Here is a 55,523-nt window from a genome sequence, read left to right as displayed (position 1 = left end):
CGGGCGCCCTGGGCCTGGCGCTCACGGGCCGCCGCAAGGCCGAGGCCGTACGCAGGACGGCCGTCACCCGGAGGCTGCCGACCCAGGCATGCCACGCCTACGGCAGCCGGATGGAGGACCTGCCCGTGCTGCGGACCGTGGGCAATCCGGTGGTCGTGGGCGACCGCGATCCCGCGCTCAGCCGGATCGCCCTCGAGCTCGGCTGGCCCGTCTGGGACGACGCGCCGTCGGCGGTGGCGCGCGCCGCGCCGCTGAGCGGGCTGAGCGGCCGTGAGACGCAGGTGCTGCGGCTGCTGTCCCAGGGCCGTTCCAACGCCGGGATCAGCAGCCAGCTGTGCCTGAGCCCGAAGACCGTCGAGGCCCACGTACGCACCGTCTACCAGAAGCTGGGCCTCGAACAGCACCCGGACGAGCACCGCAGGGTCATGGCGGTGCTCACCTACCTCGGGGCGCGGTCCGGCGGAGTTCCTCAGGACCCGCCCCACCCCTCTCCCTCAACCACCGACGACCTGGGAGGTCACCGACATGACGACGAGCACATCAGCGGCATCGGCTGCGGGTGAGAACGTCGGAGAGTTCTCGGCAGTGGACTCCTCCGACCGTTCGGCCTGGTTCATCGACTTCATGGACTACGCCAACGCGCTGCCCGAATACCGCGCCATCCGGCAGGGCCTGGCCGCGTCCCTCGGCGACCTGGACGGCCGGAGCGTGCTGGAGATCGGTTCGGGCACCGGCGACGACGCACGGGAACTCGCCGCGCTGGTGGGCGGCGGCGGACGGGTCGTCGGCACCGATGTGAGCGCGGCCATGGTCGAGGAGGCGCGCCGTCGCTCCGCACAGGGGGCCTCGCTCCCGGTCGAGTTCGCCGTCGAGGACATGCGCGATCTGACCTTCGCCGACGGCGCGTTCGACGCCACCACCGCCAAGCTCGTGCGGCAGCACTGCGACGATCTGGACGCGGCCGACGCCGAACTGCTGCGCGTGACCCGGCCCGGCGGCAGGATCGCCGTCTTCGACTACGATTTCGACACCTTGACGGTGGACCACCCGGACCGCGTGAGGACCCGGGAGGCGGTGCACTGCTTCTGCGACGGTCACCGCAACGGCTGGAACGGCAGGTCGCTGGCCCGGCGCTTCCAGGAGCGGGGCCTCGCGGGCATCACCATCACGCCGTACACGGTGCGGATGCCGTTCGCGTTCTTCCGGCGTTCGATGGAGGGGCGGCTGTCCGAGGCGCAGCGTTCCGGCGCGCTTGCGTGGACGGCCGGGCAGCTCGCCGACTGGTGGCGTCCGCTGGACGAAGCGGAGGACGGCGGCCGGTTCTTCGCGTCGATCACCGGCTTCCTGCTGGCGGGCAGCCGCTGACGGGTGGTGTCAGACGGAGCGGTCGGCCGGTTCGTCCTCCTGGCTGAGCAGCAGCTCGCGCAGGAGCCCGGCCAGCCGCTCCCGGTCGTCCCGGCCGAGCGCGGACATCAGCGCGTCCACGGCGGCGGCGTGGACCGTGACGCCCTTCTCGGCCAGGGCGTGGCCCTCGGCGGTCAGCGCGACGAGCAGCGAGCGGCGGTCCTGCGGATCCATCCTGCGGGTCACGAGCCCGCGCCCCTCCAGCCGGACCAGCCGTTTGGTGAGCCCGGCGGCAGAGATGAGCAGGGAGCGGCTGAGCCAGGTCGGCGTCACCTCGAACGGGGGGCCGCTGCGCAGCACCGTGGCGAGCACGTCGAACTCGCCCGGTTCGAGGCCGAGCGGGGCGAGCGAGTCGGCGGCGAGCATCTCCAGGCGGCGGGACATGCGCTGGATGCGCTTGGAGATCGCCATCGGCTCCAACGGGAGATCGTAGGAAGCCCACGACCACTGCCCGAGCATGTGGTCGATCTCATCGCGCCCGTCCATGGCTCTCAGCCTACTCACAACGGACCCCGGAAGATAGTTCGCCGAAAATAAAGTCTTCTGGAGAATAGTTCGCTAGAGTAGTGTCATGTCCCGAGAACTCCAGTCGCCCCGTGCCGACGCCGTGGGCAGCGCCCCGCCGCGCACCGGGAGCCGCGGCACTCTCGCCGTCGCCTTCATCACCCTTCTCGCCATCGGCACCGATCTCTTCGTCGTCTCCCCGCTCCTCCCCGACATCGCGCGCGAGTACGGGATTTCGGCAGGTACGGCCGGCAATTCCGTCACCGTCTTCTCCGTCGCCTACATGGTCGGCGCGCCGTTCATCGGCAGCCTCGCCGACCGCGTCGGCCGCCGCGCGGTGCTCATCGCCGGACTCGTCGCCTTCGGCGCGGCCAACGCCCTCACCGGAGTGTCCCCGACCTTCGCCGTGCTCCTCGCCGCGCGCGTCCTGGCCGGTCTGTCGGCCGCGGCCGTCACCCCGTCGGTGCAGTCCCTGGTCGGCCAGGTCGCGCCGAGCGAACGCCGCGGTTCGTGGATGGCCGTGGCCACCGCCGGATTCCTGATCTCGCTGTCCATCGGCGCTCCCGCGGGCACGGCCATCGCCTCCTGGCTGAGCTGGCGCGAAACCTTCGTCGGGCTCGGCGCGCTGGCCGTCGTACTGGCCGTGGTCAACGCGGTCGCCTGGCCGAACAGGGCGGGAGCCGTGGCCGGTGGAGCCCGGCAGGCCGGGGCGGAGGCAGCGGCGACGCTGCCGGACAAGGTGCGCGCTGTGTCCGTCACCGGCCTGTGGGCGTTCGCCGTCTACAGCCTGTACACCTACGTCGGCACCGGGTTGGAGGAAGTCGCCCATCTGGGGACGGGATCGGTGGCGGCGGCCCTGTTCGTCTACGGCATCGGTGCGGTCGTGGGAAGCCTCAGCGGCGGGCGCCTCGCCGACCGCTACGGCACCAGCCGTGTCGTCGTCGGCAGTCTGCTGCTCCTCTCGGCGCTGGAAGTCCTGCTCGACGTCGCCTTCCACGCCCCGAGCGCCGTCCTGATCGCGGCACTCGGGCTGTTCGCCCTCGTCGCCTATCCCTGCCTGCCCGCCTACCAGTCCCGGCTGGTAGCGGCCTTCCCGCTCAACACCGGCTCCGTCATGGCCTGGAACAGCTGCTTCATGTATCTGGGCACCTCACTGGGCGCCGCCGCCGGAGGCACTCTGCTCTCCTCCGCCGGTTTCTCCTGGATCGCGCCGGTCGGCGCCGTCGTCGCCCTGCTGGGCGCGCTGGTGTACTCCCGGTGGGCCCTGCCGCGGCGGGCGGCGACCGTGCCCGGCCCCGCCTGAACGGGGCACGGGCCGACACCTCTCGTGGCCCCGGAGCATCAGGGCTGGCCCCGATGTTCCGGGGCCGCCCTCGTCCCTACCGTGTGAGCCGACAGCCATCGGACGGGAGAACCACGATGCATCTCACGCCTGCCGGCACCACGACGAAAGTGACCCTGCGGGTCAACGGAACCGACCACCACCTGGCCGTCGAACCACGGACGACACTGCTCGACGCGGTGCGCGAGTTCATCGGACTCACGGGCACCAAGAAGTCCTGCGACCGCGGTGCGTGCGGCGCGTGCACCGTCCACGTCGACGGCGCCCGGATCAACGCGTGCTCGACCCTCGCCGTCATGCAGGAAGGCCACGAGATCACCACCATCGAAGGGCTCGGCGGCCCCGCGGCCGACCACCCCGTGCAGCAAGCCTTCCTCGCCCACGACGGCCTCCAGTGCGGCTTCTGCACACCGGGGCAGATCATGTCCGCCGCGGCATGCATCGCGGAGGGCCACGCCGGTTCCGACGAGGAGTTGCGCGAGTGGATGAGCGGCAACCTGTGCCGCTGTGGCGCCTACGCGCAGATCGTCGAGGCGGTGCGCACGGCCCGCGACCACATCGCCGCCGAGGACCGCGCGGAGGACGCGCATGCGTGACGTCGGATATCTGCGGGCCCCCGACGTCGGCACCGCACTCGACGCGCTGACGGCGGTGCCCGGCGCCCACGCCATCGCGGGCGGCACCGACATGCTCAACCTCATCAAGGACGGCATCGAGACGCCGCACGCGCTGGTCGACATCAACCGGATCGGGCACGCCCACCTCCACCACGACGCCGACGGGCTGCACATCGGCGCCCTCGCGCGCATGGCCGCCGTACTCGCCGATCCGGCCGTACGCGGCAACTACCCTGCCCTCGCCCAGGCGCTGGAGCTGTCCGCCTCGCCGCAGCTGCGCAACGCCGCCACCATCGGCGGCAACGTGCTCCAGCGCACCCGCTGCCCGTACTTCCGCGCGGAGCGGGCCCTGCCCTGCAACAAGCGCGAACCGGGCAGCGGATGTGCCGCCGTGCACGGGCACGACCGCACCCTCGCGGTGTTCGGGTGGAGCGACAGCTGCCGCGCGACCCATCCGTCGGACCTGGCCGTGGCGCTGGCGGCGCTGGACGCCCGTCTGACGCTGGTCTCGCCGCACGGCCGGCGCACCGTGCGCCTCACCGACTTCCATCTGCTGCCGGGCGACACCCCCGCCCGCGAGACCGTGCTGGACCCCGGTGAACTGCTGCTCTCCATCGACGTACCGGCCCCGGCGCCGGGCGCGCGCTCGGGCTATCTGAAGGTCCGCGAGCGGGCCTCGTACGAATTCGCCCTCGTCTCCGTCGCCGCCGCACTCGAACTCGACACCACCGGGGACCGGCCCGCCATTCGACGGCTCGGCCTCGCACTCGGCGGCGTGGCGGCCAAGCCCTGGCGGCTCCACCGCGCCGAAGAGGCCCTCGTGGGCGAGGAGTTGACGGCAGCGGCCATCCGGCCCGCACTCGACTCCGCCCTCCGCGACGCCCGTCCGCTCAAGCACAACACCTTCAAGGTCGAACTGGCGAAGCGGGCCGTGATCCGCACGCTCGAACGCATCGGAGGCCCCGCATGACCCTGCGCACCGGAACGGCGTCCACCCCGTCGACCGCCACGGCCCGGCACGCCCTCCCGCGCGCCGACGGTGTCGCCAAGGCCAGCGGGACCGCCCGTTACACGGCGGACCGCACACAACCCGGCGTGCGCCACGCCGTACTCGTCACCGCCGCCGTGCCCGCCGGTCGCATCGCCGCGATGGACACGGCCGAAGCCGAGCAGGCACCCGGCGTCGTGACCGTGCTCAGCCACCGCAACGCGCCGCCTCTGCAACCGGTCACCGCGGGCATGTACCCGCACGGACTGCTCCCGCTCCAGGACGACCGCGTCCGGTACGAGGGAGAGCCCGTCGCCGTGGTCGTGGCGGACCAGCTGGACCAGGCGTTGGCCGCGGCGGAGCGGGTCGCCGTCCGCTACGACCGGCAGCCCGCCCCCACGACGCTGGACGACGCGCTCGCCGACGCCTACCGCCCCACCCCGCTGCCCCGCTGGGGCCCGGCGGACACCAGCACCGGCGACCTTCACCAGGGGCTCGCCGCCGCGTCCACCGTGGTCGAGGGCCACTACACCACCGCCTCCCGGCACCACAGCGCCATGGAACCCGCCGCGACGCTGGCCGACTTCGAGGACGGCAGGCTGACGCTGCACGACGCGTCCCAAGGGGTGTTCAACGTACGAACGGTGGTGGCCTGCGCCCTGGGCATGGCCGTCGAGGACGTCCGCGTCCTCTCGCCCTTCACCGGCGGCGGCTTCGGCAGCAAGGGCTACACCTGGCCACATGAAATCATCGCCGCGATGACCGCCCGCCACCTCGGCGGCGCGGTGCTGCTGACCCTGACCCGGGCACAGAGCTTCACCTCACACGGCTACCAGCCCGAAACCCGGCAGAGCGTCACCCTCGGCGCGACGGCGGACGGCCGCCTCACGGCGCTGCGGCACACCTCGGTCAGCCCGACCTCCCGCTACGGCGAGTACGTGGAGATGGCGGCGACCTGTAGCCGCACGGCCTACGCGTGCCCGGCCATCACCACCACCCACCGGGTGGCGCCCGTCGCCACCATCCTGCCCACCCCCATGCGTGCCCCGCACGAAGGGCCCGGCATGTTCGCCCTGGAATCCGCCATGGACGAACTCGCCCACGAACTGGGCATCGACCCGCTCGAACTGCGGCTGCGCAACCATGCCGACACCGACCCGACCTCGGGCAAGCCCTTCTCGTCCAAGGAGCTGCGGGCCTGCTACGAGGCCGGTGCACGGCGCTTCGGCTGGCACGACAGGCCACCGGCCCCGCGGTCCCTGCGCGACGGACACGAACTCGTCGGCTGGGGAATGGCGGGCGCGACGATGAACCAGTTCCGGTTTCCCGCGGCGGCCCGGATCCGGCTCGCGACCGACGTTGGTGTGCTCGTGGAAGCCGGTACGCAGGAGATCGGCACCGGCACGTACACCGTGCTCGCCCAGGTGGCGGCGGACACGCTCGGCTGCCCGGCGGGGCTCGTACGGGTCCGGCTGGGCGACACCCGGCTGCCGCAGACCGGCATGACGGCGGGGTCCTCGACCACGCTCAGCGTGGGATCCGCCGTCCGCGCGGCCTGCCGCAACCTGCTGACCCGGCTGGTGGCCTTGGCGTCGGGGGAGGAGACGGCGGAGGAGGGGGCGCGGCTGGCGGACGGTGCGCTCCGGCGCGCCGGAGCGGTCCCGCTGCCGCTGCACGAACTGATGGCGCGGCACGGACTCGCCGAGGTGACCGCGGAAGGCACCTGGAGTCCGGAGGACGACGCCTCCTCCCTGCACACCTTCGGCTGCGTCTTCGCGGAGGTCGCCGTGGACGAGGACCTGTGCGTCCCCCGGGTCCGCCGGGTCGTGGGGGCCTACAGCGCCGGACGGATCATCAACCCGCTCACGGCGCGAAGCCAGATGACCGGCGGCATCACCTGGGGCATCGGGCAGGCCCTGCTCGAACAGTCCGTCACCGACGCGACGCTCGGCCGGTTCGTCTCCAAGGACCTGGCGGGCTACCTGGTGCCCGTCAACGCGGACGTGCCGGACCTGGACGTCGTCTTCGTCGACGAGTACGACGACCAGGCCAGCACCATCGGCGCCCGCGGAATCGGTGAGCTGGGGGCGGTCGGGGTCTCCGCGGCCATCGCCAACGCCGTCTTCCACGCCACCGGAATCAGGCCCCGCGCCCTTCCGATCACACCCGAGTCGCTGCTCGTCCCCCGACCGTGACCACGACCTTCCCGGTCTGGCGGTTGGACTCCAGGTGGTGGTGCGCCGCCACGATCCGGGACAGCTCGTACGTGCTGTCGACGGCGGGTTCGAGCGATCCGTCCGCGAGCCCCGAGAGCACGAACTCGGTGGCGCGGGCGAAGCGGCGCGGATCGGCGAACACCTCGAACACCAGATACCCGCGGAACGACAGCCCCTTGGCCAGCGCGACCCGGGGGAAGACGGTCTCCTGGCCGCCGAGACTGCCGTAGATGAACACCGTCCCGCCGGGCGCGGCGCAGGCGGCCAGCTCCGCCGCGCCGGGCCCGCCGACGGGATCGAAGACCACCCGGGCGCCCTCGCCGTCGGTCAGTTTGCGGACCTCCTCGGTCAGCTCCTGTTCCTCACGCACCACGACGAGGTCCGCCCCCGCGCTCTCCAGGGCCGCACGCTTGGCGGCCGTCCGCGTGACAGCCACGGAGCGTGCGCCCAGTCGGCGGGTGGTGCGGATGGCGGCGAGGCCCACGCTGCTCGAAGCCGCGGTGATCACGACCGTGTCGCCCTCACCGACGGCCGCGAGGTCGCCCAGGGCGCCGTACGCCGTCAGATGGGGCATCCAGACCGCAGCCCCGTCGATCGCGCCGAGGCCCTCCGGCCGCGGAACGAGGGAGGAGGCGGGGACGACGGCCTGCTCCGCGTAGACCTGAAAGTCCCGCATGGAGAAGGTGGGCAGCACACTGACCGCCGTCCCCTCGCGCAGGTCCCGCCGGTCCCGGACACCGGGCCCCAGGGACAGGACGGTTCCCGCGGCCTCGTATCCGAGGCCGGCGGGGAAGGCCCTCGGCCGCTCGAAGTACCGTCCCGCACGGAAGTTGGCCTCGGCGCGGTTGAGCCCGATCGCCTCGATCGCCACCAGCGCCTCGCCCGGGCCGGGCTCGGGTACGGCCACCTCCTCGACCTTCAGCACCTCGGGGCCGCCGGTCTCGTAGAACCTCACCGCTCGCATCATCGTGACATCTCCTCGCTCTTCTTCTCGCTCTGCATCTCGATTGGTGCCGGACCGGTCCGCGCGGGCCGCCCCGGCGACAGCTCTCCGCCGATGACGACGGCGGCCGTCGCACACAGGAAACAGCCCGAGAACACGGCGAACACGGCCCACCGGGCGTGCACGGTGACCAGTGCTCCGACCAGCAGCGGCGCCAGCATGCTCGCCACCCGCCCGGCCGCGTTGGCCCACCCGACGCCCGTCGCCCGCAGCGCCGTGGGGTAGAGCGAGGGCGTCAGCGGAGCGATGCCACTGAACCCGCCGTCCTGGAAGAACGACAGCAGATAGCCCGCGCACACGAGCCACAGCATCGTGTGGGAGGCCCCGAAGGCGGCCATCAGCCCGGCCGAGGCCACCCCCGTGATGACGATCAGTCGCCGGTGGCCCAGGCGGTCCGCGAAGAGCAGCATGACCGTGCGTCCCGCGATCGCGGCCAGCTGGAAGCCGATGCCGTACCTCAGGGCGGTACGCAGCGGCACGCCCTCCATCACCAGCAGCGTCGGCAGCCACAAGGTGACGCCGAAGTAGGCGAAACTCCAGCAGAACCAGAGCAGCCAGGCCACCGCGGTGCCCCTGCGGTACGTGGGAGAGAACAGATCCCGGGCGCGGCCGCGCCGTGCCCGCGGGGCCGCCGACGGCGACGTGGCGGTCGCCGCTGCCGGTGCCACCAGTGGCTGACCCCGGGCGATCCACCGCGCGGAACGCTCCGCCTCGCCGAAACGCCCCTGGGAGAGCAGAAAGCCCGGGGTCTCCGGGATCAGCCGTCGCAGCATCAGGACCAGCAGGCCCGGCAGCACACCGAGCGCGAGGACCCAGCGCCAGCCCACGAGCGGGAGCAGCACGGATACCAGCCAGGTGGACACCAGCCCGCCGACGGGGAAGGCGAGGGCCCACAGGGCGATCATCCGGCCCCGGCTGCGCGCCGGGACGAACTCCGCCATCAGCGCCGTGTCGACCGGTACCAGACCGCCGACTCCGAGGCCCACGACGCAGCGCAGGGCGACCAATTGGGGCAACGACTGCGCCATCGCGCTGAGCGCGCTGCCGACCGCGAAAAGCGCGACGGTCAGCTGGAATGCGGGACGGCGCCCGACCCGGTCGGACACCGCGCCGAACACGCAGGCGCCGCAGAGCATCCCGACCATTGCCGCGGACGACAGAATCCCCACCTGCCCGGCGTCCAGCGACCAGGCCCGCATCAGCACGGGGGCCACGAGGGTGAGCAGTTGGAGATCGACGGAGTCGAAGAAGAAACCCGCGGCGCATACGCCGAATACCAGCCAGTGCCGACGGTTCAGCGCGAGTCCGTCGACGGCCGCTGAGAGCGCTGAATTCGACGCCATGGCAGGACCCCGTTCCTCCTCGTCCGGCAGCAGGCTCCGACGCTATGACCACCGACGATGTGCGGCATCAGGGTTAACCCTCAAGAAGCGGGCGACCGCTGGAACATCCACGGACGCCTCCTTAGCCTTCTCGGCGGCACTCATGGAATGCGGCGAGCGGTACCAGAAGGAGGACGTATGCACATCGCGATCCAGCCCGGCACATCGTCGAGCGCCCGCAAGCAGCGGGTGGCGCTGCTCTTCGAGCAGGTGATCACGAACGGTGAACTCGCCCTGGCCGACGAGATATTCGCGGACGACTTCCACTGGCCGCAATTCGACCTGTACGGCCCCGAGGGCGTACGGACCTGGGTCAAGGCCTTTCGTGCGGCCTTTCCCGATGTGACCGACATGGTGCAGGAACAGATAGCGGAGGGGGACCTCGTCATGAGCCGCGTCAAGGTGATCGGAACCCAGCTGGGCCCCTTCCGGGGGCTTCCGCCGAGCGGCCGCCGCGCCGAGTTCGAGGCCATCGGCATCGACCGTTTCCGCGGCGAGAAGGTCATCGAACGCACCGCGCACTTCGACATCGTCGACCTGATGCGGCAACTGGGCCACCCCATCCTCGACGTGCCACCGATCGCCACCCCCTGACCCGACGAGGTTGTTTGCGGGTGCTCGCGCCGGGCAGGCGCATCAATGTGCTTCGGAACAGAGGCACGCCCAAGGGAGCAGTTCGGCTGCTCGGGGTGTGCTCTGTTCGGCGCCCCAGGCAGTCGGCTCTTCCCTCACGGTGCTACCGACCACAGGACGAGGGAGACCGGCGCATGACTGCCGTACGCACACGGGGCAAGCACTCGCACGACGACGCTCCCGACACCTCCGCCGAGTTCCTTTGCCCGAGGGTCCCGAGAAGGAGGCGCTGCGGCAGGATGTCGTGCGGGCCTGGATGCCGATGGCGGAGCGGCTGGCCCGGCAGTTCCGCAACCGCGGTGAGTCCGCGGAGGATCTGCGGCAGGTGGCGATGCTCGGCCTGGTCAAGGCCGTCAAGCGCTATGAGCCGGATCGCGGGAGCGCCTTCGCGAGCTTTGCCGTGCCGACGGTCGTGGGGGAGATCAAGCGCCACTTCCGGGACCACATGTGGGGGGTGCATGTGCCGCGCCGGGTCCAGGAGTTGCGCAACCGTGTGCGCGCCGCCGTCCAGGANCTNNCGCGCACTCCNGATGACCGTTCNCCGAGTGTGTCGGCCATCGCGGAGCACACGGGGATGAGCGAGGAGGACGTGCTGCTGGGGATGGAGGCGATGGAGAGTTTCTCGGCGCTGTCCCTGGACGCCGAACTGCCGGGNGCCGAGGACGGATACTCCCTGGCCGACACCCTCGGCGCNCCGGAGCCCTCCTACGACCGCGTCATCCAGCGCGAGGCTCTCAAGCCCAGGCTGCGCGCCCTGCCCGAACGCGAGCGGCACGACCCAGGGCCGGATCGCCGAACAGCTCGGCATCTCCCAGATGCACGTGTCCCGCCTGATCAACCGCACCTGCGCCCGGCTGCACGACCAGATCGAGGCCCCGGCGGCATGACGCCCGGACACCGGCTCCCGGGGCCCTACCCGTACACCGCGATGCCCCGTTCCAGCAGACTGCCCACCACCAGGCGGGAGCCGTGTTCGCACACGCTCGTGGCCATCCGGTACGGGGAGCGGCGGCGCAGCAGATGGCGGGCCACGCTTCCGTCGGGGCGGATCGCCAGCACCCGCACCGTGGGGCGCGGGTGGGGGCGGGCCCTCCCGACGACGGTCGATGCCGCCCTTCTGAGGGCGGGGGAGGCGTGGTGCAGCGCGTCCACGAGCGGTTCCCGCGGCCCGGCCAGGGCGACCCAGACCACCCCGTCGGTGCCCCGGGAGAGGTTGTCGGGGTAGCCCGGCAGGTCGGCCACGAGGGTGTCGTCCGACCCCGTGCGCGGACCGGTCAGCCAATGGCGCCTGATCCGGCGGGCGCCGCTCTCCGCCACGGCGACGAACGACTCGTCGGGTGCCAGCGCGACTCCGTTGGCGAACCGCAGCCCGTCCCGCAGCACCTCCGGCTCGCCACCCGGCCGCAGCCGCAGCAGCTGCCCGGTAGCGGTGTCCTCCAGGATGTCGCTCAGCCAGTCCTCCAGGGCGTAACGGCGGCTGGAGACGGTGAAGTAGAGGGCGCCGTCCGCCGACGTGGCGACGTTGCTACAGAACCGCAGCGGGACGCCGTCCACCGTGTCGGCGAGCACACCCACCGTCCCGCCCCGCGGGTCGACCCGCAGCAGACCGCGCCGGGCGTCGCACACCAGGAGTTCGCCGTCTGGGGAGGGGGCAAGCCCCAGTGGTCTGCCGCCGGTTTCGGCGATGACCTCGGCGCGGGCGAGGCCCGCCGTCTCCGACAGGGTCAGCCGCCAGATCGCCCCGTCCGCGGTCCCGGTGAGGATCCGGCCCGCGCCGTCGAGGGCCACGTGTTCGGGCCCCCGCGCGTCACGGGCGACGATACGCGGACGGGGCAGCGGCTCGACCACCGTGCCGTCGGCCACGGCGGTCGAGGAGCGGTGTCGTCGTGGCATGGCTCACGTCGCCTTGCGGGCCCGGGCCGCCTTGACGCACCGTGTCATCTCCTCGGCGTACGGCAGGGCGACGAAGGCCCCGATGGCCGCTCCGATCGCCGCCAGGTAGCGGGCGGGCAGCGGGTTCTCCTTGGGCAGCAGCTTCCAGTCCTCCGCCGTGTCGCCCCCGCGCAGCGTGGCGCGCACCTGCTCCCAGTGCAGACACGAGGTGAAGGCCAGCGCCGAAAGCGGCAGCACCTCCAGGAAGCTGTGGATGTGCTGTTCCACGGGGCGTACCTCACGCTTGCCGGTGGCCAGGGTGACGTCCCACAGGGCCGTCGCGCCGTGGACCACGGCCGCACCGCCCATGACCGACAGCACCAGCGGATTGACCCGGGCGAGCAGCCCCATCGCTACGGGGACGCCCGCCTCGGTCATCATGAGCGCGTGCAGCGCCGATTCGCGGGTGCCGGAGGTCTCCTCGATCCGGGTCCTGCGGTGCATGGCCCAGTCCGCCACGGCCGGTACGCACCACAGCGGCAGCACCCCGTACATCAGAAAGCGCCGGTTGGCGTCCTCGACATCCAGGGGTTTCCGCGGCACGTGCAGGTCGCGTGGCCGTCGCCAGCGCCGCCATGCGCGGGCCACCGGACTACGGGTCAGAGCCATACCGCCTCCAAAGGAAGATCGGGTAAGCCGGGTCCCCCGTAGGCGTCCGGGGCAAACTGCGCCCTCGCCCGTTCGGCGGCTCCTGGGGGGAGCCGCCCTAACCGTTCACGTCAGCCCGTCCCAGCCCCAGCGTGGTGTCGGGCCCGGCTCGCCGAAGTCGTCGCCCTCCGATCCGGCCGAGACATCGCGGGCGATGCGGGTTCCCCAGTCGAAATACTCCAGGACGCGGCGGCGCAGCAGCGCGTCGTCCGGGAACTCCTTCTCGATCGCCGTGCCCATCAGCTCCATCCAGCGGACCCGCTGCTCCTCGGTGATCGACAGGCCGAGGTGGGAGCGGAGCAGGGCCTGGTGGCCGCCGAGCCGCGCCGTGAAGTCGGCCGGACCGCCGAACACTTCGGCGAGCCAGACGGCGACGTGTTCGATGTGGGTCCGGGTGAAATTCGCGAAGACCGGGGCGAGGAGCGGGTCCGCCAGGACGCCCTCGTAGAAGGTGTCGCTCAGGCGGCGGAGGGCGGCCATGCCGCCGACGGCGTCGAACAGGGACTCGGCGCGCTCGGTCATGCGGTCCCTCCGCTGTGTTCCACGATCACGGTGATCCTCCATGGCGTATTTTCCGCCAGGATTGACGACGGGCGTCCCGGAGCCCAGGGGGTTCGCCTACGGCGCACCAACTGGATTGCGCGGTTCCCGCGGCGGTCCTCCCGGGCCCGCTTGACCTTGTCCGAAGGGGAGGGCCGACGGTGTTCCCGACCCGGAGGACCGGAGGAGAGGATCCCCATGGACGACGACGCGCTCCTGGCGGAGCAGTTGGCCTACTACAGGGCGGGCGCGGCCCAGTACGACCGGCCCTACGCGGAGCGCGAGGAACTGCGGGAGCTGCTGGCCGCCGTCGACGGCCTCCCCGTCGCCGGGGACGTGCTGGAGCTGGCCTGCGGAACGGGCCAGTGGACGCCGCGGCTCGCGGCGCGGGCGCGGTCGGTGACGGCCGTCGACGCGGCGGCCGAGGTTGTGGACCTCGCCCGGGCGCGGACCGCGTCCGTACCCTGCGCGGTCCGGTTCGTCCAGGCCGACCTGTTCGCATGGCGGCCGCCACGGCGCTACGACACGGTGTTCTTCGCCTTCTGGCTCTCCCACGTTCCGCCGGAGCGGCTGCCCGGCTTCTGGCACACCGTCGCCGCGGCGCTCGCGCCCGGCGGCAAGGCGATCTTCATCGACGACGGCCCCGCCGCTGCCGCGGAGGAGGAGGTCCTGGCGGGCCAGTCCGCCCCGGCGGCGCTGCGGTGGCTCGACGACGGCAGCCGGTACCGCATCGTGAAGGTGTTCCACGACGCCCGGGCGCTCACCGACGACCTGACGGCGCGGGGGTGGTCGGTCCGCATCCGGACCGTCCCCGCCGGGAACTACATCGGTATCGCGGAACCGCCGACCGCCGACAGCGGCTGATACGGCTGAGGCAGGTGGGGTGACTGGCAGTCAAGTGATAGATATATGCCAAGTTTGTTGGCCGGAATGGGTACTTCCGCCCTTCATCCGTGCCACACTGCATGCATGGCCCTCACCGCATCCCCCGTCGGTGAGGGCCATTCTCCTTGAGGCCAGGCCCGCAGGTCTCTTCGCGGTCAGGCCCGCAGGGCCGCCAGGTGGGCCGTACGGACCTCCGGGGTCTGGCCCTGCACGACGAGGAACAGACCCTCCCGGGCGAGGCGCTGGGCCGGATGGGAGAGGCCGAAGGCCCGGCCGCCGCCCGCCGCGATCGCGGCCGTGGTGGCGGCACGCATCAGGTCGTACGCCCGGGTCTTGGCCACGAGCCGGTCGTCCAGCCGTTCGGCGGGCGGCACCTCGTCCACCAGGGCGTAGGCGTCGCGGCGTACCGCGTCCAGGCGGTCGCGCAGGACGCCCGCCGTGTCCTGCGCCTCGGCGTCGCCGGACGCGTCGAGGAGGTCGAGGGCGGCGCGGGCCACGCCGAAGACGGCGGGGTTGGTGTTGGTGTTCTTGGGGCGGTCCTCCGTCGCCCAGCGCTCGTGCGGCAGCCGCACCGCCACCGCGTCGTCGGGCACCACCAGCCCGTCGAGCAGCAGTCCGACCGTGTGCGAACCGGTGAGCGCGGCGAGCTGGAGCGGGCCGGTGGCGGTGAGGCCCGGCTGCTCGTGGGCGCCGGTGACGCCGAAGACCACCTCGCCGTCCTCGGTGGCGCCGCCCAGCAGGAACAGGTCGTTCAGCCCCCAGCCGGTGTACCAGGGCACGCGCCCGTCGAAGCGCCAGCCGCCCGCCACCCGGGTGGCCCGCACCGGCAGCTTCGGGTGGGCGCGCAGATGTGAGAAGGCGATTCCGGCGAGGGCGAGAGATTTGGGGTCCGACTCGGTCGTGTAGAAGGGCACGACCGTGCCGCCGGATTCGGCGTCGGAGTACGCCGACAGCAGGGCGGCACCGGAGGAGGCAGCGGCCAGCGACCCAGCAGGCCGCGCCGCGACATGCGGGCGGAGGGCATGGGGGCCCAGGGGAGCGAGGCGCGGAGGAAGAAGGGAGGTGCGGAAGGGGACCGCTCAACATCCCGTGGTGGTGGACCTGCGAAGATCGAGATACCGGCGCTTGGTGAGAAGCAGGGTCCGCACGGCCGCTCCCCCTCGGATCCTTGTGCGATACAGGTGTGCTTGAAGCTATGCGGTGGACTGATCCGCTGTCAAAGGAAAGGTAAAGTCATGCCGAAGAACGCCGCCCCGGCGCCGTGTCGCCTGGTCGTGTGCCGGGACTGCTGCTGCGGCAGCCCCAAGATCACCCGCGTCGATCACACGGCCCAGACCGAGCGGCTGCGCGAGGTGGCGCCGGTGCGGATCTCCGACTGTCTCGACGTGTGCGACCAGGCCAACGTGGTCGTCGTGCAGCCCTCCGCCGAGGGCCGGGCCGCCGGTGCCCGGCCGGTCTGGCTGGGTCTGGTCAACGACCCGGACGCGACCGAGGACATCGTCGCGTGGGTCCGCGCGGGAGGTCCCGGCGTCGCGCCGCGGCCGGAGATCCTGGACCTGTACGCCTTCGTCCCCCGTACGCGTCGTACGGAACCCTGAGGGAGCGGGCCCCCGCCGGACGCGCGTGGCGTCAGGCGAGGGTGATGGCGCCGGTGAGCAGGGCGAAGGCGATGTTGGCGAGGGAGACGGGGGCGCCCCAGCGCAGGGCGTGCTTCTGGAAGTCGCCGAGTTCGGCCTTGACCAGGCCCAGCAGGACCCACAGCGGGGCCGAGGCCGGGCCCATGCTGTGCGGGATCTGGCCGATGGCCCCCAGCGCGGGCTATCTCGTTGGCGTGGATGCCGTAGTGGCTCGCGGATTCGGCGAGGACGGGCACCACGCCGAACCCGTAGGCGTCGTTCGACATGAAGAAGCCGAGGGAGAGGGCGAGGACGGCGGTGAAGAGGGGGACGAGGTTGCCCCAGGTGTCGGGGACGACGGCGAGGGCGGCGTCGGCCATGGCCTTGACCATTCCGGCGTCGGTCATGATGCCGGTGAAGATCCCGGCGGCGAGGACGAGCACCATGACGGGCACCGCGTTGGCGGCCTGCCGCTTGATCAGCTCCTGCTGTTCCGGCCTGGGCCACCGGAGGCTTCACCGTCACGGTCAACGGGGTCCGGTTCGTCCGGGCGGTGCGCAGCCTCGCCGACGGCTGGCTGTCCGAGGGGCGCTTCAGCCGTGCGGAGCGGGACAAGGTCGTCGCGGCCGCGGTCAGGGCGGATCTCAGGGCGCGGCATAGATCCGATGACGTGAGCTGACGGGTCTCGAAACTTTCGCAATGCGGCGCCCTCTCTCGACAGGCAGGTCGGAATGCGCATCAATTCATCCGATCACTCAACCGTCGAGAGAGGGAACGCCCCATCATGCAGAGACCTGGCTTATCCGTCCGCGCCCTGGGCATCCTGGTCGCGACCGCCGTCGCCCTCGGTGTCGTCCTGGCCACCGGAACCGAGTCGTCCGCCGCCCAGTCCGCCGCCCGGTCCGCCGCCGCGCCCGCGACGCCTCCCGCCCCGCGCTCCTCCGTCGTCACCTGGGGCTCCAGCGCCTACCCGGCCGGAACCGCGACCCAGGACCTGACCTACCGGTTCGTCATCCACACCAGCGTCGGCGGCCGGGACCTGCGCATCCGGCTCTCCAACGCCTACGGCGACCAGCCGGTGACCTTCGGGCACGCCTACGCGGGCACCCGCGCGTCCGGCGCGGCGGTCGTGCCCGGCAGCAACGGGCGGCTGACCTTCCGCGGCGCCTCGTCGGTGACCGTACCGGCGGGCGGCGTCGTGTACAGCGATCCGCTGCCCGGCCGGGTCCAGCCGCAGTCGGACCTCGCGATCAGCCTCTACGTACGCAGCGCGGGCACCCTCGCGACCGGCCACAAGGGAGCCCGGGCGACCCAGTACGTCGCACCGGCCGGTGACCACGCCGCGGAGGAGGGCGCCGCCGCGTACACCCAGCAGATCACCTCCTGGTACTACCTGGACGCGGCCGTCGTGCGGCCACGCCCCGGCACCGGCGCCGTCGTCGCCTTCGGCGACTCGATCACCGACGGCTCCGCCTCCTCCGCCGACACCAACCGCCGCTGGCCGGACTTCCTCGCCCGCCGTCTGCTCGCCGACCCCCGCTCCCGGCTCAAGGGCGTGGCCAACGAGGGAATCTCCGGCAACAAGATCCTCGCCGACGGCTCCGCCGAGAGCGCGCTGAAGCGGCTCGACCGGGATGTGCTCTCCCAGGCCGGGGTGCGCACGGCGATCCTGCTGGAGGGCATCAACGACATCAAGGCCACGCCGGGCCCCACGGCCGACGAACTGATCGCGGGCTACCGGCAGATCATCGCCAGGTCCCATGCGCGCGGCGTCTGCGTGGTCGGGGCGACCGTCATGCCGTACGAGGGCTGGCGGGAGTACGAGGCCGTGGACGAGACGGTCCGACAGCAGGTCAACGCCTTCATCCGCACCAGCGGCGCGTTCGACGCGGTCGTGGACTTCGACCAGGCCGTACGGGACCCCGCGGCGCCCTCCAGGATGCTCCCCGCCTACGACAGCGGCGACCACCTCCACCCCAATGACACCGGTATGCGGGTGATGGGCGACGCCATCCCGCTCCGCGCCCTGCGCTGCGGCCGCTGACCCCCGCGCCACCCCACACGCCCCGGCCCGCGCCGGGGTCGTCGGCAGCAACATCGCGGGCGCGTACCTCCACGCGGGCTTCTCCGGCGGCATCGACCTCGTCTCCATCGGCCTCGCGGACCCGGGCCGGTCCTGATGAGCGTCGTCGGCACACCGCTCCCGGACGCCGAGGCCCAGGGCCTGGCCACGCGCCCGGCGCACCGCTGACCTCGGGCCGCCGCATCGTCGGCGCGTTGCGGCGCGACCGCGGTGCGGTGGCCGCCGCCGCGTTCCTCGGGCTGCCCTGCCTGATGGCGCTGGGCGCGCCGCCGCACACCGCGCCCGGCTGGGCGCGCTGTTCCCAGGCCGGGCCGTCGTCGTGGCCGGTGGCAGCGCCCCCGTACGCAGCAACGACACCCGCTACGACTTCCGCCCGGACAGCAACTTCTCCTGGCTCACCGGCTGTACGGCCGAGGACGCCGTCCTCGTCCTGCGGCCCTCCGGCACCGGACACGACGCGACCCTGTACCTGCCGCCCCCGGCGAGCCGGGCTTCTTCTCCGACGCCGCGTACGGCGAGCTGTGGGTCGGCGCCGCCCCGGGCCCCGGCGGCTGGGCGGACGCGCTCCAGCTGGAGGTCCGCCCATCCGGGGAGCTGGAGACCGCACTGACGGGACTCGCCGATCCACTGGTGACCGGCCCCCTGACCACCGGCCCCCTCGCCGACGGCCACCACGAGCCCTCGGCCGAACTGGAACGCACCCTCGCCGAACTGCGCATGATCAAGGACGACTGGGAGATCGCCCGCCTCCGCGAGGCCGTCGACCGAACCGTCTCCGGATTCGCCGCCGTGGTCGCGGAGTTCCCCACCGCCCTCGAAGGCCCGGCGAGCGCTGGCTGCAAGGCACCTTCGAACGCCACGCCCGCACCCACGGCAACGCCCCCGGCTACGCCACCATCGTCGGCAGCGGCGCCCACGCCCCCACCCTGCACTGGGTCCGGTGCGACGGCCCGGTGCGCCCGGACGACGTGGTCCTGCTCGACATGGGCGTCGAGACCCGCGACCTCTACACCGCCGACATCACCCGCACCTTCCCCGCCTCGGGACGCTTATCCGCCGCGCAGACCCAGGTCCACGACCTGGTCGAGCGGGCCCACCGCGCGGCTCTCGCCCAGGTGCGCCCCGGGAAGCGCTTCACCGACTTCCACCACGCCGCCATGGAGGTCATCGCCCACGGCCTCCACGACTGGGGCCTCCTCCCGGTCTCCGTCGACGAGGCCCTCTCCGACCGCGGTCAGCACCGCCGCCACTGGCTGATCTGCGGCATCGGCCACCACCTCGGCCTCGACGTCCACGACTGCGCCCAGTCCTCGTACGACGCCTACCAGGGCGCCGAGATGGCCCCCGGCATGGTGCTCACCGTGGAACCCGGCCTGTACTTCCACGCCCACGACCTGACGGTCCCGCCGGAGCTGCGCGGCATCGGGATACGCATCGAGGACGACATCCTGGTGACCCCCGAAGGCTCCGAGGTGCTCTCGGCCGACCTGCCGCTGGACGCCGCGGGCCTGGAGCGCTGGATGAAGAAGTCCGCTCCGGACACTGGACAGGACTGAACAGGTATGGCTAGCTTCTGGACATGACTGAACAGGTCCTGAAGCACCAGCGCATCGCCGGTGTCCTGGCGCGTGAGATCCACAGCGGCGCCCTGGAGCCGGGCAGCAGGCTGCCCGGTGAGCATGCGCTGACCAGGCGCTTCGCGGTGAGCCGGAACACCGTCCGGCAGGCGCTGGACGAGCTGAGCAAGCGGGGGCTGATCTCCACGCATGCGGGGGTCGGCTCGTTCGTCACCTTCGACGGCGGCCTGCTGGACAACCGGCTGGGCTGGACCAGGGCCCTGGCCGATCAGGGGGCCCGGGTCAGCACCGAGGTGCTGCGGCTGGAGGCGGTGCGCGATGAGCGGCTGGCCGGGGAGCTGGGGATCGAGGGCGCCGAGTTCCTGGCGCTGGACCGGCTGCGGATCCTGCCCGAGGGCACGCCCGTCTCGCTGGAGCGCAGCCGGGTTCCATTGCTTCCGGCGCTCGCCGATGTGCCGCTGCGCGGACTGGTCGACGGCTCGCTGACCAAGACCCTGGCCGCGGCGGGGGTCCGTGCCACCCACGGCGACGAGTGGGCGTCCGTGTCCGGGCTGGACGCCGATCAGGCGGGCCTGCTGCGGCGTGCCGAGGGGGACCTGTTCCTGCGGACCCGCAGGGTCAGCCGCGGGGCCGACGGCAGCGTCGTCGAACACGTCACCAGCCTGCTGGACCCCGCCCGCTTCCAGCTGCACCTGGGCTTCGGCGAACCGCCCGGCTGAACCGCCGTCCGCACCCGCCACCATCCCGTACGACAGCCCGTACCAACAGCCCGTACGACATCCCGTACCGACAACAGGAAGTCTTGATGAGCCACCAGCACGACCGCGCACTCGGAGCCCTGTACGGCCTGGCCATGGGCGACGCCCTCGGCATGCCGACCCAGATCATGCCCCGGCGGTCGATCGTCGCCCGGTTCGGCGCCGTGACCGGGTTCGAGCCGGGCCCGGCGGAGAATCCGGTGAGCGCCGGACTGCCCGCCGGGTCTGTCACCGACGACACCGATCAGGCCGTCATCGTGGGACGGCTGCTGGTGGACGGCAACGGGCACATCGACCCGCTCCGGCTCGCCCAGGAGTTGCTGGAGTGGGAGCGCGCCATGAAGGCCAAGGGCTCGTACGATCTGCTCGGCCCCTCCACCAAGGCCGCCCTGGAGGCCGTCTCGCGCGGCGTGCCGCCCGAGGAGGCGGGCCGGTCGGGGTCCACCAACGGCGCCGCCATGCGGATCACTCCGGTCGGCGTCGCCTTCCCCGACAAGCCACTCGAATCCTTCGTCGACCACGTGGCGGCGGCCTGCCGGGTCACCCATGACACCACCCTCGGCATCGCCTCCGCCGCGGCCGTGGGCGCGGCCGTGAGCCGTGGCGTCGGCGGCGGCGGTCTCGAGGACGCGATCGCCGCGGGCATCACCGCCGCGGCGGCCGGGGCCGAGCGCGGCCACTGGGTGTACGGCGCCGCCATCGCGGCCCGTATCGAGTGGGCCGTGGAACTGGTCCGCGGTCTGCCCGAGGAACGGGCGCTGGACCGCATCAGCGACCTCGTGGGCACCAGTGTGGCCAGCCAGGAGTCGGTGCCCGCCGCCTTCGCCGTACTCGCCCTGGCCGACGGCGAACCCTGGCGCGCCTGCCTCCTGGCGGCGAACCTCGGCGGCGACTGCGACACCATCGGTGCCATCGCCGGTGCCATCGCCGGATCCCTCAGCGGCGCCTCGGCCCTCCCCGCCGACGCGCTCACCACCCTCCGTTCCGTCAACGGCCTCGACCTGGAGCCGTTGGCCACCTCCCTCCTCGCGCTGCGGGCCGCCGCAGCCGGGTGAACCACCTGCCGCATCCGCGCCACCTGCCCCATCCCGGGGGCGGCGCGGACGGCCCGCAGTCCCCGCACAGAAAGACAGGTACGACCATGGCCGCTTCGCAGGACGACCGCGTCGGCGCGGTGGAGACGCGCGGCATCGAGCCGGTGCCCGACTCCGAGCGCCACGGCCACCCCGGGCAGATGTTCTGGACGTGGTTCGCGGCGAACATCAGCATCCTGGGGCTGCCGCTCGGCGCCGCCCTCGTCAGCTTCCGCGGCCTGAACATCTGGCAGGCGGTCATCGTGGCCGTCATCGGCTCGTTCGGCTCGTTCGCCCTGGTGGGCGCGTTGAGCATCGCGGGCAAACGAGGCGGCGCGCCCGCCCTCACCCTCTCCCGCGCGGTGTTCGGGGTGCGCGGCAACGCGGGCCCCACCCTCATCACCTGGCTGAGCCGCCTGGGCTGGGAGACCATCAACACCACCACGGCGGCCTTCGCCCTGCTGGCCCTGCTCAACGCGGCGTTCGGCGTGCATCAGAACGCCGTCCTCACCGTGGTCTGCCTGCTCGTCTTCATCGGCTGCACCCTGCTGATCAGCGGTCTCGGCCATGCCACCATCATGTGGATCAACAAGTGGGCCACGTACGCCTTCGGTGTGCTCAACCTCGTCGTCATCGCCTTCCTCGCGGCCACGGTGGCGTGGGACAAGGTCTTCCAGGCCCCGGCGGGCCCGGTCAGCGCGATGGTCGTGGGCACCGGGATGATCGCCGCCGGCACCGGTATCGGCTGGGCCAACGCGGGCGCGGACTACGCCCGCTATCTGCCCCGGCAGATCCCCGGCCGCAGGCTGGTGGCCGCCTCCGCGTTCGGCGCGGGCATCCCGCTGGTGGTGCTCATCTCGCTCGGCTCGCTGCTCGCGGCGGGGCAGCCGGGCCTGGCCTCGGCCGCCGACCCGGTCTCGGCCATCAACGCGATGCTGCCGTCGTGGATGTCCATCCCGTATCTGATCGCGGCCTTCGGCGGGCTGCTGCTCTCCAACCACCTGTCGGTGTACTCCGCCGGGCTCACCATGATCACCCTGGGGATACGGGTCCGCCGCACCGTGGCCGTCGGGCTGGACGTGGTCGTCACCTTCGTGGGCGGCATCTACTTCATCCTCATCGCCAAGGACTTCTACGGGCCCTTCATCACCTTCCTCACCCTCCTGGCCGTGCCGATCACCGCCTGGGTCGGGGTGTTCGCGGTCGACCTGATGCTCCGCCGGTCCTACGACCGCGTGGCGCTGATGGATGTGAGCCGCACCAGCCGCTACTGGTTCCGGGGCGGTGTCCGCTGGTCCGCGCTGACCGCGTGGGTGGTGGCCATCGTGGTGGGGCTGCTCTTCACCGAGGCCGCCACCAGCTCGACCGACGTCTGGTTCGCCGGACCGCTCTCCGACACCTGGATCGGCACCAAGGGCCTGGGGTGGGTCGTGACCCTCGCCCTCGCCGCCGGTGTCTACGCGCTGCTGCGGCGGCTGGGCGGCGCCACGGGGCGCGCCGACGAGGCGGCCGAGCCGCCCCTGCCCCCGCACACGCTGCCCGAGCCGACCGCGCAGGAGCCCGCATGAGCGGCGCGGACAGCCGGTTGGTGCTGCTCGGCAACGCCATCGTCGACCTGGTGATGCGGGTCCCCGCGCTGCCCGACCGCGGTGGCGACGTGGTCGCCACGGACACCACCTTCGTCACCGGCGGCGGTTTCAACGTCCTCGCCGCCGCGCGCCGCCTCGGCCTGCCCGCCGTCTACGCCGGAGGCCATGGCTCGGGGCCGTTCGCGGACCGGGTGCGCGCCGACCTCGCCCGGGAAGGCATCGAGGTGCTGCTGCCCCCGCTGCCGGACACCGACACCGGCTTCTGCGTCGCCCTCGTCGACGACGACGGCGAGCGGACCTTCGCCACCAGCCTCGGGGCGGAGGCCCGGCTGACCGGGGCCGACGCGGCGGCGGTGCTCGCCGCGCTGCGGCCTGGCGATCTGGTGCAGATCTCCGGTTACGGGCTCGCCCACCCGGCGGGCGGCCCGGTCCTGGCCGGGCTCATCGCGCAACTGCCCCCGGATGTCAGGGCGTTCCTCGACCCGGGGCCGCTGGTCTCCGACATCCCCGAAGACGTGCTGCGCACGGCACTGGCGCGCTGCGACTGGATCAGCTGCAACCAGCGCGAGGGGCGCCTGATGACCGGTCTGGACGACGCCCGGCGGACGGCCGCCGCGCTCGCCGCCCGGCTGGGCCCCGAGACCGGGGTGCTCGTCCGCGCCGACGCGGCCGGGTGCTGGCTCGTCCCGCCCGGTGGCGAGGCCGTGCACGTGCCCGGCCGTCAGGTGACCGCGGTCGACAGCAACGGCGCGGGCGACGCCCACACCGGCGCGTTCCTGGCCCTCCTCGGCGGCGGGCTGGACCCGCTCGACGCCGTACGGGGCGCCAACGCCGCGGCCGCCTTCGCGGTCACCCGCCGCGGGCCCGCCACCGGGCCGACCCGCGCCGAGCTGCTCGGCTTCCTGGACGGCGACGCTCCGGCGATTGCGTCAGCCCTCGGAGCCGGGCTCCCTTCGCTCGGCTGAGGCGGGCAGGTGCGTGAGCACCAGGACGATCCCGGAGAGCAGGAAGACACGCGTGGCGGCGTCCAGTCCGTTCCACGACTTCGACTGCCACATGGAGAACCACTCGCCGCCGATGGCGATGAACCCGGCACCGAACAGCAGCATCAGCATCAGCAGCCCGACGGTCCCGGCCCGGCGTGCGCGCCGGATGCCGCTGCCGCCTCCCCGCAGGCTCTTGCACCACAGGGCCGTCGAGGCGAGAAGCACGAGGGCGGCGAGGGTTTCCCAGACGATGATGGCGATGTACGCGGCGTCCTGGAGCGCGGTCGACGTGATGGCCCGCCACATCAGGTCGTCGTCCTTGAACGTCGTGTCCATCGCCAGGACATGCCGTACGAACTGCTGGTTGGTGCCGAAGTCGGTGATGTTGCCGAACGCGACGAGCGCGATGTACAGCGCCATCGTTCCGGTGAGCACCGCCGAGACGGCCGAGAGGGTGCGCGGAGAACGCAGGCCCTCCGGTCTTCCGTCCACCCTGTGTTCTGTCACCACGGCCACTTTTCCTCCCCCTGGATCCCCCTGGACCCTGCCTGATCCCGCTGATCGTGCTGGATCATACGTGTTCCGCCGCCGCTACCACACCACCGGAACCCGCTCGAAGCCTCCCGTGAGCCACCCCTCGCGCCGCACCAGCTCGGCCGACGGAACCGCCAGGCCGAGCCCGGGCAGCCGCTCCAGCAGGAGGTCCAGGGCAACCTGGAGCTCGGTCCGGGCCAGCGCCTGGCCGACACAGGAGTGCGCACCGGCGCCGAAGGAGATGTGCCGGTTGGGGGAACGGCCCAGGTCCAGTGCGTCCGGCTCCGGAAACATCCGCTCGTCGCGGTTGGCGGCGTCGATGACCGAGAGCGTGGTGCTGCCCTTCGGGATCACCTCACCGCCCAGTGCAATGTCCTCCGTCAGATAACGCGGCATACCCGGCCCCCGGTTGACGTCGAAACGCAGCAACTCCTCGACCGCGGCCCGCACCAGCGACCGGTCCTCCAGCAACCGCCGCCACCGGGACCGGTCGTCCAGCAGGACCGGTACGAGCTTCCCGATCGCGCTGGACGTCGTCTCGTGGCCGGAGACCATCAGCCCCCGCGCGATCTGCACCAGGACCGCATCGGGCAGCGGGCGGCCCGCGGCATCGGTGATCCCGACGACCTGGCTGATCAGGTCGTCCCCCGGCTCCCGCCGCTTCCGGGCCACGTGGTCGCCGAGATACGCCATCAGGTCCTCGCCCGCTACGGCGATCTCCCGCTCGCCGTAGCGGTCCGTGCCGTACAGGGTGCCCGACCAGTACGCGAACCGGTCCCAGTCCCGCTCCGGCACGCCCAGCAGCACACCGATGACCCGCACCGGCAGCGGATCCGCGAAACCCGCCATGAGGTCCGCGGGCCTCGGCCCGGCCTCCATCGCGTCCACCAGGGCATGCCCGATGTCCGCGATCCGCGCGGCGAACAGTTACTCACCCCGCAGCACGAGAGATCAAGATGGCTCGGATACCGGAACTGGATTCTTCTGCTCCACCACCTCCGCCCATTCCGAGGCCGCCGACGGGCGCGCGAGAAGGTTCAGGACCGTCTCCAGAAGATCCATCGAGCGCATCCGTGTCCCCGGGACCCTTCGCGCGCAGGACGACATGGGCCAGGCGTACTGCTTCGGCAGGCGGCTCGCCTCCGCGCAGCAGACCCGCGAACACGCTGGAACTGTCCGTAAGCCATGAGGCGCGTCCGGCACGCTCGCGGTCGGCCTCGATCCGCCGGCGGGCAACCTCCAGCGCGGAGGGCGGGTCCATCTCCATGACCCTTACCGGTGAGGTCCGGCTGTTCATGACGGTGTTGTTCCAGACGCGCGGGGTGGCCACGACGATCAGGCGGGTGCCGGTGGCGAGAGCCCGCATGGCGTATTCGGCGAGCCGGTCGTGGAACTCCTTGTCGAGCGGCTCCTTGACCCCACCGAGGTTGAGAAGGTATCCGGTGTTGGGCTCGCAGGGAATGCGGTCGGCGTCGGGCTTCTCCCAGTCCGGGTACAGCTCGAAGATTTCATGGTCCTTGTCGACCAGCGCCGCATCGAGCAGGTCAAGCGACGTAGTGCGGCGACCCGAGGACTCCTTGCCCAGGAGCGCGGTGACGCTGCCTTCGATCGGGTCGGCAACAGGGAACGGCTCCGGTACCGGCCCACCGAACGCCATGGACGGTGGGACGAAGAGCGGTTTGCGGAGGATGAGGCCGCGGTCGACGGGGTGCGGGCGCAGCAAGGCGAGGCCCGAAACGATGTGCCTGATGGTGAGGTCGCGGCCCGCCACCATCACGTCCCTTCCCGCGGAAGGCCGGTTGACCGTGATCCTCTGGAACGCCGCCTCTTCGAAGCCCTCGGGCTGATCACTGCCGAAGTTCATCGCTGTCCTCCCTTGTAAACCTTGGTGTCGCGGCCGCCCAGGATGAAGTCCCCCTTGGCCCGCACGTCGCGGACGCTGATGGTGTTCTGGGCAGCGCTCTCCGTCCGCGCGGAGTCGGCCGTCTCGGCGAGGGTTCGCACCTCGTCGGCCGCTTCGTCGGAGAGTGCCGCGATGCGTGCAAGAGTGGTGGTGGCCTGGTCGGTGAACATGGCGGCGAGGCTGTTGTGCTGTTCCCCCTCCACCGTGGAGAGGCACCGGTCGAAGCCGTTGAAAAGATCCAGAACGGCCCGACTCTCCTCGGGTGCGTGGCGGTCGAGGAGAGCAGCGCACCGGTTCCGTACGAAAGACCAGGCGTCGGTGGCCATGGCGCCCACGACAGCGCTACCGGCCAGCGCCGCGATCGCTTCGGGCGTGTTCATGCTGGGGTCCTCTCGCTTTCCGTCCGCCATGCCCGTCACCGGGCGACCGTTCAGGGCGAGGCCGCGGATCTCGGCCGTGCTGTGTTCGGGTACCTGAATCCACCCGTATCCGGCGAACTCGTCGTGTCGCACGTGCACCTTGACGTATTGGTCCGGGTCCAGCCCGTGGCTGCGATGCTGGACGACGTCCTGGTAGAGCCGATCGGACACGATGACGGCCAGGCTCGTGGTGCGGGTCCTGGTCAGCACGGACCTCAGCGGTGGTGCGTTCAGGTAACGGGCGACGGCTATCGGTGCGGGACCGCTGTGCCCGAGCGCCGCGGTCCTGGCCACCCCGAGGTCCAGGGCCAGCCGAAGCCGCATCGGCTGCTTCCGCGGACGATGGGCGTTGCACTCCCCGATGGCGACCGTGAGATTCCTGACGAACTCACCGAGCACGACCTGCTCCGGAGTGCCGATGGGCAGCACGGCGAACTCCTGGTCCCCTTGCGGCTGACGCATCCAGGAGAGCCTGTCCAGGCCGCTCAGAGCCGCCGCTCTGTCGAGCACTCCGACGAGTTCGGCCTGTGTCCGCTCCTGCTGCGGGATGTCCAGCCTGCTGTACCGCTCTACGTCAGCGGCCAAGCAGAGATGGCGCCTGATGATGTCCTGTGATGCCATGCGACACCTGTCTGGTGAAGTGACGGATGTGGACTCGCTGCCGCGAGCCGGGCATCAACTGTGCAAGCAGACCGTGGAGAACACGGCCAAAGCCGTACTAATACGGTTTCTGTGGATGACGGAACGGGGGGTCGGGCAGGCCCGCGGTCCGACGCAGCCCCGCCAGGTCCAGTACGGTGACGCGGCGATAACCTGTGGCGAGCAGCCTCTCCTGGCGCAGCTCTCTGAGCGCCTTGTGGACGGTGACTTCCGAAGAGCCGGTCGGTGCGGCCAGCTCCGGCTGGCTCAGGGCGACACCGATGACGAGACTCCGCCGTACCTGGTGGCCGTGCGACAGCGCGAGTTCCGACAGAACCCGGGCAAGGCGTGCCTTGACGGGGAGCCCGCCGTACTCCACCCGGCGGCGGTTGGCCCAGCGCAGCTTCTCGACGACCATGCCGGTGAGCGTGATCGCCGCGTCGGAATGGCGGTGGAGAAACAGCTGGAGGTCCTCGTATTCCACGACGCTGGCTGAAATCTCACCGCACGCGGTGACCGTCGCCGATCTCGGAGCGTCATCCAAGGCGGCCATCTCGCCCACGATGTCGCCGCCTGCCCGGATCGCCAGAAGGGCTTCCCGGCCGTTCTCCAGCTGAGCGGTGACCTTGGCGAACCCGGAGTGCAGCAGGACCACGTACTGGGAGCGGTCGCCTTCCTGGATGAGGATTTCCTCCGGCGAGAAGTGACAGTGGGTCCCGATCTGGAGTATGTCCGCTCGGACGCGGTCCTTCAGCCTGCCCAGGAAGCTGCGCATAGGCCAGCCATCGGGCAGCGGAGGACAAGAGCCAGCACGTTCAGGACCGCATTGGTCATTCGGAGCAACGCCCTCCAGTGTCAAGATCACTTCCTCCGGACGCGCGACCACTCGACGAGGCTCGGCTCAGACATAGACGTTTGATGCCGTCTCAGGACATGACTGCCGACTGGTACGAACAAGGGGCACCCCCTCAACAGCCGGCGCCGCGGCCGCCCCGGTGCTGGGGGTCGTGGGCGACGGACCATCCGCACGGCGTCCCGTCAGAGGCGGATGAGCGCGACCCGGTACAACTGGTCGGAGTCGTAGCAGCGTACGCGGGCGTGCGGTCCCTGTCGCACCGAGGACCCGGCGGTTACGGGAACATCAACAAGTCTCTACACACACCGACTTGTTGTCGTATGTTGACCGAATGAGCCCACGAGACCTGGAACCCGGACCCCCGTTCACCTCAGTCGGCAAGGTGGACAGCGCACTGGCGATACTGATCATCATCGGTATCGCCTTCGGGATGTTCTGGCTGGTCTCAAGCCTCGCCTCGTCCTACATAGGATTCTTCACCTGATGCGGACACCGCCGCCCGGCCGGTGCGGTCGGCGCGGCCCGGCAGGGCGAGGTACGCCACGGCGGCTCCGGCCAGGGCGACCGCCGCCCCGAGGGTCATGGTGAGGGACTGGGCGTCGACGAAGGCCGTACGGGCCGACTCGGCCAGGGCGTTTCCGCCCGCGCGATCCTTCGCGTACGAGAGCGTCGCCCCGAGCGAGGACACCGCGTGGCCGGGCATGCCGTCCGGAAGGGCGCCCCGGTAGGCGGTGGCGAGCAGACCGCCCAGACCGGCCACCCCCAGTGCGATGCCGAGCTGCTGGTGGGTGTCGTTGAGCGCGGAACCCATCCCGGCCCGCTCCGGCGGCACCGCACCGAGCACCGTGCTGGTGGCCGAGGGCCCCGCGACGCCGGATCCCACTCCGGCCAGCGCCAGCCCGGCGCACACCGCCCCGTAGCCTCCGCTTTCCGGCAACAAGGCCAGCACCGCGAAACCGCCCGCGGTGACGGCGAATCCGGCCACGATGCAGGCCCGCGCCCCGAACCTGGCCGGTGCCCGGCCGCCGACCGCCGAGCCCGCGACGACTCCCGCCGCCAGCGGCACGGCTGCCAGTCCGGTCTCGAACGCGCCATAGCCCAGCACCAGCTGCAGATGCTGGCTCAGGATGAAGAGCGTGCTGCCCGTCGCGACCGTCATCACCGCCACCGCGAAGCTCGCCCCGGAGAACCTCCGGTCCCGGTACAGCCGCAGGTCGACCATCGGCACCGGGGAGCGGGCCTGCCGTACGCCGAAGGCGACGAGCGCCGCCACCGCCACCAGCGCCCCGGTCAGCACCACGGGGGAAGCGTACCCCTGCGCCGGGGCCTCGATCAGGGCCCACACCAGGCCGGTCATTCCCGCGGTGACCAGCGCGGTGCCGGGCAGGTCCGGCCCCCGGCCGTGGCCCGTCCGCGTCTCGGGCACCAGCCGTACGATCCCCACCAGGGCCACCGCCACCACGGGGACGTTGATCAGGAACACCCCGGCCCAGCTCCACGCGTCGACCAGCGCGCCACCGAGCAGCGGCCCGGCGGCCATGCCCACGGACGCCACCGCACTCCACACCGCGAACGCCCGCGGGCGCTCCCGCTCGGGGAACACCGCGACGAGCACCGCGAGCGTCGCGGGCATCACCAGCGCCCCGCCCACGCCCATCAGGGCCCGCATCGCGATCAGCCACCCCACCGAGGGGGCCGCCGCGGCGAGCGCCGACGCCACGCCGAAGACCAGCAGTCCCACGACGACGGTGCGCCGCCTGCCGTACCGGTCGGAGAGCACCCCCGCGGTGATGAGGAGCCCGGCGAAGACCACCACATAGGCGTCGATCACCGCCTGTAACTGCCCTGTTGAGGCTCCGAAGGCGTCGCCGATGGCGGGCACCGCGACATGCAGCACCGTGTTGTCGATGACGATCACGAGGAGGGCGGCACACAGCGCCACCAGGATCGCCCATCGCCGCGCATGACCTTCTTCGTCGCTCATGGTTCTCCCTTGTTCCCCTGCAGTGTTGGAGTATCTCCAACACTGCAGGGGAAGCGTTGGCGAGATAGGCTGCGGCACCGTGAGCGCGAAGCAGCCGAAGAGCGGGAACGAGGGAAAGAAGACGGCGGAGGACGCACCGGGAGCGGTGTGGTTCCGCGCGGAGAAGTCCTCCCGCAACGGGCCCCAGCTGTCGCACGAGCGGATCACCGCCACCGCCGTCGAGCTGCTGGACCGCGACGGTGTGCAGAAACTGAGCATGCGTCGGCTCGCGGAGCGGCTCGGTGCCCACGCGACGAGCCTCTACTGGCACGTGGCCACCAAGGACGACCTGCTCGATCTGGCCCTCGACGCGGTCTTCGGCGAACTCGACCTTCCCGGTGAGCACAGTGCCGCCTGGCAGGACGACATCGAGGCGTTCATGACCGGGCTGCGGTCCGTGCTGCTGCGGCACCCCTGGGCCGCGGCCCTGGCGGGATCCCGCCCCCTCCTGGGCCCGAATGCCCTGCGGTCCTCGGAGTTCGCGTACACCGCGCTCACGACCGGCGGCTTCGAGGGGGTGCACCTGTCGTCCGCCGCCGCCACCCTCACCCACTATGTGCTCGGCTCCGCCTCCTCCGAAGCGGTGTGGCGCGAGCGCTCCGACGAGGCGGCCACCCGCGCGGCCGTGGACGCCCACCTCCGCTCCCGCATCGACGCATACCCCACCCTCGCGGGCCACTTCCCGCTCCTCGACGAGGACGACTGGGACGCCCACTTCCACCGCGGCATGCGCCTCCTGCTGGCCGGCCTCGCCTCACCCGAGGCCCGTGGCTAGGGGTGTCCGCCAACCCATGTCCAGTCATCCGCCCGGCGACACGAAGCCGGACTCGTACGCGGCGATGACCGCCTGGGTGCGGTCCCGCGCCCCGAGCTTCGCCAGTACGGAACTCACATGCGACTTGACGGTCTCGGTGCCCACCACCAGGCGCGCCGCGATCTCCGCGTTCGACAGTCCGCGGGCCACCAGCCGCAGCACGTCCCCCTCCCGCTCGGTCAGCGCGGCACGCTCCAGGGCCGCCCGGCCCTCCGCGCTGCCGTCGGTCTCACCGTACGAGGCGGCCAACTGGCGCACCGCCGCCGGGAACAGCAGCGAATCGCCCTCGGCCACCAGCCGCACGGCGTGCACGATCTCCGCCGGGCGCGCCCGCTTCAGCAGGAACCCGTCGGCGCCCGCGCGCAGCGCCCCGTACACGTACTCGTCGTTCTCGAAGGTCGTCACCACGATGATCTTCGGCGGGTCCGGCACCGTGCGCAGGACGGTCCGGGTGGCCTCGATGCCGTCCATCAGCGGCATCCGTACGTCCATGGCGACGACGTCCGGCCGCAGTTGCCGCACCAGGGGGATGACGGTGGCGCCGTCGGCGGCCTCGCCCACCACCTCGATGTCCGGCTGCGCCTCCAGTACGGCGCGCAGGCCCGCCCGCACCAGAGGCTCGTCGTCGACCAGGAGAACGGTGAGCATCCGCCCAGCATAGGCGGTGCCTTGATCACCGCAGCGGCAGATCGACGTGGACCAGCCACTGACCGCCGTCCGGCTCCGTCCGGGCCTTCCCGCCGAGCAGCGCCGCGCGCTCACGGATGCCGCGCAGCCCGCTGCCACCTCCCGTGACGGCCAACGCCGCGGCCGCGGAGAGGGGGTTGCGCACCTCCAGCCGCAGCCGCGCCTCGTCCACGGCGATGCGGACGCGGACGGGGACGGGGCCCGCGTGCCGCAGCACATTGGTCAGCGCCTCCTGGAGGATCCGGTAGCCCTCGCGGGACACCGGGCCCGGCACCCGCTCCAGCGGACCGGTCACCTCGGCGTCGATCCGCGCGCCCGAGGACCGGGCGGAGTCCAGCAGGCGGCCCGCGTCGCCGAGCGCCGGGCGGGCGCCGGGAGGCCGCGCCGTCTCGCGCAAGACCATCAGAACCCGTTCCAGATCCTCCAGCGCCGCCCGCCCCGACTCCTCGATGGTCTCCAGCGCCCGATCGGTGAAGTCCGGGTCACCGGCCGTCCGGGCGGCACCCGCCTGCACCACGGCCAGGGTGAGGGCGTGGCCGAGGGAGTCGTGCAACTCCCGTGCGATACGGTTGCGTTCCAGCAGTCGTTCGGTGCGTTCCTCCAACTGCACCAGCTGCTCCCTGGGCGACGGACCGAGCAGCCGCCGGGCGGCCTCCGCCATGAGGGCGCCCGCCCCGGCGCCCAGGGCGGCCAGCACCAGCAGGGGAACCGGTATCAGCAGGGCGTACGCCCAGCCCGTGCCGGACACCCGCAACGGCGCGTCGCCCACGGCGGGCTCCCCGGCGGCCGCCCCGGCGAGCGACAGGGACAGGGCCATCAACTGTCCCGTCACCAGCGCGACGGCGAGCCCCGCCTCCAGGCGCAGCACCAGCCAGGCGCCCGTCCTGGCCCGGTCGCTCCACGAAGCGGACGGAGCGGCGGAGACCCCCGGGTCCTCCTCACCGGGCACGCGCGCGTGCGGCCCGGGAAACAGCATCAGCCGCGCCTGGAGCCCCTCCGCCCGGCGCGTCTCGGGCACCACAGCGGCCGCCAGGACCAGGGGGATCGGCAGGACCGCGATCAGCACCCAGTCGGCCGCCGACGGACGGCTCAGCCCCGGATAGATCATGGCGCAGACGAACGGCACGATCGACCCCACCAGCAGGTGGAGCCAGCGGGTGTAGGTGACCGCACGCGTCAGCGGCAGCAGGAGGCGCGGCATGCCGTCATCGTGGCAGAGCGGGCGGGGCGGCGGCTCCCCCGCGCGGGGGAGCCGGTCTCCTCCGGCGGGGGATGCCCGCCCCCGGCCGCCCGGCCAGGCTTGACGCCATGACCACCATCGACGTGCACGACCTGACGAAGGAATACGGCAGCACCCGGGCCGTCGACCGGCTCACGCTGAGCGTCGAACCGGGCCGGGTCACCGGGTTCCTCGGCCCCAACGGCGCCGGAAAGTCCAGCACCATGCGCCTCATCCTCGGCCTCGACCGCCCCACCTCCGGCACGGCCACCATCGGCGGACGCCCGTACGCGACCCTGCGCGAACCCCTGCGCACGGCCGGGGCGCTGCTCGACGCCCAGGCGGCCCACGGCTCCCGGACCGCCCGCGACCATCTGCGCTGCCTCGCCGTCAGCAACCGCCTTCCGGACCGCCGCGCGGACGAGGTGCTGGAGGAGACCGGTCTCGCCACCGTGGCGGGCCGCCGCATCAAAACCTTCTCGCTCGGCATGCGCCAGCGCCTCGGCATCGCCACCGCGCTCCTCGGCGACCCGCCCGTGCTCCTGCTGGACGAACCCGCCAACGGCCTCGACCCGGAAGGCATCGTCTGGATCCGCCAGTTGCTGCGCCGCCTCGCCGAGGAGGGGCGCACGATCCTGGTCTCCAGCCACCTGATGAACGAGACCGCCACCTACGCCGACCACCTCGTCGTCCTCGCCCGGGGCCGACTCCTCGCCGACGTCTCCATGGCCGACTTCATCGAGCAGCACAGCCAGGCGCGGGTACGGGTGCGCGCGGGCGACCCCGCCCGGCTGCGGGCCACGCTGCTGGGCGACGGCTACACGGTCCTGGGCGACGAGGACGGCGGATGGGTGGTCGAGGGCGCGAGGGCCGAGCAGGTCGGGGCCGCCGCCGCCCGCGAGGGCATCCCCGTCCTCGAACTGGCCGATGAGCGCGCCTCGTTGGAGCAGGCGTATCTCGCCCTCACCGCGGACGAGGCGGAGTTCACCGCCGCTGCCCCGATCACCTGACGTCCCAGATTTCTCCGACCCCCTGAACAGGAGGCCCGACCATGTCCGCCACAGCGGTGCTGCACTCCGAGTGGCTCAAGATCAGATCCATCCGTGCGAGCTTCGGCTCCCTCATCGCGGTCTTCGCCGCCACGCTCGCCATCACCGTGCTGGTCTACGCCACCGTCGGCAAGGCAGAGCTGGACGACAGCAAGGACCACCTCTTCGACGCCTTCTACGCAATCAACTTCGCACAGATCGCCGCCATCTCCTTCGGGGCCACCGCCGTCTCCTCCGAGTACGCCAACGGCGCCCTGCGGATCTCCCTGTCGGCCGTCCCGCTCCGGGGCCTCTTCTACGCGGCCAAGACGGCGGCCGTGGCCGGTGCCGGTCTCGCCGTGGGGCTCACCACCGCCTTCGCCGCCTTCTTCGCGGGCCAGGCGTTCCTGGGCGAGGACGCCATCGGCCTCGGCGACCCCGGGGCGCTGCGGGCCTGCGTCGGCGCGGGGATCTACCTCGCCCTGATGGCGCTGTTCGCCGCGGGGCTCACGTTCCTGCTGCGCAGCGCCACCGCGGTGCTGAGCCTGCTCATCCCGTTCATCCTGATCGTGGGCTTCGTGGTCGGGGACATCGCCGGGAGCGCCGCCGACTATCTGCCGGACCGCGCCGGACAGCAAGTGCTGCACCAGGTCCCTGAGGGGAACGTCGGCCCCTGGACGGGCCTCGCGGTGACGGCGCTGTGGGCGGCGGCCGCGCTCCTGGCCGGTTGGCATGCCGTGCGCCGACGCGATGCCTGAACGTCACGTATGAGGCGCGTTTTTCACTCCAAAGAGAATCCATGACGGGTGAATTCTCCCGGCCCCTCTCGGTAATCTTTCATGCGCTTCGGAAAATATTCGAGGCGCGGCGAACTGTCGGCACTGGAGGGTGGGGACCGCATGGGCGCACTACTGGACCAGAAGTATGAAAAGCTGTTCGCCTTGCTGGACGCTAATGGCGATGGTGTGATCGCCGAAGACGACTTCGAACTGATGGGCGGCCGCGTTCTGGCCGCTGTCAACGAGGAGCGCACGGCGGCCAAGGGCAAGGAATACGTCGACGCGCTGATGACGTACTGGCGGGCCCTGCGCGAGACCGCCGACGCCGACGGGGACGGGCGGATCGACAAGGGCGAGTTCCGTCAGGCCCTGCACCAGGTCAGTGACCACTTCGAGTTGCTGATCGGCCCGCTCTACCGGGCGGGCTTCCACCTCGCCGACCGGGATGACGACGGCCTGGTCGGCAGGGAGGACTTCGTCGCGGTCATCTCCGCCGTCGGGGTCCCCGAGGCGGAGGCCGGGGCGGCCTTCGACCGGCTGGCCGAGCAGGGCGGGCAGCTGACGAAGGACCAGCTGATGACCGCCGCAGCGCAGTTCTACCGCGACGAGGACCCGGCCAACACGGCGAGCCATCTGCTCTTCGGCGCCCTGTGAGCTGAGTCCACGGCCGGCGGGGGGAGAGGGCGGAGATGGGCACTGCCGTCATGGCGGGCCGGGCACAGGTGTCGCTGCTGACCGAGGTGCTCTTCGACGGGCGATTCGACGATCTGCACAGACCCTGGACGGAGCATTTGCGTCGGGACATTTTCCGATACCGCGACGGATTGTCGCCGTCGGAGCGTTCCGCGCTCGCTTATGAGCGTTTGCGGGTCGTCAATGAAGGAATCGCATCCGTCGAGTCCGTCGAGGAGTTCGTCACGGCGACGGACCGGCTGGTGTCGCTGCACGAGTGGCTGGGAATGGTCGACGGTTCGCTGACCACTCTGGCGACCATTCACTACAACCTGTTTCTCGGCAGCCTCCTCCGCCTCGACCCCCGCCGTACCGTGGACCTCGCACCCTTCACCCGGCTGTGGCGGTACGGCACCGTCCTGATCACCGAGCTCGGCTATGGAAACAACGCCGCCGAGCTGGAGACCACCGCGGTCCACCAGCCCGAGGCCGACACCTTCGTGCTGCACACCCCGTCGGCCGGGGCCCAGAAGTTCATGCCCAACACCGGCCCCGCCGGGGGCCGCAAGAGCGGACTGGTCGCGGCCCGGCTGATCGTCCGCGGCCAGGACTGCGGCGTGTTCCTGTTCCTGGTGCCGCTGCGCGACGAGCGGGGGCCGCTGCCCGGCATCCGGATACGGCCCCTCTCGGAGACCCCCGGTTCGTCGGTCGACCACGCCATCACCTCGTTCGACCACGTCGTGCTGGGGCGTACGGCGCTGCTGGCCGGTGACCACGCGGACCTGACCGCCGAGGGCGCCTTCCGCAGTGCGATCGGCAGTCGGCGCCGCCGGTTCCTGCGGTCCATCCAGCGCGTCACCACGGGCAAGCTCTGCCTGGCCGCGGCGGCCCTGGGCGGAGTCCGGGCGGCACTCGTCATCGCCGTGCGCTACGCCCATCGGCGGCACACCTTCGCCCCGGCGAGCCGGACCGGTGTCCCGCTGTTCGCCTACCGCTGCAACCAGACCCGACTGCTCGGCGCGGCGGCCCACGCCTATGCGGCGACCTTCCTGCTGCGCGAGGCCACCCGCCACTGCACCGGGCGGGACGCCCCCGAGTCGGCCGAGGCGGAGGTGCTCGTCGCGGCGGCCAAGGGCTGGATCACCTGGCGGGCCAGGGACATCGCGATCGAATGCCGCGAACGCTGCGGCGCCCAGGGGCTGTTGTCGGCCAACCGCATCGTCGACCTGCTCACGCCGATCGAGTCCACCGTCACCGCCGAAGGGGACAACCTCGTCATCTGGACGAAGGCCGCCGCCGACATGCTCACCGGGCGCGGCTACAGCCCGCCCCCGGCGCCCGCCGCGCGGACCGGCCCGCCGACCGACCGCGCCCAGCTGCTCGACCTGCTCGTGCGGCACGAGCTGTCCTGCCTCCAGCAGGCCCGCAACCGGCTCAGCCGGTCCGGCGACGGCGCGCTGGACCGCTGGAACCAGGCGGTGAACCCGGCCCTGGACCTCGTCGACGCGTACGCCACCCGGCGCGCCGCCGAGGCGTTCCTGACCGCTGTCGACCGCGTCGCCGACGACGCCACGCGTGGCCTGCTGGAGCAGGTCTTCCGGCTGTTCGCGCTGCAACGCCTCGCGCCCCACGCGGGCCCGCTGCTGGCGGACGGCCACCTCACCGCCGACACGGTCCGCGACCTCGCCCCCGCCGTCGACCGCGCCGCCGCCGCGCTGGCACCCCACGCACCGGCCCTCGTGGAGGCGTTCGCCATCCCGGACGACCTCCTCCAGGCGCCCATCGCCACCGACGGTTACGCCGCCGCCTACGACGACCCGGCCGGGCCCTGGCAGCCATGAGCGACGCGTTCACCCGGGAGCCGCCCTGGGACCCCCGGCGCTTCCCACCGGCCTCCCGGGCGCCACGGCCCGTGCAGACGGCGCGGATGCTCCGGGACCCCCAGGGCTACGCGCGCTCCCTGCGCCGCCGGTTCGGTCCGGTGTTCTCGCTCCGCACCTACCCCTACCGCGGTGCCCTCGTCTGTGCGGCCGACGCCGTCGCCAACCGGGCGGTGCTGACCGACCACGAGCGGTTCACCGGCGGTGACGGCGCCGCCCTGCTGGCGCCCGCGGTCGGCACCGGATCGCTGATCTGCACGCCACCGCCCCTGCACCTGACCCACCGCAAGCTCCTGCTGCCGCCCTTCCACGGGGAGCGGATCACCCGCTGGGGGCAGCGGGTGCGGGAGCTCGTGCACAGCGGCCTGCCCGAACTGCTGGGCGGCGACGGCGTTCCCGTGCGGCCATGGGCGCAGCGGCTGACGCTCGACGTCATCCTGAGAGTCGTTTTCGGCCTGACGGACCCGGGCCGCGTCGCCACTTTCCGCCGCGCGCTGAACGCGTTCGTCGACACGGGCAACCTCGCCGTCCTCTTCCTTCCGGGGCCGCTGCGGCGCGATCTCGGGCCGCACTCGCCGGGCGGCCGCTTCCTCCGGCTCCGCGCGGCCGTGCGGGAGCTGACCCGCGAGGAGATCGCCGCCCGCCGGGCCGCGCCCGACCGTGCCCACCGCGACGACGTGCTGTCCATGCTGCTGGACGCCCGCGACGAACACGGCGCCGGGCTGGACGACGCACAACTGCTGGACGAGCTGACCGGCCTCGTCCTGGCCGGTTACGAGACCACGGCGACCACGATCGCCTGGACCCTGCACCTGCTCGCCCACCATCCCGCCGCCCGCGACGACCTGGTCGCCGACCTCGACGCGGGCTCGGACCGGCTGCTCAAGGCGACCGTCAAGGAGTCCTCCCGGCTGCGCCCCGCCGTCTACAACGCCATGCGCACCGCGGCACACGACACGGAGCTGGGCGGCCACCCGGTGCCCCGGCACGCGTTCGTCGCGGCGCTTTTCCCGGTCACCCACCTCGACCCCGGGCTGTGGCCGCACCCCGACGCCTTCCGGCCCGGGCGCCATCTGGGCCCGGACCCGGGGCCCTACGCGCTGACCCCGTTCGGCGGCGGCCTGCGGCGCTGCATCGGGGTGTCGCTGGCGCAGCTGGAGATCGAGACCGTCCTGACGGAAATCCTCGCGACCGCCGTCCCCGAACCGTCCGGCCCCCTGGAGCCCGCGCGGCTCCTCGCGGTGACGATCGTGCCCGCCCGGGGCGGACGGATCCGGCTCCGCGCGCGCCGTGCGCACCGCCCCGCCTCACGCATCTGGAACTTATAGACTTTTCACGGAAGCCGTTCCGAACCCCATTGGGGTGAGTACGGATGACCAGCAGCACGGGACCCGCCGTCTCCCGCGAGGAGTTCGACGCGCTCTTCGAGACGGTCCGGACGTGGGGGCGCTGGACCCCCGCCGATCGCGGCGCCTGGAACCGGGTGACCCCGGAGCAGGTGCGGCGGGCCGTCACCCGCGTACGGTCCGGGGCGGTCGTCCCGCTGGCGCGGCCCTGGGACACACGGTCCGCGCCGGACAACCCCCGGCCAGCCCTGCACCACATGACGGACCTCGGCGACGTGGAACCGCCGGAGCCCTCCGTGCACAAGGACTTCCTCGCCGCCGACTACCACGGCAAGGGCATGACCCATCTCGACGCGCTGTGCCACGCCGCATACCGGGGGCTGCTCTACGGCGGCCGGGCGGCGCACGAGGTGATCGACGCCGCGGGCGCTCACTACGGGGCGGTCGGGGCGCTCGGGCCGCTCGTCACGACGGGCGTCCTGCTCGACCTTCCCGCCGTCCTGGGGACCGCCTGGCTGGAGCCGGGGCAGGCGGTGCACGCCGAGGACATCGTCGCCGCCGAACGGGCGCTGGGGGTGACCATCGGAGAGGGGGACGCGGTGCTGCTGCGCTCCGGGAGCCCTCGCCGTCGAGCGGAGCGCGGCGCCTGGGATCCGGGCGCGGCGAGCGCGGGGTTGCATGTGGATGCCGTCCCGTTGCTGGCCGAGCGCGGTATCGCCCTGCTCGGCGGGGACGGCGACAACGACGTACGGCCCTCGCCGGTCGAGGGGGTGCACTCGCCGGTTCATGCGCTCGCCCTGGCCGCGATGGGGGTGCCGCTGCTGGACAACCTCGACCTCGAAGCGCTCTCCGCCGCCACGGCCGAGGCGGGTCGCTCCGCGTTCCTGCTGGTCGTGGCGCCATTGAACGTACCGGGCGGAACGGGATCCCCCGTCACCCCGGTCGCGGTGCTGTGACCGGCCACCCCGGTCCGGTCACCGTAGGTGATGCGTCGAATACATCCTTTTCTGCCCTCCGGGCTATTGCCCGTACCCGTTATTGTCGAAGAGTGGGCTTTTGGGGCTAATCACAGCGAATTGCTAGGAGAGGCGTGATTCAGTCCGGTGAGGAAGCGATCCTGGCAGGGCTCGTGGCAGGCGGCATCGGGCCCGCACGTTCGCGTGAGCGTTTCCTCGAGGGGGAGGCGGTTCAGACAGGCGTACGAGGCCTGATCCTGAACTCGTGGCAGCGCTGCCGAGTCCTGGGCCTGCCGCTGGGCGGCTTCGAGCTTCCGTACCGCGATTTCGATCCCGAAGACCGGCTGGTCCGCGCCGCCACCCCGGTGCTCGACCGGCTGCGGACCAGGTTCCGGGGCAGCCCGATGAACATCGCGCTCGCCGACGAAGACGGGACCGTGCTCCAGCGCCGCTTCGGTGACGATTCCTGGGCCAGAACCCTCCCGCCGATCCAGCAGACACCGGGCTTCGTCTTCGCCGAGCAGTTCGCCGGCACCAATGGCATCGGCCTCGCCCTGGCGGAACGGCGCCTCATCCAGGTCTACGGCGCCGAGCACTTCTCCGAGCGCGGCCTGACGAACGGCTGTAGCGCGATACCCGTCCGCGACCCGCTGAGCGCGCGCATCGAGGGCATCCTGTGCCTGGCCTATCCGCGCAGCTCCGGGCATCCGGTGCTGGACGGCGTGCTGCGGAGGGCGGCCCAGGCCATCGAACGGCGGCTGCTGGCGCAGAGTTCGGCGCGGGAGCGCGGGCTGCTGCGTGCGTATCTGGACGCGGCCGGTGCGGCGGGCACCGGCGCGGGCGGTGGGCACACCGTGGGGGTGGACGCCTTCGTCCAGGGGCTGCCCCGCCGCGACCAGATGATGATCAAGGAGCGGGCCGCCGAGCTGCTGTCGCACGGGCAGCGGGCCGCCATCGACGTGACGCTGTCCGACGGGCGGCGGGTCACCCTCGTGAGCCGCCCGATGACGAGCGCGGCCGGGGTGGAGGGCATGGTGATCGAGGCCATGTTCCCCGACCATTCACCGACGCCGCCCCTCACCCTTCCCTCGCATCTCACCGTCCCGCCCCCCTCCGGCCGGGGCGCGCCGGCCGACGGGACGACCGCCCCCAAGGCCCCGGCCGCCGGGGCGCGCCGCGCCGAGCGGGGCCACGTCACCGACGGGCTGGCCGGGCTGGTGCTGGTCGGCGAGCCGGAGGTGGGGAAGTACGCCCTGGCGGCGCGGCGCCGCATGGAGCTGCTGTCCGAGGCCAGCGCGAGCATCGGCACCACCCTGGACGTGCGCCGCACCGCCCAGGAACTCGCCGAGACGGCCGTCCCGGGGCTGGCCGACTTCGTCACCATCGACCTGCCCGACGCCGTGCTGCGCGGCGACGAACCCCTCGACCCCCGGCACGACCTGCGCCGCGCGGTGATCCACGGCATCCGCGACGACTGCCCCTTCTACCCGGTCGGCAAGCGGATCGCCTACCACCCCACCACGCCCCAGCTGCGCTGTGTGAACACCGGGCACGCGGTCCTCGAACCGGACCTGAAGACCGCCGCGGGCTGGCTCCTCCAGGACCCCGAGCACACCACGCGGCTGCTGTCCCACGTCCGCTCCCTCATCGCCGTCCCCCTGGTCGCCCGCGGCACCGTCCTGGGCATCGTCAGCTTCTACCGCTCGCTCGACCCCGCGCCGTTCGGGGACGACGACCGTTCGCTGGCCCAGGAGCTGGCGACCCGCGCCGCACTGTCCATGGACAACGCCCGGCGTTACACCCGCGAACACAACATGGTCCTGGCCCTCCAGCACAGCCTGCTCCCGCACGGCGTGCCCAGTCAGGACGCGGTCGAGGTCGCCCACCGCTACCTGCCCGCCGAGTCCCGGGTGGGCGGCGACTGGTACGACATCATCCCGCTGCCCGGCACCCGCGTCGGCCTCGTCGTCGGCGACGTCGTCGGCCACGGCATGCACTCCGCCGCCACCATGGGACGGCTGCGCACCGCCGCGCGCAGCTTCGCCGAACTCGACTTCCCCCCGGACGAGGTGCTGACCCACCTCGACAACCTGGTGCTGCGCCTGGACCGGGAAGAGAGCAGCGAGGGCTCCGGCGACGGATTCGGCATCATCGGCGCGACGTGTCTGTACGTCGTCTACGACCCGACCTCGCAGCGCTGCGCCATGGCCCGCGCCGGTCACCCGCCGCCCGCGCTGGTCCGCCCCGACGGCACCGTGTCGTTCCCCGACCTGCCCGCCGGGCCCCCGCTCGGGCTGGGCGGGCTGCCCTTCGAGACCGCCGAGATCGAGGTCTCCGAGGGCAGCCAGCTGGTGCTCTACACCGACGGGCTGATCGAGGACCGGCACCGCGGCATCGACGTGGCCCTCGACCGGCTGCGCACGGTCCTGGCCCAACCGGAGCGCACCCCCGAGGACACCTGCCAGGCGGTCCTGGACGACGTGGCGCCCGTCCACCCCTGCGACGACATCGCCGTGCTCGTCGCCCGCACCCACGCCTTCGACGCGCAGCGGGTCGCCACCTGGGAGCTGCCCGCCGAACCGGCCGTCGTCCCCGAGATCCGGGCCGCCGCCGACCGGCAGTTGGCCGACTGGGGCCGGGAAGAGATCGCGTTCGTGGCGGAGCTGCTGCTCAGCGAGCTGGTCACCAACGCGCTACGGCACGCGAGCGGGCCCATCCGCGTGCGGCTGCTGCACGGCCGCACCCTGATCTGTGAGGTCTCCGACACCAGCAGCACCTCCCCGCATCTGCGCCGGGCGGCGACCACCGACGAGGACGGCCGCGGTCTGTTCCTCGTCGCCCAGCTGGCGCTGGCCTGGGGCACCCGCCACACCCCGGACGGCAAGGTCATCTGGGCCGAATGCCCCCTCGGCACCCCGTGAGACCGGTCCCGACGCCGTCGTTGACCCGTTGGAGTAACGGAGGCGCCGAGCCCGGCTCATTTCGATAAACGCCATGATCGATCCCGCTAAGGTCGCGGATGTGAGGTGGGAATGCTCGCCAGGCCGGCCCGGAGACGTCCGTGGATGACGCCGTCGACACCTCGGTGAACTCCCCGGCCGCGGGACCGGAACCGCTCGTCCGCATCCGGGGCCTCAGCAAGCGGTTCGGCGGCACGCTCGCCCTGGACCGCGTCGACCTCGACATCCACCGGGGCAGCGTGCTCGCGCTGCTCGGCCCCAACGGCGCCGGGAAGTCCACGCTCATCAAGGTGCTCGCGGGATACCACCCCGCCGACGGCGGGACGGTGACGGTGGCCGGGCACCCGCTCGGGACCGAGGCCGCCTCGCGGAACATGTCCTTCACCCATCAGGACCTCGGCCTCGTGGAGTGGATGACGGTCGCCGAGAACATTGCCCTGACCACCGGCTATCCCCGCCGCGGCGGGCTGATCTCCTGGCGGGGGACCCGGGAGCGCGCCGCGGAAGTGCTGCGGACCATCGCCGGACACCTCCCGGCGGACACCCGGATCGCCGACCTCGCGCCCGCCGAACGCTCGCTGGTCGCCATCGCCCGCGCCCTCGCGTCACGGGCGCGGCTCATCGTCCTCGACGAGCCGACCGCCAGCCTCCCCGCCGCCGACTGCGCCCGGCTCTTCGACGTCCTGCACACCCTGCGCGACCTGGGGCACGCCATCCTCTACGTCAGCCATCGCCTGGACGAGGTGTACGAGGTCGCCGACGCCTTCGCGGTGCTGCGCGACGGCCGCCTCGTCAGCCGGGGCCCGCTGGCGGCCCACGGCGCCGCCCGCCTGGTGCGGGACATCGTGGGCGACGAGCCGACCGCATACCGGCCCGGCACCGCCCCCGCCGCGGGACCGGCCGTGCTGACCCTCGACGGCGTCCGGACGGCCGAGTGCGGACCCGTCTCCCTCGACGTGCGGGCCGGGGAGATCCTCGGCCTGGTGGGGCTCACCGGCGCCGGGCACCGGGAGCTGGGCCGCGCCCTCGCGGGCGCCCGGCCGATCGTCGCCGGGCGGGCGCTGCTCGACGGGCGGCCGTACCGCCCGCGCACGGTCGCCGCCGCCGTCGCCTCCGGGGTCGGCCTGGTGACCGGCAACAGGGTGGAGGAGGGCTGCGCCGCCGAACTGACCGTACGGGAAAACCTGCTGGCCAACTTGGCGGCGGGCGGGCCACCGGTGCGGCGCTGGATCAGCCCCCGCCGGGAGCGGGCCGAGGCCCTCACCCTGATCGAACGGTTCGCGGTGCGGCCCCGCGACAGCGAGGCCCCGATCGCCACCCTGTCCGGCGGCAATCAGCAGAAGGTCGTGCTCGGCCGGTGGCTCCGGGGCGGGGCGCGGGTGCTGATCCTGGAGGAGCCGACCGCGAGCGTGGACATCGGGGCCAAGGCGGCGCTCTACCGGCTGCTCGACGAGGCGCTGGCGGCCGGTCTCGCGGCGGTGCTCATCTCCACCGACTTCGAGGAGGTCGCGGGGGTGTGCCGCCGCGCCCTGGTGTTCGTCCGGGGCGCCGTGACGGCGGAGCTGAGCGGCGCGTCGCTCACCGTCGCTGACCTCACCCGTGCGGCCTCGGCGCTGCCCGCGTCCGGGACATGAGCGACCGGGCCCGGGCGGGCGGGCACCTCATCGGTACGTACGGCCTGCTGGCCCTCACCGCCCTGCTGTTCCTCATTTTCTCCGTGACCCTGCCGCGTACCTTCCCGACCCTGGAGAACATCTCCTCGATCCTGGCCAACCAGTCGATCCCGGCGATGCTCGCGCTCGGCGCGACGGTCCCCATCGTGACCGGCAACTTCGACCTCTCCATCGGATACGGCCTGGGCCTGGCGCATGTGATGGTGATGCAGCTCATCGTCCACGAAGGGTGGCCGTGGCCGATGGCCTGCCTGGCGGTGATCGCGGGGGGCACGGCGGTCGGGGTGTTCAACGGTGTCATCACCGAGTTCGGCCAGATCGACTCGTTCATCGCCACCCTCGGGACCGGGAGCATGCTCTACGCCGTCACCGGCTGGGTCACCGGCGGAGGCAGGATCGTCCCCGGCCCTGACGGCCTGCCGGACGCCTTCACCGACCTCTACGACTCCACCTTCCTCGGCCTGCCGGTCCCCGCCTTCTACGTGCTCGCGCTGGCCGTCGCCCTGTGGCTGCTGCTGGAGCGGCTGCCGCTCGGCCGGTATCTGTACGTCATCGGCTCGAACCGCCGCGCGGCCGACCTCGTCGGCATCCCCACCCGCCGGTACTCCGTCTGCGCCTTCGCCGTATCGGGGCTGGTCGTCGGCCTGGCCGGGGTGCTCCTCGCGGCGCAGCAGCAGCTCGGCAACCCGAGCGTCGGCCTCGACTATCTGCTGCCCGCCTTCGCGGGCGCCCTGCTCGGCTCCACCGCGATCAAACCCGGCCGCGCCAACGCCCTGGGCACCGTCGTCGCCGTGGCGGTCCTCGCCATCGGGCTCTCCGGCATCGGCCAGCTCGGTGCCCAGTTCTGGGTGACGCCGCTGTTCAACGGCGGCACCCTGCTCGTCGTCGTCGGCCTGGCCGGTTACTCCGCGCGTCGCCGGCTGCGTACGGGCATCACCGCGGACCGGCGGAGGAGTTCCCGTGCGGCCCCGCCGTAGGACCGCCCTCACCGCCGCCGTGCTGCTGGCGGCGGGCGTCCTCGCCGGTTGCGAGCGCGGCTCGTCGGGCGGGGGAGGGGAGTCCACCGCGGGGCCGCGCGGCTGTCCCGCGGTCCTCGCCCGGGCCAAGGCCGCCGTCGAGCGCGCCGAGCGGAGCGACGCCCCCTGGAACGGGCCGACCCGCGGCCCCCGGGCGGTGCCCGGCAAGACCATCGTCTATGTCGCGCAGACCATGACCAACCCCGGCGTCGCGGGCGCCGCGCAGGGGGTGCGGGAAGCGGCGAGGGCCATCGGCTGGCGGGTCCGGGTGATCGACGGCGGAGGCACCCCGGCGGGCATCCAGGCGGCGCTGAGCGAGGCCGTCACCCTGAAACCCTCGGGCATCGTCATCGGCGGCTTCGACCCCAAGTCGACCGCGCGGCAGGTCGCGCAGGCCAACGCGGCGGGCATCCCGCTGATCGGCTGGCACGCGGTCGCGTCCCCCGGGCCCAGCACCAGGCCCAGGCTGTTCACCAACGTCACCACCAGGGTCGAGGACACGGCCAGGATCAGCGCGGACTGGGTGATCGCGCGGTCCGACGGCAGGGCCGGGGTCGTGATCTTCACCGATGCCTCGATCCCGTTCGCCAGGAACAAGTCCGAGCTGATCCGGAAGGGGCTGGCCAGATGCCGGGACGTCAGGCTGCTGGCCTACGAGAACATTCCGATCCCGGACGCGGGCAGCCGCACCCCGCAGGAGGTCTCCTCCCTGCTCTCCCGCTTCCGGGACGAGTGGACCTACTCCGTCGCCATCAACGACCTGTACTTCGCGGACGCGGCCCCCGCCCTCCGCGCGGGCGGCAGACCGGGCTCCGGCCCGCCCTTCAACATCGGCGCGGGCGACGGCGATCCGTCGGCCTTCCAGCGCATCAACCACCGGCAGTACCAGGCCGCCACCGTGCCCGAGCCGCTGTCCCAGCAGGGCTGGCAGATGGTCGACGAGTTCAACCGGGCGTTCTCCGGCCGGCCTCCCAGCGGATACACCGCCCCGGTCCACATCTCCACGGCCGCCAACAGCGCGGGGGCGACGAGCTGGAACCCTCCGGGCTATCGGGCGGCGTACCGGAAGATCTGGGGCTCCTGACGCCGCACCTTCGATCACACCGCGTTCACGCACTGAACCGCCCCTGCCGGGTCGCGAGCCACTGGACGGCCTTGTCGTAGTGCGCCCGGTCGATGTGCAGCCCCCGGTAGCGCACCGCGCCGCTGCCGTCGGCGGCCGCCCTCTCGTAGGCGCGGACGAGCCCGGTGTAGAACGCGGCCTCCTCGGGGGTGGCCGAGAACACCTCGTTGAGGACCGGGACATGGGCCGGGTGGATCGCGACCATGCCGCGGAAGCCGAGGGCCCGGCCGCGGCGGGCGAAGGCACGGAGGCCGTCGAGGTCGTCGATGCGCTCCCACAGGCCGGTGAGGGCGTGCAGTCCGGCCTCGCGGCACGCGAGGAGCACCCGGCTGCGCAGATACACCGTCTCCTCGCCGCCCGGCGACCACTCGAAGCCGACCTCGCGCGCGATGTCGGCGTGCTCCGCGGTCGGGCCGATCATGGCGGCGACGCGCGCCCGCGGGCGGCGGCGTCGGGGGCGTAGTGGTCCCAGTACCAGGCCATGGTGGCGCGGGTGAGGAGGAGGTGGTTCGCGGGGTCGTGGTACGAGGCGGTGTCCGGGTGGCAGTCGGTCACCGGGCAGAGGAGCACCTGCGCGGCGACGGCCGGGCCGCCCTCGTCCCGGGGGCGCCGGGCCACCACCGCCGCCAGGTTGCCGCCCGCTGTCCCCCGCCACGATCAGCGGGCGGCCGGTCCGGCGACGCGGGCCCGGTGCGCGTCCGCCCAGCGCAGCGCGGCCCAGGCGTCGGCCGGGGCCGCCGGGTAGCGGTGCTCCGGCGCGAGGCGGTAGTCGGCGAGCACCACGGCGCACCCGGTCCGCCGGGCGAGCCTGCGGCCGAGGGTGTCGAACGCGTCCAGGGCCCCGACCACCCAGCCGCCGCCGTGCAGATAGAGGATCACCCCGCGCGGCGCGTCGCACGGGACGAGCAGCCGGACCGGGACGCCCACGTGGCCGTCCCCCGGGGCCACGGCCTCCTCCACCCTCGCCATGGCGGGCCCCGCGCCGAACAGCGTGCTCATCGCGGCGTGCCGTTCCCTGGCCTCGCGCGGCGTCAGCTCGTGCAGGGCCGGGGCCCCGCTCGACCCGTCTGGCGCGGCCGCTGACCCCCGTGACAGTGAAATGCCGCTCAGTGCCAGTTGACGACCTGGTCGACGAGGGAGGGGTGGCGCCTGCGCACATAGTCCGCGTACTCCTGCATGTGCTGCCGCATCAGCCGCTCCGCCGTCGCGGCCTGCCCCTTGGCGATGGCCCGCGCGATGGCCTTGTGCGTGGCCTGCACGTCCTCGCGCCGGTCGGGCGGGAAGAGGAAGCCGCTGACCTGGTCGTGGAAGATGTCCTCCAGCGACATGCTCACCAGGTTGAGGATCGGGTTCCCCGACATGGACGACACCTTGCGGTGGAAGTCATGGGTGGCGGCGAAGTACAGATCGTCGTCCTCCACCACGGACTTCTCGCACGACTCGGCCAGCTGCTCACCCAGCTCCGGCGCGTTGCGCCCGGCGGCGAGCCGGGCCATCGTCGCCTCCATCACCAGCCGCGCCTCCAGCAGTTCACCGAAGGTGACGCCGCCGAGGTGGTAGAAGAGCGTCGACATCCGCCCGTAGTCCCGCGTGCGCACCTCGATGACCATCGGGCCGCCGTTGCGCCCCGGCTTCATCGTGATCAGCCCGTGGACTTCGAGGATCCGCAGCGCCTCGCGGAGCGAGCCGCGCCCGACGCCGTAGTCCTCGATCATCTGCGCCTCGGACGGCAGCAGCGTGCCCGGGGGCAGCTTGCGCTTCACGATGTCGTGGACGATCTCCTGGGCCAGCGCCTCGGCGACCTTGGCTCCGCGTTTGAGAGTCTTCGTCGGTGCCATTTCCTCACCTGATAGCCAAGGTCCCTCCATGGGGCGGAGTATACCGGAACCCTTATCAGGGTTGGCGCCCATGCCCGTTTCCCGTCGGGGAGGGGCCGGGGAGCGGCGTGCCCGCGTCGGGGTGGCCCGAGCCCGGATCGTACCGGTGGCAGCTCAACTCCACCCGGCCCACGGTGGTGCGGCCGGGCCGCGTCGACCAGCACACGTCCGCCGTGTGCGGGCAGCGGGGCGCGAAGGGGCAGCCCGGCCCGTCCACGGTCACGGCCGCCGCCGTCGAGGTCGACACCGAGGCCCGCCGCACCTGGCGGCGCTTGCGCTGGAGCGCCGGATCCGGCACCGGGGCGTGTACGGATGGCTCGGCCGCAGGCACACCTCGGCGGCGGGCCCCGACTCCATGACCCGGCCCCGGTAGAGGACGACGACGCGGTGCGAGATGTGCCGGACGACCGCGATGTCATGGGCGATGAACAGATACGCCACGCCCAGCTCCGCCCGGAGCGCGGCCAGCAGATTGATCACCTGGGCCTGGGTGGACACGTCCAGCGCGCTGACCGGCTCGTCGCAGACGACCAGGCGGGGCGAGACCGCCAGCGCCCGGGCGATGGCGACGCGCTGCCGCTGACCGCCCGAGAACCGCGCCGGATGCCGGTCCGCCGCTTCGTCGGGCAGCCCGACGGCCGCCAGCAGCCGCCGGATCTCCGCACCCGCCTGCTCCCGGCCCGTCCCCTTCCGCCGCCGCCGGCTCGGCGAGCGTCTTGCCCACCGGGTGGCTCGGGTTGAGGGAGCTGTACGGGTCCTGGAAGACGACCTGGAGGTCGGACGCGAGCGCTCGGCGGGTGCGCGCGGACGCGCGCGTGATGTCCGCGCCGTCGAACGAGATCCGCCCCTCGGGGGCCCGGGTGAGGCCGAGGACGGCCCGGCCGATGGTCGACTTGCCCGACCCGGACTCACCGACCAGGCCCACCGTTTCGCCCGGTTCGACGCGCAGGCTCACCCCGTCCACCGCGCGCAGCGGCGCGCGGACGGGCCCTGATAGATGCGGCGCAGGTTCTGATCCAGCGGGTCGTGCGGGGCCAGCACGGAGGCGGAGAGGCTGCCGAGGACGACCACGGTGATCCACGCCAGACTCAGCCAGGTCCCGGGGCGGCGCAGCACGCCACGGGCGCGGCCCGAGCCCTTGTCACCCGGGCGCCGGTGGCGGCCCGGCCCGGCGGCCGCCACGGTCTCGGTGTTCACGCCGACGCTCATGCCCGCCTCGCCTTCGGGGGCGCCGGTGCTGTCGTACCCGGCGAGCGCCGCGTGCGGGCCCGTCTGCCCCATCAGGGACGAACTCAGCACGATCAGACGGGGGTTGTGCGCCCGCAACGTCTCCTGGCCCAGCCCCCAGCGGGCCATCCTGCCGGGCGAGAAGGACTCCACCACCACATCGGCCCAGGCGGCGAGGTCGGCGGCGACCGCGCGTCCGGCCTCCTTGCCGAGATCCAGGGCGAGGCCGTACTTGCCCGCGTTGGCGTTGCCGAAGAGGGCCGAGTTCTCCACCCCCGGCACGCCCCCGTGGAACGGCGGCATCAGCCGCGAGGTCTCGATCCGCCGGCTGGATTCGACGCGCACCACCTCCGCGCCGTGGCCGGCGAGCGTCCGTCCGACGAGAGGACCGGCGACGACCCACGACAGGTCCAGCACCCGCGGTCCCTCCAGCGCGGGGGCCGGTGCCGGTCGGACACCTCCGCGCAGGGCTCGGTCCGTTCCGCGGGGGCGGTCCATTCGGTGCGCACCTCGTCGGTGTGCTCGCCCAAGCGCGGCGCCGGACGCCGTACGCACGGGTACGGGGAGTTGCTGACCTGCGCGAACCGTCCGGGCATGGTGGCCTTGCGCGGCCCGTCGCCGACCGTCGTGAAGTAGCCCCGGTGGGCCAGTTGGGGGCTCGCGGCGACATCGGCCATGTCGGCGATGCCGATGCACAGCAGCCGGTGCTGACGGCAGCCTCCAGGATCTCCGCCTTCGTCTTCCCGGCGAACCAGGCGCGGATGTCGCGGCGCGCCGCCCGGAGGTCGCCTTCCGTGACCTCGCCGCTCTCCACCCGCTCCGGCAGCAGGCGCCAGTCCCAGGCGGCGAAGCGCGGCTCGCAGGCGCCCTCGTCGTGCAGCAGCCGGAAGAAGGTGTTGGTGAAGCCTCCCGAGGCGGGGCCCATCGCGAGGTGGAACTCGACCGCGCCGTCCCGGCACGCCCACTTCTTCATCGCGCTCGACGTGGCGGCGCCGCTTCCGCTCTGGTCCGTACGGGCCCTCCGCGCGACGGGGTTGCGCTGCCACGCGGGGTTCTCGTCGCCGACGGCGTCGGTGAGCGCCCGGCCGAGTGTGGCGAGCGGCAGACACGCCTGGACGGAGACGTCGACCAGCTGGCCGCGACCGGTGGCGCGCCGGGCGAGGTGGGCGAGCAGCGCACCGGACGCGGCGTCGGCCGACGCGTGCGGATACGCCTGCGGGACGCTGATGGGCACCGGCGGCCGGTCGCCCTCCCGGTGCGGGTCGAGCGGGCCTCCGGCCGCCCAGAGCACCAGGTCGCTGTCGACGTAGTGGGCCTTGGGGCCGGGGAGCCCGAACGGCGTGATGGACGTGTAGATCAGGTGCGGGTGCGCGCGCAGCAGCCGCCGGTGGCCGAGGCCGCATTCGGCGAGCCAGGCGGGGGAGAGCGACGTCACCAGGATGTCGGCGGCGGCGATCAGGGCTTCCAGCGCGGCGATGCCCTTCGGCGCGTCCAGGTCGAGGGCGACACCGCGCTTGTTCGCGGGGTAGGTGTGCCTACAGCGAGCCGCGCGGCGGGCCGCCGGTGAGCGGGGGAGTGACGGCGGGCGGGGGAGCCCCGGGCGGGCTCGACCTGGACGGTGTCGGCGCCGAGGTCGGCGAGGAGGCGGCCGCGCAGATCGCCCGCGACGACGGCGGCGCCCTCGTCCAGAAAGCGGCGCACGGCCGCGGAGCCGATCCCGGACATGCCTCCGGTGACGACGGCGACGCGGCCGTCGAGGCGGCCGGTCACGGCTCTCCGCCCGTCGTGGTGGGCGGCGGTGTCGCATCGAGCAGGGTGATGGCCATCTCGGGGCAGGCGCTCTCGGCGTCGGCCGCCTGGCCCAGCAGCGGGGCGGGTACGGGGAGGTCGGTGCCGCGCTGCTCGACGAACCCCTCCTCGTCGTCGCTCAGCAGATCGGGGGCCACGGTGTAGCAGCGCCCGTGGCCGGTGCAGCGGGCCGCGTCGAGGCGGAGCCGGGCGGTCATGCGTCCCACTCCAGCGGCAGGCTCATCAGCGTCAGCTGGCTGCCCCGCTCCACGAGCGGGGCGTCGGACGCGATGCGGTAGTGGGGGATGCGCCGGTGCCATTCGCGCAGCACGATGGCGAGCTCGACGCGGGCCAGGTGCATGCCGAGGCAGCGGTGCGGCCCTGCGCCGAACCCGAGGTGCTGGTTGACGCCCTTGCGGCCGAGCCGGAACGTCCCGGGCTCGGGGAACTTGCGCGGGTCGCGGTTGGCCGACCCGATGCCGAGCCACACCACCTCGCCCGCGTCCAGCCGCAGCCCGTCGAGTTCGACGGGACGGGACACCTCGCGCCCGGCCTGGATGACGAGCGGATAGAGCCGTATGAACTCCTCGACGGCATCGGGCACGACGCCCGGATCCCCGATGAGGGTGGCGCGGTCGTCGTCGTGCCGTGCGAGGTGCCAGAACATGTAGCCGAGCGCGCTGCGGGTGGTGTCGAGCCCCGCCATCGTGAGCGTCAGGCACACGGTGAGGATCTCGTCGTGGGTGAGCGGCTCCTCGTCGGCCCCGCGGCGGGCCTGGACCAGGCGGGAGACCAGGTCCACGGACGGGTCGAGCGGGTTGCGGCGGCGCTCCTTCACCCGGGCGTCGAAGTAGTCGGTGATCTTGGCCGACGCGGAACGGGCGCGCTCCGCGTCGCCGGTGAAGATGCCGCCGAAGACGTCCTCGACCCAGGGCACGAAGAACGCCCCGTCCGAGGTGGGCAGGCCGAGCAGGTCGAGGAAGACATCGGTGGGGTAGCGGATGGCGAACTCGGCCACGAAGTCGCACCTCCCGTGGGGGCGCAGCTCTTCGATCAGCTCGACGCAGCGGGCGGTGGCGAAGGGCTCCATCCGGCGGACGGCGGCCGGGGAGAAGTACGGGTTGACCACGCGCCTCAGCCGGGCGTGTTCCTCCCCGCCGAGTTGCTGGGGGAGCAGGTCGATGCCGCGCTCGGGGTTGAGCGCGCTGGTGACGTCGTTGGTGAAGGTGTCGGGGTTCTGGAAGCCCTTGAGCACGTCGTCGTACCGGGTCAGCATCCAGAAGCCGCGCTCCGTGGTGTCGCTGAAGTGGTAGCGGCTCGCTTCACGTTCGCGGTCGAGAAGGTCGTAGTGTCCGGCGGGAGCGGTGGTGCTCCGGTAGTCGGTATGACTCACGGGGCACTGCTGGGTCTGCTCAGACATCGCCACGGCTCCTGGTTCGCTCGTGCGGCCCGTTTGTCGACCCAACATGACCTGAGGGTTCAGCCCAAGTCAATAACCATGTGCATGGTTCCGCGGGGTCCGCTCGACGGCAGGTCAGTACCGGTATACGGACCGCCGACGCCACGTACGAGCTGGACAGCATCGTCTTCGCGGCCGGGTTCGACGCCATCACCGGGGCCGTGCTCGCGGTCGACATCCGCGGCCGGAGATCCCCGCGCACTGGGAGCTGGACGACTACCAGCAGTTCGTCTACAACGAATCCCCGCCCGAGTCGCAGGGCCTGGACCGCGTCGCGAGCACCCTCGCCACCTTCGACAACTGGCGCCGCGAGTTCGACGGCTACCACCGATGGGGGCTGTGCTACGTGCTGATGCTGCACCCCCAGGTCATCGGCAAACCCCAACGGGTGCGCGCCCTGGGGCGCCTGCTGGACCACATCGCACGCCGGGGCGACGTCTGGTTCGCCACCGGTGCCCAGATCGCCGACTGGTGGCGCTCGCGGAGCGCGGCCCTACATGACGACGGACAGGTCTGACATGGCGACGGACACGCCCGCACCCGGCATCGGCGACCCCCGGCGGCGGCAACCGCGCCCCCGCTGGCCGGAGGGCGCGCGCTGCACGGTGGTGCTGACGTTCACCCTCGACGCCGAGCTGTTCTGGCTCCGGCTCCACCCGTCCGCCCGGCAGCGGCCCAAGACGCTGTCCCTGGGGACGTACGGGATACGCCGCGGCGTACCGCGGCTGCTCGACCTGCTGGACACCCACGCCCTGCCCGCCACCTGGTTCGTCCCCGAACACACCGCCACCCACCACCCCGGGGCGGTCCGGCGGATCGCCGCCGCGGGGCACGAGATCGCGGCCGCGGCGCCCCCGGTCCCCGGCCGGACCCCGGACGCGGGCGTACGGGACGCGTGGTCGCGCACGGCCGCCTCGCTGGAGGCGGTGACCGGGGTCCGGCCGACCGGACTGCGCGCCGCGCCCGGGGTGTTGGGCGACGGGCATGCCGCGCTCCTCCACGAGCTGGGCTTCCGGTGGTCCTCGTCCACCCACGGCGACGACCGCCCCCACCCGCTGTGGTCCGGCGGGCGGCCCACGCCGGTCATGGAGGTGCCGTGGCAGTGGGAGTACGCCGACCACCCGTACTTCCTCTACAACGGCGCCCCCGTGGCCTTCCCGCCCGGAGAATCCCGCATCGCGGCCTACCGGGACGTCCTGGCGGACTGGAAGGACTCCTTCGACGCCTACCGTGACCACGGCCTGTGCTGGGTCCTGGCCCTCGACCCGCAGTCCATCGGCAAGCCGGGGCGTGCGCTGCTGCTCGCGGAACTGCTGGACCACATCCGGTCGTACGAGGACGTCTGGTGCGCCACCGCGGGGCAGGTGGCCGAGCACGGGCGGCGTACGGCCGACCCGGGACCGGAACCGGCGGGCCACCCGGAGCGGGTCAGGGCGGGCTGGCCGTCCACGCCCGGCACCGAGGGTAGGCTCGATGCCGGTCACATGGGCGCGCACACCGAGCGCACGGATGGTGAGGAGCGGGATGGCTGTCACCGAACCGGGCGGGCAGAACCGGGCCCGGGGTCGACGTAATCCTGAGCAGGTGAAGGCGGACATCCTCGCCGTGGCCACGGCGGAGTTCGCGGAGCGCGGCCTCGGGGCCGCGAGCGTGAACGAGATCGCCGCCAAGACCGCCACGACCAAGCGGATGATCTACTACTACTTCACCAGCAAGGAAGGTCTGTACACGGCCGTGCTGGAGCGGTCGTACCGGCAGATGGCCGAGACGCTGCTGCGCGAGGTGGGTCCCGCGGACTCCGACCCCGTCGCGGCCCTGCGGCGGCTCGCGGAGAAGACCTTCGACCACCACGACACCCATCGCGAGTACGTCCGTCTCGTGGTCGGCGAGAACATGCTGCACGGGGCCTACCTCCGTCAATCCGGGGAGCTGCGGAAGCTCTGGGCGCCGCTGCTCGACATCGTTGCCGACATCCTGCGCCGCGGCCAGGAGCAGGGAAGCATCCGCGCCGACGTCGATCCCATCGACGTACAGGTCCTCGTCAACAGCTTCTCGCTGTTCCACATCACGAACCAGTACACCTTCGACGCCCTGTACGACTACGCGCTCGACGGGCCCGAGGCCCGTGCGCACTTCCGCCGCATGATCGGCGATGTGGTGACCCGCGCCTTCGCCGTCACCCCCTAGACCCGGGATATCCGCAGGACAAGGGCCCGCCGCGCCGTGTCGCGTGGCGGGCCTTTCTGCCGTGTGACGTTTTTTGGTCCAGGGGGTTAACGAAACTTTGGTCCAGGTGGTACAAAGTCGGTGTGCGGGCCGCTGACGCAGCGGCCCCCGAACGCGCCTCGCCGCGCTCTCGCCTGGCCGGTACCGGGTCGATCACCCGCGCCACCGGCCTTCCCAGCCATGCCTTACGCACACTGCCCCCTCCAGCGGAGCCGCCTGGGGGCACACGCACCCGGAAAGGCCCAGACATGTCCCCGACGACCCCTCCCGCTCCCCCCGATGAGGCCACCTGGAACGAGGCCAAGGCCCGCCAGGCCGCCCGTGCCAGCTTCCTCGGCAGCATGCTCGAGTACTACGACTTCTATGTGTACGGGTCCGCCGCGGCGCTGATCTTCAACGAAGTGTTCTTCACCCGCGCCCACGGAGCCATCGGCACCCTGGCCTCGCTCGCCACCTTCGGCGTCGGCTATGTCGCGCGCCCGGTCGGAGGCGTGGTGCTCGGCCACTTCGGGGACCGGGTCGGGCGCAAGAAGGTCATGCTCTTCACCCTCGTCCTCATGGGGGCATCCACGTTCCTCATCGGATGCCTGCCGTCCTACAGCAGCATCGGCATCCTCGCCCCCGTCCTGCTGGTACTGCTCCG

The 55,523-nt window shown here is 72.4% G+C and carries 53 protein-coding genes and 8 pseudogenes (2 of these 61 cut by a window edge); 32 read left to right on the top strand and 29 right to left on the bottom strand.

Annotated elements, in window-relative coordinates:
- On the top strand, positions 1–563 hold the 3' portion of the coding sequence (locus tag LCH29_RS23350) for a haloacid dehalogenase-like hydrolase (RefSeq protein ID WP_446463684.1). 337 nt of this gene lie to the left of the window's left edge; only the last 563 of its 900 coding nucleotides appear in the window; its start codon lies beyond the left edge, outside the window; its stop codon occupies positions 561–563.
- A complete protein-coding gene (locus LCH29_RS23345) occupies positions 526–1,365 on the top strand; it encodes a methyltransferase domain-containing protein (RefSeq protein ID WP_446463683.1) in 840 nt (279 codons plus the stop codon). The genes LCH29_RS23350 and LCH29_RS23345 overlap by 38 nt, the downstream gene beginning before the upstream one ends.
- Positions 1,366–1,374: 9 nt before the next feature.
- Here the strand turns inward: LCH29_RS23345 and LCH29_RS23340 are convergent, their stop codons facing one another.
- Positions 1,375–1,890 (bottom strand): MarR family winged helix-turn-helix transcriptional regulator, encoded by a 516-nt coding sequence (locus LCH29_RS23340; protein WP_446463682.1) that lies wholly within the window; start codon positions 1,888–1,890, stop codon positions 1,375–1,377.
- 85 nt (positions 1,891–1,975) lie between these two features.
- On the opposite strand from LCH29_RS23340, the gene LCH29_RS23335 reads away from it, so the two are divergent.
- From LCH29_RS23335 to LCH29_RS23320, 4 genes are all read left to right on the top strand, one after another.
- Entirely contained in the window at positions 1,976–3,211 is a 1,236-nt protein-coding gene (locus LCH29_RS23335; protein WP_446463681.1) for an MFS transporter, read from the top strand.
- A gap of 116 nt (positions 3,212–3,327) precedes the next feature.
- Positions 3,328–3,846: a (2Fe-2S)-binding protein gene (locus LCH29_RS23330; RefSeq protein WP_446463680.1), complete on the top strand. Its 519-nt coding sequence runs from the start codon at positions 3,328–3,330 to the stop codon at positions 3,844–3,846.
- Positions 3,839–4,837 (top strand): FAD binding domain-containing protein, encoded by a 999-nt coding sequence (locus LCH29_RS23325; RefSeq protein WP_446463679.1) that lies wholly within the window; start codon positions 3,839–3,841, stop codon positions 4,835–4,837. Before LCH29_RS23330 ends, LCH29_RS23325 begins: the two co-directional genes overlap by 8 nt.
- Entirely contained in the window at positions 4,834–7,050 is a 2,217-nt protein-coding gene (locus LCH29_RS23320; RefSeq protein WP_446463678.1) for a xanthine dehydrogenase family protein molybdopterin-binding subunit, read from the top strand. The genes LCH29_RS23325 and LCH29_RS23320 overlap by 4 nt, the downstream gene beginning before the upstream one ends.
- On the opposite strand, the gene LCH29_RS23315 is transcribed toward LCH29_RS23320, so the two are convergent.
- Entirely contained in the window at positions 7,016–8,038 is a 1,023-nt protein-coding gene (locus tag LCH29_RS23315) for a zinc-dependent alcohol dehydrogenase family protein (RefSeq protein ID WP_446463677.1), read from the bottom strand. The two genes, LCH29_RS23320 and LCH29_RS23315, sit on opposite strands and share 35 nt — an antisense overlap.
- Complete coding sequence (locus LCH29_RS23310) at positions 8,035–9,417, bottom strand: MFS transporter (RefSeq protein ID WP_446463676.1); 1,383 nt, start codon at positions 9,415–9,417, stop codon at positions 8,035–8,037. The genes LCH29_RS23315 and LCH29_RS23310 overlap by 4 nt, the downstream gene beginning before the upstream one ends.
- Before the next feature lie 177 nt (positions 9,418–9,594).
- On the opposite strand from LCH29_RS23310, the gene LCH29_RS23305 reads away from it, so the two are divergent.
- Positions 9,595–10,050, top strand: a complete 456-nt coding sequence (locus tag LCH29_RS23305) for an ester cyclase (RefSeq protein ID WP_446463675.1) — start codon at positions 9,595–9,597, stop codon at positions 10,048–10,050.
- A gap of 173 nt (positions 10,051–10,223) precedes the next feature.
- Positions 10,224–10,976, top strand: a pseudogene (locus LCH29_RS23300) (SigB/SigF/SigG family RNA polymerase sigma factor).
- A 25-nt stretch (positions 10,977–11,001) separates the two neighbouring features.
- Here LCH29_RS23300 and LCH29_RS23295 read toward each other — a convergent pair.
- The 3 genes from LCH29_RS23295 to LCH29_RS23285 form a co-directional block, all read right to left on the bottom strand.
- Complete coding sequence (locus LCH29_RS23295) at positions 11,002–11,982, bottom strand: SMP-30/gluconolactonase/LRE family protein (RefSeq protein WP_446463674.1); 981 nt, start codon at positions 11,980–11,982, stop codon at positions 11,002–11,004.
- Positions 11,983–11,985: 3 nt separating this feature from the next.
- Positions 11,986–12,630: a diguanylate cyclase gene (locus tag LCH29_RS23290; RefSeq protein ID WP_446463673.1), complete on the bottom strand. Its 645-nt coding sequence runs from the start codon at positions 12,628–12,630 to the stop codon at positions 11,986–11,988.
- Positions 12,631–12,735: 105 nt separating this feature from the next.
- On the bottom strand, positions 12,736–13,191 hold the full coding sequence (locus LCH29_RS23285; protein WP_446463672.1) for a group II truncated hemoglobin: 456 nt from the start codon (positions 13,189–13,191) through the stop codon (positions 12,736–12,738).
- A 216-nt stretch (positions 13,192–13,407) separates the two neighbouring features.
- Here LCH29_RS23285 and LCH29_RS23280 point away from each other — a divergent pair, with 216 nt between their 5' ends.
- Complete coding sequence (locus tag LCH29_RS23280; RefSeq protein ID WP_446463671.1) at positions 13,408–14,073, top strand: class I SAM-dependent methyltransferase; 666 nt, start codon at positions 13,408–13,410, stop codon at positions 14,071–14,073.
- Between the two features lie 176 nt (positions 14,074–14,249).
- On the opposite strand, the pseudogene LCH29_RS23275 reads toward LCH29_RS23280, so the two are convergent.
- A pseudogene (locus LCH29_RS23275) lies at positions 14,250–14,966 on the bottom strand (acyl-CoA dehydrogenase); the annotation flags it as partial.
- Positions 14,967–15,329: 363 nt separating this feature from the next.
- On the opposite strand from LCH29_RS23275, the gene LCH29_RS23270 reads away from it, so the two are divergent.
- A complete protein-coding gene (locus tag LCH29_RS23270) occupies positions 15,330–15,692 on the top strand; it encodes a (2Fe-2S) ferredoxin domain-containing protein (protein WP_446463670.1) in 363 nt (120 codons plus the stop codon).
- 31 nt (positions 15,693–15,723) lie between these two features.
- On the opposite strand, the gene LCH29_RS23265 is transcribed toward LCH29_RS23270, so the two are convergent.
- Complete coding sequence (locus LCH29_RS23265; protein ID WP_446463669.1) at positions 15,724–15,876, bottom strand: hypothetical protein; 153 nt, start codon at positions 15,874–15,876, stop codon at positions 15,724–15,726.
- Positions 15,877–15,964: 88 nt separating this feature from the next.
- Positions 15,965–16,156 (bottom strand): annotated as a pseudogene (locus LCH29_RS23260) (damage-inducible protein CinA); the annotation flags it as partial.
- A gap of 338 nt (positions 16,157–16,494) precedes the next feature.
- Here LCH29_RS23260 and LCH29_RS23255 point away from each other — a divergent pair.
- The 7 genes from LCH29_RS23255 (at position 16,495) to LCH29_RS23225 (ending at position 23,755) form a co-directional block, all read left to right on the top strand.
- A complete protein-coding gene (locus LCH29_RS23255; protein WP_446463668.1) occupies positions 16,495–17,754 on the top strand; it encodes an SGNH/GDSL hydrolase family protein in 1,260 nt (419 codons plus the stop codon).
- Between the two features lie 358 nt (positions 17,755–18,112).
- Positions 18,113–18,403, top strand: a complete 291-nt coding sequence (locus tag LCH29_RS23250; RefSeq protein ID WP_446463667.1) for an aminopeptidase P N-terminal domain-containing protein — start codon at positions 18,113–18,115, stop codon at positions 18,401–18,403.
- Positions 18,315–19,349 carry a M24B family metallopeptidase gene (locus LCH29_RS23245; protein WP_446463666.1) on the top strand — a complete coding sequence of 345 codons (1,035 nt, stop codon included), beginning with the start codon at positions 18,315–18,317 and terminating at the stop codon, positions 19,347–19,349. The genes LCH29_RS23250 and LCH29_RS23245 overlap by 89 nt, the downstream gene beginning before the upstream one ends.
- Before the next feature lie 23 nt (positions 19,350–19,372).
- Entirely contained in the window at positions 19,373–20,089 is a 717-nt protein-coding gene (locus LCH29_RS23240) for a GntR family transcriptional regulator (protein ID WP_446463665.1), read from the top strand.
- Between the two features lie 86 nt (positions 20,090–20,175).
- The gene (locus tag LCH29_RS23235) at positions 20,176–21,183 is read left to right on the top strand and encodes an ADP-ribosylglycohydrolase family protein (RefSeq protein WP_446463664.1); all 1,008 of its coding nucleotides are present in this window, start codon (positions 20,176–20,178) and stop codon (positions 21,181–21,183) included.
- Positions 21,184–21,269: 86 nt separating this feature from the next.
- A complete protein-coding gene (locus LCH29_RS23230) occupies positions 21,270–22,769 on the top strand; it encodes a purine-cytosine permease family protein (RefSeq protein ID WP_446463663.1) in 1,500 nt (499 codons plus the stop codon).
- Positions 22,766–23,755 (top strand): PfkB family carbohydrate kinase, encoded by a 990-nt coding sequence (locus LCH29_RS23225; protein ID WP_446463662.1) that lies wholly within the window; start codon positions 22,766–22,768, stop codon positions 23,753–23,755. The genes LCH29_RS23230 and LCH29_RS23225 overlap by 4 nt, the downstream gene beginning before the upstream one ends.
- Here the strand turns inward: LCH29_RS23225 and LCH29_RS23220 are convergent.
- From LCH29_RS23220 to LCH29_RS23195, 6 genes are all read right to left on the bottom strand, one after another.
- Positions 23,720–24,247: a DUF2165 domain-containing protein gene (locus LCH29_RS23220; protein WP_446463728.1), complete on the bottom strand. Its 528-nt coding sequence runs from the start codon at positions 24,245–24,247 to the stop codon at positions 23,720–23,722. The two genes, LCH29_RS23225 and LCH29_RS23220, sit on opposite strands and share 36 nt — an antisense overlap.
- Positions 24,248–24,367: 120 nt before the next feature.
- A complete protein-coding gene (locus LCH29_RS23215; protein ID WP_446463727.1) occupies positions 24,368–25,189 on the bottom strand; it encodes a cytochrome P450 in 822 nt (273 codons plus the stop codon).
- Between the two features lie 52 nt (positions 25,190–25,241).
- Positions 25,242–26,174: a hypothetical protein gene (locus LCH29_RS23210; protein WP_446463661.1), complete on the bottom strand. Its 933-nt coding sequence runs from the start codon at positions 26,172–26,174 to the stop codon at positions 25,242–25,244.
- Positions 26,171–27,217, bottom strand: coding sequence for a hypothetical protein (locus LCH29_RS23205; protein ID WP_446463660.1), 1,047 nt, complete (start codon positions 27,215–27,217; stop codon positions 26,171–26,173). Before LCH29_RS23205 ends, LCH29_RS23210 begins: the two co-directional genes overlap by 4 nt.
- Before the next feature lie 133 nt (positions 27,218–27,350).
- Entirely contained in the window at positions 27,351–28,130 is a 780-nt protein-coding gene (locus LCH29_RS23200; protein WP_446463659.1) for a Crp/Fnr family transcriptional regulator, read from the bottom strand.
- A gap of 442 nt (positions 28,131–28,572) precedes the next feature.
- A complete protein-coding gene (locus tag LCH29_RS23195; protein WP_446463658.1) occupies positions 28,573–30,111 on the bottom strand; it encodes an MFS transporter in 1,539 nt (512 codons plus the stop codon).
- Positions 30,112–30,190: 79 nt separating this feature from the next.
- On the opposite strand from LCH29_RS23195, the gene LCH29_RS23190 reads away from it, so the two are divergent.
- Positions 30,191–30,925: a TetR/AcrR family transcriptional regulator gene (locus tag LCH29_RS23190; RefSeq protein ID WP_446463657.1), complete on the top strand. Its 735-nt coding sequence runs from the start codon at positions 30,191–30,193 to the stop codon at positions 30,923–30,925.
- A 24-nt stretch (positions 30,926–30,949) separates the two neighbouring features.
- On the opposite strand, the gene LCH29_RS23185 is transcribed toward LCH29_RS23190, so the two are convergent.
- Both LCH29_RS23185 and LCH29_RS23180 read right to left on the bottom strand, forming a co-directional pair.
- Complete coding sequence (locus tag LCH29_RS23185; RefSeq protein ID WP_446463656.1) at positions 30,950–31,612, bottom strand: response regulator; 663 nt, start codon at positions 31,610–31,612, stop codon at positions 30,950–30,952.
- Between the two features lie 25 nt (positions 31,613–31,637).
- Positions 31,638–32,852, bottom strand: coding sequence for a sensor histidine kinase (locus LCH29_RS23180; RefSeq protein WP_446463655.1), 1,215 nt, complete (start codon positions 32,850–32,852; stop codon positions 31,638–31,640).
- 107 nt (positions 32,853–32,959) lie between these two features.
- Between LCH29_RS23180 and LCH29_RS23175 the strand changes: the two genes are divergently transcribed.
- The 10 genes from LCH29_RS23175 (at position 32,960) to LCH29_RS23130 (ending at position 46,264) form a co-directional block, all read left to right on the top strand.
- On the top strand, positions 32,960–33,880 hold the full coding sequence (locus tag LCH29_RS23175; protein ID WP_446463654.1) for an ABC transporter ATP-binding protein: 921 nt from the start codon (positions 32,960–32,962) through the stop codon (positions 33,878–33,880).
- Positions 33,881–33,921: 41 nt separating this feature from the next.
- The gene (locus LCH29_RS23170; protein ID WP_446463653.1) at positions 33,922–34,656 is read left to right on the top strand and encodes an ABC transporter permease; all 735 of its coding nucleotides are present in this window, start codon (positions 33,922–33,924) and stop codon (positions 34,654–34,656) included.
- 141 nt (positions 34,657–34,797) lie between these two features.
- A complete protein-coding gene (locus LCH29_RS23165; protein WP_446463652.1) occupies positions 34,798–35,331 on the top strand; it encodes an EF-hand domain-containing protein in 534 nt (177 codons plus the stop codon).
- A gap of 35 nt (positions 35,332–35,366) precedes the next feature.
- Entirely contained in the window at positions 35,367–37,190 is a 1,824-nt protein-coding gene (locus LCH29_RS23160; protein WP_446463651.1) for an acyl-CoA dehydrogenase family protein, read from the top strand.
- Positions 37,187–38,557 (top strand): cytochrome P450, encoded by a 1,371-nt coding sequence (locus tag LCH29_RS23155; RefSeq protein ID WP_446463650.1) that lies wholly within the window; start codon positions 37,187–37,189, stop codon positions 38,555–38,557. The genes LCH29_RS23160 and LCH29_RS23155 overlap by 4 nt, the downstream gene beginning before the upstream one ends.
- Before the next feature lie 44 nt (positions 38,558–38,601).
- A complete protein-coding gene (locus tag LCH29_RS23150) occupies positions 38,602–39,531 on the top strand; it encodes a cyclase family protein (protein WP_446463649.1) in 930 nt (309 codons plus the stop codon).
- Positions 39,532–39,665: 134 nt separating this feature from the next.
- Positions 39,666–42,452, top strand: a complete 2,787-nt coding sequence (locus LCH29_RS23145) for a SpoIIE family protein phosphatase (RefSeq protein ID WP_446463648.1) — start codon at positions 39,666–39,668, stop codon at positions 42,450–42,452.
- A gap of 140 nt (positions 42,453–42,592) precedes the next feature.
- Positions 42,593–44,125 carry a sugar ABC transporter ATP-binding protein gene (locus tag LCH29_RS23140; protein ID WP_446463647.1) on the top strand — a complete coding sequence of 511 codons (1,533 nt, stop codon included), beginning with the start codon at positions 42,593–42,595 and terminating at the stop codon, positions 44,123–44,125.
- A complete protein-coding gene (locus LCH29_RS23135) occupies positions 44,122–45,141 on the top strand; it encodes an ABC transporter permease (RefSeq protein WP_446463646.1) in 1,020 nt (339 codons plus the stop codon). The genes LCH29_RS23140 and LCH29_RS23135 overlap by 4 nt, the downstream gene beginning before the upstream one ends.
- Positions 45,125–46,264, top strand: a complete 1,140-nt coding sequence (locus LCH29_RS23130; RefSeq protein WP_446463645.1) for a substrate-binding domain-containing protein — start codon at positions 45,125–45,127, stop codon at positions 46,262–46,264. The genes LCH29_RS23135 and LCH29_RS23130 overlap by 17 nt, the downstream gene beginning before the upstream one ends.
- 25 nt (positions 46,265–46,289) lie before the next feature.
- Here LCH29_RS23130 and LCH29_RS23125 read toward each other — a convergent pair whose 3' ends face one another.
- The 12 genes and pseudogenes from LCH29_RS23125 to LCH29_RS23070 form a co-directional block, all read right to left on the bottom strand.
- A complete protein-coding gene (locus LCH29_RS23125; protein WP_446463644.1) occupies positions 46,290–46,724 on the bottom strand; it encodes an aldolase/citrate lyase family protein in 435 nt (144 codons plus the stop codon).
- Positions 46,721–47,272, bottom strand: a pseudogene (locus LCH29_RS23120) (alpha/beta hydrolase fold domain-containing protein). Before LCH29_RS23120 ends, LCH29_RS23125 begins: the two are co-directional and overlap by 4 nt.
- 137 nt (positions 47,273–47,409) lie before the next feature.
- Positions 47,410–48,141 (bottom strand): FadR/GntR family transcriptional regulator, encoded by a 732-nt coding sequence (locus tag LCH29_RS23115; RefSeq protein WP_446463643.1) that lies wholly within the window; start codon positions 48,139–48,141, stop codon positions 47,410–47,412.
- A gap of 258 nt (positions 48,142–48,399) precedes the next feature.
- Positions 48,400–48,678 carry a hypothetical protein gene (locus LCH29_RS23110; RefSeq protein ID WP_446463729.1) on the bottom strand — a complete coding sequence of 93 codons (279 nt, stop codon included), beginning with the start codon at positions 48,676–48,678 and terminating at the stop codon, positions 48,400–48,402.
- 72 nt (positions 48,679–48,750) lie between these two features.
- Positions 48,751–48,825: pseudogene (locus LCH29_RS23105) on the bottom strand (hypothetical protein); the annotation flags it as partial.
- A gap of 130 nt (positions 48,826–48,955) precedes the next feature.
- Positions 48,956–49,105: pseudogene (locus tag LCH29_RS23100) on the bottom strand (ATP-binding cassette domain-containing protein); the annotation flags it as partial.
- A 26-nt stretch (positions 49,106–49,131) separates the two neighbouring features.
- The gene (locus LCH29_RS23095) at positions 49,132–49,905 is read right to left on the bottom strand and encodes a CoA transferase (RefSeq protein WP_446463642.1); all 774 of its coding nucleotides are present in this window, start codon (positions 49,903–49,905) and stop codon (positions 49,132–49,134) included.
- Between the two features lie 77 nt (positions 49,906–49,982).
- Positions 49,983–50,084: pseudogene (locus LCH29_RS23090) on the bottom strand (hypothetical protein); the annotation flags it as partial.
- A gap of 68 nt (positions 50,085–50,152) precedes the next feature.
- Positions 50,153–50,875 (bottom strand): annotated as a pseudogene (locus LCH29_RS23085) (CoA transferase); the annotation flags it as partial.
- Complete coding sequence (locus tag LCH29_RS23080; RefSeq protein ID WP_446463641.1) at positions 50,863–51,177, bottom strand: SDR family NAD(P)-dependent oxidoreductase; 315 nt, start codon at positions 51,175–51,177, stop codon at positions 50,863–50,865. The gene LCH29_RS23080 and the pseudogene LCH29_RS23085, both read right to left, overlap by 13 nt.
- The gene (locus LCH29_RS23075) at positions 51,174–51,413 is read right to left on the bottom strand and encodes a ferredoxin (protein WP_446463640.1); all 240 of its coding nucleotides are present in this window, start codon (positions 51,411–51,413) and stop codon (positions 51,174–51,176) included. The genes LCH29_RS23080 and LCH29_RS23075 overlap by 4 nt, the downstream gene beginning before the upstream one ends.
- Positions 51,410–52,615: a cytochrome P450 gene (locus LCH29_RS23070; RefSeq protein ID WP_446463639.1), complete on the bottom strand. Its 1,206-nt coding sequence runs from the start codon at positions 52,613–52,615 to the stop codon at positions 51,410–51,412. Before LCH29_RS23070 ends, LCH29_RS23075 begins: the two co-directional genes overlap by 4 nt.
- Positions 52,616–53,006: 391 nt before the next feature.
- Between LCH29_RS23070 and LCH29_RS23065 the strand changes: the two genes are divergently transcribed.
- The 4 genes from LCH29_RS23065 to LCH29_RS23050 all read left to right on the top strand — a co-directional run.
- The gene (locus LCH29_RS23065) at positions 53,007–53,171 is read left to right on the top strand and encodes a hypothetical protein (protein WP_446463638.1); all 165 of its coding nucleotides are present in this window, start codon (positions 53,007–53,009) and stop codon (positions 53,169–53,171) included.
- Position 53,172: 1 nt separating this feature from the next.
- Positions 53,173–54,228: a polysaccharide deacetylase family protein gene (locus LCH29_RS23060; RefSeq protein ID WP_446463637.1), complete on the top strand. Its 1,056-nt coding sequence runs from the start codon at positions 53,173–53,175 to the stop codon at positions 54,226–54,228.
- A complete protein-coding gene (locus tag LCH29_RS23055) occupies positions 54,179–54,841 on the top strand; it encodes a TetR/AcrR family transcriptional regulator (RefSeq protein WP_446463636.1) in 663 nt (220 codons plus the stop codon). Before LCH29_RS23060 ends, LCH29_RS23055 begins: the two co-directional genes overlap by 50 nt.
- Positions 54,842–55,128: 287 nt before the next feature.
- On the top strand, positions 55,129–55,523 hold the beginning of the coding sequence (locus LCH29_RS23050) for an MFS transporter (protein ID WP_446463635.1). The gene runs 982 nt beyond the window's last position; only the first 395 of its 1,377 coding nucleotides appear in the window; the start codon lies at positions 55,129–55,131; its stop codon lies off the right edge, out of view.

The sequence above is a fragment of the Streptomyces sp. BRA346 genome, from assembly GCF_052851135.1.
The sequence above is the reverse complement of the archived record's forward strand: the minus strand, read 5'-3'. Positions and strand labels throughout refer to the sequence as shown.

Bases quoted from the DNA above. Each gene is read 5' to 3' on its own strand.
- LCH29_RS23055 (WP_446463636.1), top strand. From the start codon at position 54,179: ATGGCTGTCACCGAACCGGGCGGGCAGAACCGGGCCCGGGGTCGACGT.
- LCH29_RS23280 (WP_446463671.1), top strand. From the start codon at position 13,408: ATGGACGACGACGCGCTCCTGGCGGAGCAGTTGGCCTACTACAGGGCG.
- LCH29_RS23290 (WP_446463673.1), bottom strand. From the start codon at position 12,630: ATGGCTCTGACCCGTAGTCCGGTGGCCCGCGCATGGCGGCGCTGGCGA.
- LCH29_RS23210 (WP_446463661.1), bottom strand. From the start codon at position 26,174: ATGAACTTCGGCAGTGATCAGCCCGAGGGCTTCGAAGAGGCGGCGTTC.
- LCH29_RS23225 (WP_446463662.1), top strand. From the start codon at position 22,766: ATGAGCGGCGCGGACAGCCGGTTGGTGCTGCTCGGCAACGCCATCGTC.
- LCH29_RS23125 (WP_446463644.1), bottom strand. From the start codon at position 46,724: ATGATCGGCCCGACCGCGGAGCACGCCGACATCGCGCGCGAGGTCGGC.
- LCH29_RS23345 (WP_446463683.1), top strand. From the start codon at position 526: ATGACGACGAGCACATCAGCGGCATCGGCTGCGGGTGAGAACGTCGGA.
- LCH29_RS23270 (WP_446463670.1), top strand. From the start codon at position 15,330: ATGCCGAAGAACGCCGCCCCGGCGCCGTGTCGCCTGGTCGTGTGCCGG.
- LCH29_RS23165 (WP_446463652.1), top strand. From the start codon at position 34,798: ATGGGCGCACTACTGGACCAGAAGTATGAAAAGCTGTTCGCCTTGCTG.
- LCH29_RS23170 (WP_446463653.1), top strand. From the start codon at position 33,922: ATGTCCGCCACAGCGGTGCTGCACTCCGAGTGGCTCAAGATCAGATCC.
- LCH29_RS23160 (WP_446463651.1), top strand. From the start codon at position 35,367: ATGGGCACTGCCGTCATGGCGGGCCGGGCACAGGTGTCGCTGCTGACC.
- LCH29_RS23060 (WP_446463637.1), top strand. From the start codon at position 53,173: ATGGCGACGGACACGCCCGCACCCGGCATCGGCGACCCCCGGCGGCGG.
- LCH29_RS23070 (WP_446463639.1), bottom strand. From the start codon at position 52,615: ATGTCTGAGCAGACCCAGCAGTGCCCCGTGAGTCATACCGACTACCGG.
- LCH29_RS23335 (WP_446463681.1), top strand. From the start codon at position 1,976: ATGTCCCGAGAACTCCAGTCGCCCCGTGCCGACGCCGTGGGCAGCGCC.
- LCH29_RS23135 (WP_446463646.1), top strand. From the start codon at position 44,122: ATGAGCGACCGGGCCCGGGCGGGCGGGCACCTCATCGGTACGTACGGC.
- LCH29_RS23175 (WP_446463654.1), top strand. From the start codon at position 32,960: ATGACCACCATCGACGTGCACGACCTGACGAAGGAATACGGCAGCACC.
- LCH29_RS23265 (WP_446463669.1), bottom strand. From the start codon at position 15,876: ATGGGCCCGGCCTCGGCCCCGCTGTGGGTCCTGCTGGGCCTGGTCAAG.
- LCH29_RS23310 (WP_446463676.1), bottom strand. From the start codon at position 9,417: ATGGCGTCGAATTCAGCGCTCTCAGCGGCCGTCGACGGACTCGCGCTG.
- LCH29_RS23195 (WP_446463658.1), bottom strand. From the start codon at position 30,111: ATGAGCGACGAAGAAGGTCATGCGCGGCGATGGGCGATCCTGGTGGCG.
- LCH29_RS23230 (WP_446463663.1), top strand. From the start codon at position 21,270: ATGGCCGCTTCGCAGGACGACCGCGTCGGCGCGGTGGAGACGCGCGGC.
- LCH29_RS23215 (WP_446463727.1), bottom strand. From the start codon at position 25,189: ATGGAGGCCGGGCCGAGGCCCGCGGACCTCATGGCGGGTTTCGCGGAT.
- LCH29_RS23295 (WP_446463674.1), bottom strand. From the start codon at position 11,982: ATGCCACGACGACACCGCTCCTCGACCGCCGTGGCCGACGGCACGGTG.
- LCH29_RS23095 (WP_446463642.1), bottom strand. From the start codon at position 49,905: ATGGACCGCCCCCGCGGAACGGACCGAGCCCTGCGCGGAGGTGTCCGA.
- LCH29_RS23325 (WP_446463679.1), top strand. From the start codon at position 3,839: ATGCGTGACGTCGGATATCTGCGGGCCCCCGACGTCGGCACCGCACTC.
- LCH29_RS23115 (WP_446463643.1), bottom strand. From the start codon at position 48,141: ATGGCACCGACGAAGACTCTCAAACGCGGAGCCAAGGTCGCCGAGGCG.
- LCH29_RS23185 (WP_446463656.1), bottom strand. From the start codon at position 31,612: ATGCTCACCGTTCTCCTGGTCGACGACGAGCCTCTGGTGCGGGCGGGC.
- LCH29_RS23255 (WP_446463668.1), top strand. From the start codon at position 16,495: ATGCAGAGACCTGGCTTATCCGTCCGCGCCCTGGGCATCCTGGTCGCG.
- LCH29_RS23330 (WP_446463680.1), top strand. From the start codon at position 3,328: ATGCATCTCACGCCTGCCGGCACCACGACGAAAGTGACCCTGCGGGTC.
- LCH29_RS23155 (WP_446463650.1), top strand. From the start codon at position 37,187: ATGAGCGACGCGTTCACCCGGGAGCCGCCCTGGGACCCCCGGCGCTTC.
- LCH29_RS23320 (WP_446463678.1), top strand. From the start codon at position 4,834: ATGACCCTGCGCACCGGAACGGCGTCCACCCCGTCGACCGCCACGGCC.
- LCH29_RS23065 (WP_446463638.1), top strand. From the start codon at position 53,007: ATGCTGCACCCCCAGGTCATCGGCAAACCCCAACGGGTGCGCGCCCTG.
- LCH29_RS23235 (WP_446463664.1), top strand. From the start codon at position 20,176: ATGAGCCACCAGCACGACCGCGCACTCGGAGCCCTGTACGGCCTGGCC.
- LCH29_RS23285 (WP_446463672.1), bottom strand. From the start codon at position 13,191: ATGACCGAGCGCGCCGAGTCCCTGTTCGACGCCGTCGGCGGCATGGCC.
- LCH29_RS23340 (WP_446463682.1), bottom strand. From the start codon at position 1,890: ATGGACGGGCGCGATGAGATCGACCACATGCTCGGGCAGTGGTCGTGG.
- LCH29_RS23180 (WP_446463655.1), bottom strand. From the start codon at position 32,852: ATGCCGCGCCTCCTGCTGCCGCTGACGCGTGCGGTCACCTACACCCGC.
- LCH29_RS23305 (WP_446463675.1), top strand. From the start codon at position 9,595: ATGCACATCGCGATCCAGCCCGGCACATCGTCGAGCGCCCGCAAGCAG.
- LCH29_RS23150 (WP_446463649.1), top strand. From the start codon at position 38,602: ATGACCAGCAGCACGGGACCCGCCGTCTCCCGCGAGGAGTTCGACGCG.
- LCH29_RS23315 (WP_446463677.1), bottom strand. From the start codon at position 8,038: ATGATGCGAGCGGTGAGGTTCTACGAGACCGGCGGCCCCGAGGTGCTG.
- LCH29_RS23075 (WP_446463640.1), bottom strand. From the start codon at position 51,413: ATGACCGCCCGGCTCCGCCTCGACGCGGCCCGCTGCACCGGCCACGGG.
- LCH29_RS23240 (WP_446463665.1), top strand. From the start codon at position 19,373: ATGACTGAACAGGTCCTGAAGCACCAGCGCATCGCCGGTGTCCTGGCG.